The 57,671-nt window shown below is 59.9% G+C and carries 47 protein-coding genes, 6 pseudogenes and 1 riboswitch; of the genes and pseudogenes, 10 read left to right on the forward strand and 43 right to left on the reverse strand.

Annotation, left to right across the window (positions count from 1 at the left end; all coding sequences use genetic code 11):
* Positions 1–278, forward strand: a 278-nt coding sequence (locus tag YUO_RS0124070; protein WP_156908740.1) for an integrase core domain-containing protein, incomplete at its 5' end; no start/stop codon positions are given.
* A gap of 1,067 nt (positions 279–1,345) precedes the next feature.
* On the opposite strand, the pseudogene YUO_RS41490 reads toward YUO_RS0124070, so the two are convergent.
* The 4 genes and pseudogenes from YUO_RS41490 to YUO_RS41500 form a co-directional block, all read right to left on the reverse strand.
* Positions 1,346–6,580 (reverse strand): annotated as a pseudogene (locus YUO_RS41490) (shikimate kinase).
* A 1,057-nt stretch (positions 6,581–7,637) separates the two neighbouring features.
* On the reverse strand, positions 7,638–7,958 hold the full coding sequence (trxA, locus tag YUO_RS0124085) for a thioredoxin (RefSeq protein ID WP_028349587.1): 321 nt from the start codon (positions 7,956–7,958) through the stop codon (positions 7,638–7,640).
* Positions 7,959–8,521: 563 nt separating this feature from the next.
* Complete coding sequence (locus YUO_RS0124095) at positions 8,522–8,827, reverse strand: hypothetical protein (protein ID WP_028349589.1); 306 nt, start codon at positions 8,825–8,827, stop codon at positions 8,522–8,524.
* A gap of 1,488 nt (positions 8,828–10,315) precedes the next feature.
* Positions 10,316–10,636, reverse strand: a pseudogene (locus YUO_RS41500) (IS30 family transposase); the annotation flags it as partial.
* A gap of 178 nt (positions 10,637–10,814) precedes the next feature.
* Here YUO_RS41500 and YUO_RS47860 point away from each other — a divergent pair.
* Positions 10,815–11,057 carry a helix-turn-helix domain-containing protein gene (locus YUO_RS47860; protein WP_235782809.1) on the forward strand — a complete coding sequence of 81 codons (243 nt, stop codon included), beginning with the start codon at positions 10,815–10,817 and terminating at the stop codon, positions 11,055–11,057.
* A 28-nt stretch (positions 11,058–11,085) separates the two neighbouring features.
* Here YUO_RS47860 and YUO_RS47865 read toward each other — a convergent pair.
* Positions 11,086–11,259 (reverse strand): annotated as a pseudogene (locus tag YUO_RS47865) (phage integrase N-terminal SAM-like domain-containing protein); the annotation flags it as partial.
* Positions 11,260–11,324: 65 nt separating this feature from the next.
* A complete protein-coding gene (locus YUO_RS0124115) occupies positions 11,325–11,567 on the reverse strand; it encodes a hypothetical protein (protein WP_028349591.1) in 243 nt (80 codons plus the stop codon).
* A gap of 123 nt (positions 11,568–11,690) precedes the next feature.
* Between YUO_RS0124115 and YUO_RS46425 the strand changes: the two genes are divergently transcribed.
* Positions 11,691–12,239 carry a hypothetical protein gene (locus YUO_RS46425; protein ID WP_156908741.1) on the forward strand — a complete coding sequence of 183 codons (549 nt, stop codon included), beginning with the start codon at positions 11,691–11,693 and terminating at the stop codon, positions 12,237–12,239.
* 626 nt (positions 12,240–12,865) lie between these two features.
* Here the strand turns inward: YUO_RS46425 and YUO_RS0124125 are convergent.
* The 10 genes from YUO_RS0124125 to YUO_RS0124170 form a co-directional block, all read right to left on the reverse strand.
* Entirely contained in the window at positions 12,866–13,396 is a 531-nt protein-coding gene (locus YUO_RS0124125) for a hypothetical protein (protein WP_028349593.1), read from the reverse strand.
* A 49-nt stretch (positions 13,397–13,445) separates the two neighbouring features.
* The gene (locus YUO_RS0124130; RefSeq protein ID WP_156908742.1) at positions 13,446–14,315 is read right to left on the reverse strand and encodes a hypothetical protein; all 870 of its coding nucleotides are present in this window, start codon (positions 14,313–14,315) and stop codon (positions 13,446–13,448) included.
* Between the two features lie 43 nt (positions 14,316–14,358).
* Positions 14,359–15,489, reverse strand: a complete 1,131-nt coding sequence (gene sctE, locus YUO_RS0124135; RefSeq protein WP_156908743.1) for a type III secretion system translocon subunit SseC family protein — start codon at positions 15,487–15,489, stop codon at positions 14,359–14,361.
* On the reverse strand, positions 15,482–16,012 hold the full coding sequence (locus YUO_RS41505) for a SycD/LcrH family type III secretion system chaperone (protein WP_051379609.1): 531 nt from the start codon (positions 16,010–16,012) through the stop codon (positions 15,482–15,484). Before YUO_RS41505 ends, sctE begins: the two co-directional genes overlap by 8 nt.
* A 1,084-nt stretch (positions 16,013–17,096) precedes the next feature.
* Positions 17,097–18,161 carry an EscU/YscU/HrcU family type III secretion system export apparatus switch protein gene (locus tag YUO_RS0124145; protein WP_028349596.1) on the reverse strand — a complete coding sequence of 355 codons (1,065 nt, stop codon included), beginning with the start codon at positions 18,159–18,161 and terminating at the stop codon, positions 17,097–17,099.
* A gap of 6 nt (positions 18,162–18,167) precedes the next feature.
* On the reverse strand, positions 18,168–18,956 hold the full coding sequence (gene sctT / locus YUO_RS41510; protein ID WP_051379610.1) for a type III secretion system export apparatus subunit SctT: 789 nt from the start codon (positions 18,954–18,956) through the stop codon (positions 18,168–18,170).
* A gap of 85 nt (positions 18,957–19,041) precedes the next feature.
* A complete protein-coding gene (sctS, locus tag YUO_RS0124155; protein WP_430649559.1) occupies positions 19,042–19,257 on the reverse strand; it encodes a type III secretion system export apparatus subunit SctS in 216 nt (71 codons plus the stop codon).
* Positions 19,258–19,298: 41 nt separating this feature from the next.
* Complete coding sequence (sctR, locus tag YUO_RS0124160) at positions 19,299–19,961, reverse strand: type III secretion system export apparatus subunit SctR (RefSeq protein ID WP_028349598.1); 663 nt, start codon at positions 19,959–19,961, stop codon at positions 19,299–19,301.
* Complete coding sequence (sctQ, locus tag YUO_RS0124165; RefSeq protein ID WP_028349599.1) at positions 19,958–20,944, reverse strand: type III secretion system cytoplasmic ring protein SctQ; 987 nt, start codon at positions 20,942–20,944, stop codon at positions 19,958–19,960. The genes sctR and sctQ overlap by 4 nt, the downstream gene beginning before the upstream one ends.
* Positions 20,941–21,597 carry a hypothetical protein gene (locus tag YUO_RS0124170; RefSeq protein ID WP_028349600.1) on the reverse strand — a complete coding sequence of 219 codons (657 nt, stop codon included), beginning with the start codon at positions 21,595–21,597 and terminating at the stop codon, positions 20,941–20,943. The genes sctQ and YUO_RS0124170 overlap by 4 nt, the downstream gene beginning before the upstream one ends.
* A 1,342-nt stretch (positions 21,598–22,939) precedes the next feature.
* On the opposite strand from YUO_RS0124170, the gene YUO_RS43910 reads away from it, so the two are divergent.
* Positions 22,940–24,967, forward strand: a complete 2,028-nt coding sequence (locus YUO_RS43910) for a secretin N-terminal domain-containing protein (protein WP_198028079.1) — start codon at positions 22,940–22,942, stop codon at positions 24,965–24,967.
* A gap of 478 nt (positions 24,968–25,445) precedes the next feature.
* Here YUO_RS43910 and YUO_RS41520 read toward each other — a convergent pair whose 3' ends face one another.
* From YUO_RS41520 to YUO_RS46430, 13 genes are all read right to left on the reverse strand, one after another.
* Positions 25,446–26,420 carry a LysR substrate-binding domain-containing protein gene (locus YUO_RS41520; protein ID WP_083754691.1) on the reverse strand — a complete coding sequence of 325 codons (975 nt, stop codon included), beginning with the start codon at positions 26,418–26,420 and terminating at the stop codon, positions 25,446–25,448.
* 74 nt (positions 26,421–26,494) lie between these two features.
* The gene (locus YUO_RS44965) at positions 26,495–26,725 is read right to left on the reverse strand and encodes an EscF/YscF/HrpA family type III secretion system needle major subunit (protein ID WP_083754692.1); all 231 of its coding nucleotides are present in this window, start codon (positions 26,723–26,725) and stop codon (positions 26,495–26,497) included.
* A gap of 3 nt (positions 26,726–26,728) precedes the next feature.
* Positions 26,729–26,980, reverse strand: coding sequence for an EscE/YscE/SsaE family type III secretion system needle protein co-chaperone (locus YUO_RS0124195; RefSeq protein WP_028349603.1), 252 nt, complete (start codon positions 26,978–26,980; stop codon positions 26,729–26,731).
* Complete coding sequence (locus YUO_RS0124200; RefSeq protein WP_198028081.1) at positions 26,967–28,337, reverse strand: FHA domain-containing protein; 1,371 nt, start codon at positions 28,335–28,337, stop codon at positions 26,967–26,969. Before YUO_RS0124200 ends, YUO_RS0124195 begins: the two co-directional genes overlap by 14 nt.
* A 5-nt stretch (positions 28,338–28,342) precedes the next feature.
* Complete coding sequence (sctV, locus tag YUO_RS0124205; protein ID WP_028349605.1) at positions 28,343–30,439, reverse strand: type III secretion system export apparatus subunit SctV; 2,097 nt, start codon at positions 30,437–30,439, stop codon at positions 28,343–28,345.
* 413 nt (positions 30,440–30,852) lie between these two features.
* Positions 30,853–31,371 (reverse strand): type III secretion system stalk subunit SctO, encoded by a 519-nt coding sequence (sctO, locus tag YUO_RS44970; RefSeq protein WP_083754693.1) that lies wholly within the window; start codon positions 31,369–31,371, stop codon positions 30,853–30,855.
* Complete coding sequence (gene sctN, locus YUO_RS0124215; RefSeq protein WP_283806422.1) at positions 31,359–32,735, reverse strand: type III secretion system ATPase SctN; 1,377 nt, start codon at positions 32,733–32,735, stop codon at positions 31,359–31,361. Before sctN ends, sctO begins: the two co-directional genes overlap by 13 nt.
* Positions 32,732–33,355, reverse strand: a complete 624-nt coding sequence (locus YUO_RS0124220; protein ID WP_028349608.1) for a FliH/SctL family protein — start codon at positions 33,353–33,355, stop codon at positions 32,732–32,734. The genes sctN and YUO_RS0124220 overlap by 4 nt, the downstream gene beginning before the upstream one ends.
* A complete protein-coding gene (locus YUO_RS0124225) occupies positions 33,334–33,813 on the reverse strand; it encodes a hypothetical protein (protein WP_156908744.1) in 480 nt (159 codons plus the stop codon). Before YUO_RS0124225 ends, YUO_RS0124220 begins: the two co-directional genes overlap by 22 nt.
* 241 nt (positions 33,814–34,054) lie before the next feature.
* Positions 34,055–34,840, reverse strand: coding sequence for a type III secretion system inner membrane ring lipoprotein SctJ (gene sctJ / locus YUO_RS0124230; protein ID WP_028349610.1), 786 nt, complete (start codon positions 34,838–34,840; stop codon positions 34,055–34,057).
* Positions 34,837–35,268: an EscF/YscF/HrpA family type III secretion system needle major subunit gene (locus tag YUO_RS0124235; protein ID WP_083754694.1), complete on the reverse strand. Its 432-nt coding sequence runs from the start codon at positions 35,266–35,268 to the stop codon at positions 34,837–34,839. The genes sctJ and YUO_RS0124235 overlap by 4 nt, the downstream gene beginning before the upstream one ends.
* Positions 35,234–35,674 carry a hypothetical protein gene (locus YUO_RS0124240; RefSeq protein ID WP_028349612.1) on the reverse strand — a complete coding sequence of 147 codons (441 nt, stop codon included), beginning with the start codon at positions 35,672–35,674 and terminating at the stop codon, positions 35,234–35,236. The genes YUO_RS0124235 and YUO_RS0124240 overlap by 35 nt, the downstream gene beginning before the upstream one ends.
* The gene (locus tag YUO_RS46430) at positions 35,667–35,861 is read right to left on the reverse strand and encodes a hypothetical protein (RefSeq protein ID WP_156908745.1); all 195 of its coding nucleotides are present in this window, start codon (positions 35,859–35,861) and stop codon (positions 35,667–35,669) included. The genes YUO_RS0124240 and YUO_RS46430 overlap by 8 nt, the downstream gene beginning before the upstream one ends.
* A 439-nt stretch (positions 35,862–36,300) precedes the next feature.
* Between YUO_RS46430 and YUO_RS47870 the strand changes: the two are divergent.
* Positions 36,301–36,396, forward strand: a pseudogene (locus YUO_RS47870) (ATP-binding protein); the annotation flags it as partial.
* Between the two features lie 8 nt (positions 36,397–36,404).
* Here YUO_RS47870 and YUO_RS47875 read toward each other — a convergent pair.
* Both YUO_RS47875 and YUO_RS41530 read right to left on the reverse strand, forming a co-directional pair.
* Positions 36,405–36,755 (reverse strand): hypothetical protein, encoded by a 351-nt coding sequence (locus tag YUO_RS47875; protein WP_235782811.1) that lies wholly within the window; start codon positions 36,753–36,755, stop codon positions 36,405–36,407.
* 7 nt (positions 36,756–36,762) lie between these two features.
* Positions 36,763–37,464, reverse strand: a pseudogene (locus tag YUO_RS41530) (type IV secretory system conjugative DNA transfer family protein); the annotation flags it as partial.
* A gap of 1,124 nt (positions 37,465–38,588) precedes the next feature.
* Between YUO_RS41530 and YUO_RS44980 the strand changes: the two are divergent.
* Positions 38,589–39,587 (forward strand): beta family protein, encoded by a 999-nt coding sequence (locus tag YUO_RS44980; protein ID WP_083754695.1) that lies wholly within the window; start codon positions 38,589–38,591, stop codon positions 39,585–39,587.
* On the opposite strand, the gene YUO_RS46435 is transcribed toward YUO_RS44980, so the two are convergent.
* From YUO_RS46435 to YUO_RS43915, 3 genes are all read right to left on the reverse strand, one after another.
* Positions 39,483–40,145 carry a sce7726 family protein gene (locus YUO_RS46435; protein WP_051379612.1) on the reverse strand — a complete coding sequence of 221 codons (663 nt, stop codon included), beginning with the start codon at positions 40,143–40,145 and terminating at the stop codon, positions 39,483–39,485. The genes YUO_RS44980 and YUO_RS46435 overlap by 105 nt on opposite strands.
* A gap of 32 nt (positions 40,146–40,177) precedes the next feature.
* Positions 40,178–40,678, reverse strand: coding sequence for a hypothetical protein (locus YUO_RS41540; RefSeq protein WP_235782812.1), 501 nt, complete (start codon positions 40,676–40,678; stop codon positions 40,178–40,180).
* Between the two features lie 426 nt (positions 40,679–41,104).
* Positions 41,105–41,452 carry a hypothetical protein gene (locus YUO_RS43915; RefSeq protein WP_028349615.1) on the reverse strand — a complete coding sequence of 116 codons (348 nt, stop codon included), beginning with the start codon at positions 41,450–41,452 and terminating at the stop codon, positions 41,105–41,107.
* Positions 41,453–41,558: 106 nt separating this feature from the next.
* Between YUO_RS43915 and YUO_RS43920 the strand changes: the two genes are divergently transcribed.
* Together YUO_RS43920 and YUO_RS41550 are read left to right on the forward strand one after the other, a co-directional pair.
* Complete coding sequence (locus YUO_RS43920; protein ID WP_028349616.1) at positions 41,559–41,846, forward strand: site-specific integrase; 288 nt, start codon at positions 41,559–41,561, stop codon at positions 41,844–41,846.
* 96 nt (positions 41,847–41,942) lie between these two features.
* On the forward strand, positions 41,943–42,344 hold the full coding sequence (locus YUO_RS41550) for an NAD(P)-dependent oxidoreductase (protein ID WP_430649560.1): 402 nt from the start codon (positions 41,943–41,945) through the stop codon (positions 42,342–42,344).
* A gap of 497 nt (positions 42,345–42,841) precedes the next feature.
* Here YUO_RS41550 and YUO_RS0124295 read toward each other — a convergent pair whose 3' ends face one another.
* Complete coding sequence (locus YUO_RS0124295; RefSeq protein WP_028349618.1) at positions 42,842–43,981, reverse strand: MFS transporter; 1,140 nt, start codon at positions 43,979–43,981, stop codon at positions 42,842–42,844.
* Between the two features lie 696 nt (positions 43,982–44,677).
* A pseudogene (locus YUO_RS44990) lies at positions 44,678–44,906 on the reverse strand (metallophosphoesterase family protein); the annotation flags it as partial.
* A gap of 373 nt (positions 44,907–45,279) precedes the next feature.
* On the opposite strand from YUO_RS44990, the gene YUO_RS47880 reads away from it, so the two are divergent.
* The gene (locus tag YUO_RS47880; protein ID WP_235782813.1) at positions 45,280–45,966 is read left to right on the forward strand and encodes a hypothetical protein; all 687 of its coding nucleotides are present in this window, start codon (positions 45,280–45,282) and stop codon (positions 45,964–45,966) included.
* Positions 45,967–45,993: 27 nt separating this feature from the next.
* Here YUO_RS47880 and YUO_RS0124310 read toward each other — a convergent pair whose 3' ends face one another.
* From YUO_RS0124310 to YUO_RS0124330, 5 genes are read right to left on the reverse strand one after another with little or no spacing between them, the layout of a single operon-like run.
* Positions 45,994–46,746 carry an ABC transporter ATP-binding protein gene (locus tag YUO_RS0124310; RefSeq protein WP_028349619.1) on the reverse strand — a complete coding sequence of 251 codons (753 nt, stop codon included), beginning with the start codon at positions 46,744–46,746 and terminating at the stop codon, positions 45,994–45,996.
* Entirely contained in the window at positions 46,740–47,807 is a 1,068-nt protein-coding gene (locus YUO_RS0124315; protein WP_028349620.1) for a FecCD family ABC transporter permease, read from the reverse strand. The genes YUO_RS0124310 and YUO_RS0124315 overlap by 7 nt, the downstream gene beginning before the upstream one ends.
* A complete protein-coding gene (locus YUO_RS0124320) occupies positions 47,804–48,976 on the reverse strand; it encodes an ABC transporter substrate-binding protein (RefSeq protein ID WP_028349621.1) in 1,173 nt (390 codons plus the stop codon). Before YUO_RS0124320 ends, YUO_RS0124315 begins: the two co-directional genes overlap by 4 nt.
* Positions 48,973–50,202 (reverse strand): MFS transporter, encoded by a 1,230-nt coding sequence (locus YUO_RS0124325; RefSeq protein ID WP_028349622.1) that lies wholly within the window; start codon positions 50,200–50,202, stop codon positions 48,973–48,975. Before YUO_RS0124325 ends, YUO_RS0124320 begins: the two co-directional genes overlap by 4 nt.
* A gap of 26 nt (positions 50,203–50,228) precedes the next feature.
* Positions 50,229–52,508, reverse strand: a complete 2,280-nt coding sequence (locus tag YUO_RS0124330) for a TonB-dependent receptor (protein WP_051379613.1) — start codon at positions 52,506–52,508, stop codon at positions 50,229–50,231.
* Positions 52,509–52,943: 435 nt separating this feature from the next.
* Between YUO_RS0124330 and YUO_RS46445 the strand changes: the two genes are divergently transcribed.
* A complete protein-coding gene (locus YUO_RS46445) occupies positions 52,944–53,099 on the forward strand; it encodes a hypothetical protein (protein WP_156908747.1) in 156 nt (51 codons plus the stop codon).
* Between the two features lie 345 nt (positions 53,100–53,444).
* Here YUO_RS46445 and YUO_RS0124340 read toward each other — a convergent pair whose 3' ends face one another.
* Both YUO_RS0124340 and YUO_RS47265 read right to left on the reverse strand, forming a co-directional pair.
* Positions 53,445–54,908: a PepSY domain-containing protein gene (locus YUO_RS0124340; RefSeq protein WP_028349625.1), complete on the reverse strand. Its 1,464-nt coding sequence runs from the start codon at positions 54,906–54,908 to the stop codon at positions 53,445–53,447.
* Between the two features lie 12 nt (positions 54,909–54,920).
* A complete protein-coding gene (locus tag YUO_RS47265; RefSeq protein WP_028349626.1) occupies positions 54,921–57,284 on the reverse strand; it encodes a TonB-dependent receptor in 2,364 nt (787 codons plus the stop codon).
* Positions 57,285–57,400: 116 nt separating this feature from the next.
* Positions 57,401–57,601, reverse strand: a riboswitch (cobalamin riboswitch).
* Between the last annotated feature and the right edge of the window lie 70 nt (positions 57,602–57,671).

The following is a 57,671-nucleotide window of genomic DNA, read 5'->3' on the forward strand; positions in this document are numbered from 1 at the left end:
TCGAGAGCTTCAACGGGCGCATGCGCGACGAACTGCTCAACGAGAGCCTGTTCTTCGATCTCGACGACGCCAGGACAAAGATTGCGATATGGGTCGCCGACTACAACGGTGACCGTCCGCACTCGTCGCTGAAATACCTCACCCCGGCGGCCTACGCTGCCACATTCACCGCAACGGGCGATTGGCTGCGCAACCCCGACCAGCTTCGCCGATCGCCCGTTGCTCCACCTGCGCCATTCGGCGTACAAAACCCCGAGACTCTAACTGCCACTGGATGAAACTTCAGTGGCAGGTCACGACGTTAAAGCGCGTTGGCACTGCAAAGGAATTCCATACCGCGGGGAGCATCGAGATGGCTCGATGTGGTCGCGGAATAGATGACGATCGGAGCCTCCTGCCCCTGAAATTTATCAACCGTACCAACTCGACCGCCGGGGATATCCGCTCAGGCGAGTTCAAAGACGCGAAGGGCCGCCGCATTTCTGTGGCAAATGAGAAGATCCCCGCATTTTGCTGCGTCATCTCAGACATCACACCGACGCTAGAGCGCGTACTCAAAACAATCGACGCAACGCCTACGCCACAAAACCTATTCTGGCTACTACGAGGTGATTGACTATAACGAGTTGCTCGGTACCGAAGAAGTGGAACCGTATCTTCTTCGATGAGCTCAACGTGCTGCAGACCAACACCTGAGACGCATTTATGATGCGATACGGTGACCCGTAGCTAGCCGGGACACACAAATGCCGCCTCTTGCGAGACGGCTTGAGTGATGATGCCTGATAGGGCGCGGAACGCTCCGTTTGAGCAATGTGCGCTTTCCTTAGCTTTCATATGTGAGTAACGACCGCGAAAAGATCATCCGTCTACAAGCAGGATTCGTCGAAATCCTGGGACTGACAAAGATGAACTGGAACAACACGCAGATTGACGTCGTCTGCCGTTCTCATCGAAATTCAGCCGGTTCGGATTAGTTTCAAATCCTGGAGGCGCAACACCCGATTATTGCGATTGATTGAACAGGAGATTCCTAAGCTTGTTGCATAACTGATTCGGACCCGGGCCGCTGATTAAGAGTCAGCTCCAGGTTCAGAACAATCAATGACTTCCCCGTCGCACGTCGCACCACTGGGCTTGTCCGACCGAAAATGGGCATTCGTCGCACGATCATAGTCGTTGCGCTGCCTGATATCTGAACACGCGGTACTCTGACTTTAGGGGGTCAACTGCGACTACGAGACCATCGATCGATAGGGTCGAGTAGAGGCGTCGATCGCTCGACGCCCACCGGATCGCGGGAGGCGGTCGCCCGCCCCGGTCCCGCAGAACGTAGCGTGCGGATTTACCGCACTACGCTCTTCGGTAGCTGGTTCACAGCACTGCTAAAGCTTATCGTCCTCGACCTAAGGCGTTCTCTGCTTCTCGTGGAAGACGCTAAATCCGCTCGTGCGTGACTGCCGGCCAGCAAAGGCTGCGGGCCGGCGGTGAGGGTGTCGAGGGGGGCGGCCGTTCCCCTTCACTCAATGGTTGCCGCCGGCGCCTGGATGGTTTCCACGACGCCGCCCCCGCAATCCTAGCCGTTGTGATGATCGTGCATGCGCTGCGCTGTTGGGGACATGCCGATGGCAGTGCCGGAAGCACCGGAGGCAGGTGATATCTCGACAGCGGGCACAGCGGCTTCTCTGTCGCTGCACAGGAAAGTGTAGAGTTCCTTCACGCAAATGCGGGCGTTCTTCTTGTCTTTTTGAATGGGCGTGACGAGGGGCAACCTGATATCGGCCTTTTGGTAGAACGGACTGCGCTCTTCGTACAGCTGTTCAACCTTCTGCTCGATGTCGACGCCTTGCAGCAGCGGCCGGCTGGTGTCCCTCTTGAGGCGCCTGCGGAGCTCTTTCAGCTCGGTGTCGAGCCAGATCGACCTCGCCTTATTAAGGATCAGGGCTTGATTGGACTCCTTGCCAAAGCAGCCGCCGCCGGTTGCGATGACGATGGGCCCTCTCTCCAGCTGCTTGGCGAGCTCTTTGGTCTCCAGGTCCCTGAAGTGCGCCTCGCCGCGGCCAGGGTCGGCGAACATCTCCATCAGATTGCCGTGCTCGGCGACGATACGCTGATCGATGTCGACAAACTCCACTCCCAACTCCTTGGCAAGTTGGGGGCCGATGGTCGACTTGCCGCTCGCCGGCATGCCGACGAGCACCACCGGCCGCGTACCGAGGGCCGCGAGGATCTCGCCGGCTTGCGGCGAGCGAGCGACCGCAATCTGTTGTCTTGCGACGGTGAGCGACCTGGAGGTCCCTACCGCCCTCGACCTGCTTTCTCCTGACGAGCCCCAGTGCAATATGTCCCAAGCACCACGGGGAACGGGTACCAGCTCGCAATCGCTCTGCGCGCCCTGCGCGAGCTCGGCTCGGTAACTGGCCGGCGTATGGAACTCGACCTCGAAGCGATAGTTCTGCGCGGTTCTGAACGCCGTGTGAACGCCGCGTAACCGCGGTGTGTCCATCCTGATGAACCAGTTGGTGGTCTCGAGCTCGCTGCAGTCCCGCTCCTCGAAGGCCAGTGTCGCCTTCCTGAAGGCGCGCGTAAAAGCCTCGTCCGGGATCTCGAAGACATGGCGCACGGCATTGGTGACCAGTTGGGCCTCCGGCGCCGCGCTCACGCTCTGGCCGGTCAACTCGTCGGCTATCCAGACCTGCCCGCGCGACCGTTGGTCAAGACGCGGCACCTTCACCTCGATGCCGTCCTGCCGCAAAAGCTCGGCAACCGCATGCACAGTTTCGGTAATCGCGCTTTGCGCTTCGGCGGGGACGGCTTCGAGCCTGGCGCGCTCCAGGGCCTGTTCGCTGCTCAGCGTTATCCTGCTGGCGGGGTCGTCGTCGGCCGAGATTGCTAAGGCGCTGGGCAGGATGCGCTTTTCGACGGCGAACCTGATCGAGGCCTCCATGACCGAGGCCGCCAGCGTGGGGTTGTCCTTCAGATCCGCCAAGGTGCCATCGACGTCGAACCGGCCCTGGTGGAGCATTGCCGCCTGCGCCTTGACATAGGGCGCCGGCTTGAAGCCCGGCCTCCGCTCCAAGAGCCGCTGCAATTCGGGGGCTTTTTGCCTGAACGCCCGCGCACCGGTATCGGACTTGTAGGCGTCCGTGCCGACCTTGATGCCGACGCTCAACAGATTGATGGCGCTTTCATGCAGATCGTCCGGGTTGTAGCCTTCGAGCCGCTGATCGATGCGCGGCTGGTAGTGGTTGAGCAGGAAGTCGATGCGCTTCCTGGCGTCAGCGGTTGCCGGATAGGATTCGCTGAGTTTCGGGAAGAGCGCGCTGGCGTCGGCGCTGACGGCAGGCTTCCCACCGGTTGAGGCCACGGATCGCGCTGACTGTTGCTTGACGTCCGACTGCTCATGAGCCGGCTCGCTATTGAGCTGCAGGTTCCAGTCCTGGAGCTCGGCCACTAGCAACGCGGCCAGTTCGCAGGCCACCGGGTGCCTGGCGGCCTTGCTGTCCTCCGCCGCCCTGGCAATGAGCTCATGAAGGGTCTGGCTATCCGGCCGATCTTCCTGCAACAGTGCGCGGATGTCGGCCTTGAGCTTATGATGAATGCCCTCGTAGGTGCCGAAGATGGCACGCTCGGCAAACCAGTGTTGCGCCTCCAGCGGCTGCGCCAGCATGTTGCGCTGCAGGCAGCTGTAGGTCTCCAGCACCAGCCCGGTGGTCGACAGGATCTGCTTGGACCGGCTGAACTGGTAGCCGCCTTTTTCGATGGCCGGCGTGTGCGACTTCGGCGGCTTCATCGAGGCGATGCCGCGCGCCTGCAGCTGCGCGTCGGACTGGCGCACATGCTCGTAAAGGCGAGGCCGGTCGCCGATGATGACGACGGCGTCGCCGTCAAAATCGCCGTCGAGCATTTTTTGTTCGGCGGTCGGGACCGCAACCAAAGAGCCGGGCGCGAACACCTCCGTCGCCTGCAGGATGCCGACGCACTCGAGCGCGGTGTCGGCCTTGACCCGGTCCTTTTCCTCCAGCCAGCGCGAATGGCACTTTACGTCCTCGGCAGACATCACCACCCCGCGCTCGGCGAAGTCCGCCGGCCACATTTCGTCGGGCACAACGATCAAGATGCCTTTGGCAAAGAAGGTCGGATCGTCGGCGGCAAGCCCAGCCCCCGATCTGTGCGCGACGTTGAAGCTGTATTGGAAGGCCACGCACCGATCCAGGAACGCCGCGGTCCGATCGCCATCGCGCGCCAACCTGACCCGGTCGGCGGCGAACGGGCGCAGGTTGGGCTTGTCATAGGGGGAGCGTCCGACAAGCACGCCAGCGTCACGGGTCAAGGTCTTGCTCTTGCCCGTCGGCACATGCAGGCATTCGTCGCTGGACGGCACGGCGATAGCGCTCGGCCCGCCGATATGCCCGCCCGTGACCGTGCGGAACAGCTCCTCGGCGGTGAGGCTTTGATGGGTTTCGAGCCAAGCCAGAGCCTTCTCGCGGGTCTCCTGTGCCACCTCGACGCTGCGCGGATAATGTTGCAGCGCCGAGGGCGGTACCGCCGATTGCCTTTTATCGGCATAGGCAGGCATGCGCTCGGGAGCGTCGTGACGAGCCCGGGCAATGGCCGGCATGCGCTCGGCCAGTGAGGCCCTGATGAAGCCGCAGCCGTCATGCGGCCGCAAGGCGATCTCGCCGTCTCGCCCCTCGAACCTGAAGGGATGCACTGCGCCTGCGGGGCGGTCGGGCAGAAGGGACAGCTTGAAGCACCCTTCCAGCGCATAATCATGCGGGCCAACGTCGGGGATGCCCGGCGGCGCGGCAAATGCGCGGCGCTGGATATAGTAATAGGCTTCCTTGAACGGCGCCCAGGCCCGCAAGAGCTGCTCAAAGGCCGTACCCGGAGCCGTCTCGGCATAGGGGATCGCCAAAAGCTTGCCGCTTGGGGCCTCTTCGGCCGCGAAGGGCAGGCGAGAGGCAAGCTTGTTCAGGCTCTCATGCGGCGGCTTCAGTTTGCTGCCGCCGAACAGGTCCATGCGGTAGGGCACGCCCTCCACGGGGAACGTGCGCGTCAGCATGGTGGCAGTCGGAGTTCCCTTTAGCTGCACCGCCACCACCTTCACCGCGCCCGAGGTCAAGCGGTGGAAAATGGAATAGCGCAACTCAGCTTCGCTGCCCAGCGGCCGGCCTTGCGTGTCGACCACCGGCAGCCGCATCAGTCCGGCATCGCCTTGCGGTGGTCTCGGCTCGTGGTCCATGGCCTGAAGGACCCGATGGACATCGAAGCTGGCGGCTGCATGCTGGGCCTGGACCATCGATGCGTTCTGCGCCATGAAGGTGTCGAGCGCTTCGAGCGGCTCCTTCGCCTCGATCTCGGCGATCACGTTCCAGCTCATGTAGGAAAGGTCGGCGTAGACGAGGTCGCGGGCACTGTCCAGGATCTGCCTGGTCTTGCCGTGCAGCTCTTCCTGCCTGGCCTGCAAGGCGAGCTCGTCGCCGTCGACATAGGGCCGCCGGTAGAGCGTCGCCAGCACCACCCGGCTCTTGAGCACCTGATAGATCGAAAGCGCCGGGCAGCGGCTTGCATTGGCGCCGCTGGTGCGCTCGGCTTGGCTGGCCTTGAGATGGGCATCGATCTTCTGTTCCACCACCGGCTGGATGGCGTTGAGCAGGTTCAGCGCCGACCTGCGGTGCCAGCGCAACACCGGCTTCGGGCTGCGAGCCAGTGGCAGCAGGGAGGCGCAAAGATTGCCCATCGTCTCGAGGTCGTTGTCGAGCTTAAACCCGGGAGCGGCACGTAACACCTCGAGCCTGTCCAACCCCGGCCGTGCCAGCGCACCGAGATCGTCCGACAACTGCGCCTTGCCCAACGCCTTGAATATACTCGCGATGGCACGGACATCGGCCTGCTGCAGCCGATCCTCAGCATATTGGAGGTAGTGCGCCAGCTGATGCAGCCGTTCCTTCAGCAAGGCGGGTTCGGCGACCTCGCCAGCGGCCTCTCCCTCCTCGATACCCCGCGACACACCGTTGGCGATCCTGTCTAGCGCAGGCGTGCTGAAAGTGCTGAAGCGACGGCCCTTGGAACCGAGCTCGCCGGCGATGGCAACGATCGCCTTGCGTGCTTTTTCTTCTTCCGGCCACTTGCCGAAACCGTTCACCAGATTGGCCAATTCCTGATCCGAGAATCCGTCGAGATTGCCGGCGCGGGCAACCACCGCGCCGGCNATGGCAACCGTCGCNTCACGCGTNTTCTGCTGGTCCGGCCATCTGCTGAAGCCGTTCACCAAATCGGCCAACTCTGAATCCGAAAATNCGTCGAGNTNGCCGGCGCGGGCAACCACCGCGCCGGCAATGGCAACCGTCGCTTCACGCGTTTTCTGCTGGTCCGGCCATCTGCTGAAGCCGTTCACCAAATCGGCCAACTCTGAATCCGAAAATCCGTCGAGCTCGCCGGCGCGGACAACCACCGCGCCGGCGATGGCAAGCGTCGCTTCGCGCGTCTTCTGCTGGTCCGCGTCGGAGATGCGGTGCGGGCCTCCTTCGCTATCAGGACGCCCTGCTTGTCCGACCAACTCTCCGGTGCTGCCGATATTCCCTCTCCGATCCAGCAAAACGCATCTCAGGGCCTGGGCGTCTTGATGACGCACGGGCTCGACGGAACGTGACGAGGCGGTTTGCTGAACCGGGGTGGTCGGTTCACGACCATCATCGCGCTCCGTCGAAGCGGCGGACAAGGTCAATGGATTGGCTTCCTGCCTGCTGCTGGCCCACCGCTCGAGGCACCACTGCCGATAACCGCGAATGCCCATCTCCGAAGCGATAGCGCCCGAGGAATCCAAGATGGCGCTGCGGTCGATGCCCCCCGTAAGGCCGTCAGTAGGCCGCCCCCGTGACGGATTTCGCAAAAGGCGAGGGCTGTCAAGCAATGCGGACTCACGATCGGGGCGATTCAAGCGAGAATTCGGCCGACGTTCAATCTCGGCCAGCACCGTGCCCAACTCCCGCGACATACTGCCCAGCGAATTGTCTTCCCCATCGGATGATTCCACCCGGCTCACAGCGCTTGGCTGCTCCAGATGGTCAGTTGCTGACGTAGAAGCTTCCGTGCTCGAATGCTGGATTTCCTCATCTTCTTCCATGATGGTATACAAAGCACGATCAGCCCATGCTCGCTCGACAAAATCCATGCCTAGTCTCCCGTTTTAGAAGCGCCGCCGCCGGTTTCTGATCACGGGATATTGCGGAGTCCAGCTTACGAGACGCTGACGATCGCGACGAGAATCCCCGCGTCAGGGTGTCGCGTCATAAGCCCCCCCAAGCTCGCCGAATAGCAACTATGGATATCAGTGTGAGAAAGCTTGGAAGCTCGAGATTTCCAAATGCAGCAAGGCCACAGCATCCTTTCTCCAGCTCGGTTGGGTGGCCCCTTAGCAGAAAGTAACGCGTCCGGCTAAGCTACCATCAGCCTCGCGTCATTTGCCAGTCACTGAGGCCGCCTTCTTCCCGTTTCAGTTCCTGAGACTCGACCCGCACCGTCGTCTGGACAGCGGGAGCACGGGCTCTTTCTCCGTCCAGGCAAATACCTAACCAACCAAATCAAGCAGCTACGCCAGGCCCGCGCCAATAAGACAAATTGAGCGATATCGATCAGGCAGCGTTCGAAATCCAGTTCAAAAGAGCTGTCTTCGGTTTGGCGCCGACCGAGAAATCGGCCACTTCGCCGCCCTTGAAGATCGCGAGCGCCGGAATGGAGCGCACGCCCAATTGGGCGGCGAGTTCCGGGTTTTCATCGATGTTGAGCTTGGCGACCTTGATCTTGCCTTCCATCTCGACGGAGATTTCCTCGAGGCTCGGAGCAATCATCTTGCAGGGATCGCACCATTCGGCCCAGAAATCGACGACGACGGGTGCTGCGGATTCCAGAACTTCCGACTGGAAGTTATTGATATCGACTTTCACGGTAGCCATGGCTGCTCCTTTGACCGAAGATGTTGAACCACATGTGACGGTGCGGTGCAGAATTTTCAGTTGTCAACCCGACGATCAGCTTTTCTATGCTCTAAGACACGCCAACGACACTCATGGCGCCAAGGCGGAGCCTTCGCGCTTGCGGGATGCCTTCAACTCTGCTCGCGCGCCACTGTATGCTTCGCTGATGGACTTTCCGATCGGGCGAAGGGCCAACATTTGCTCACATGCGCTCATGTTCTTTTCGTATGGACCAACTGCCACACCCAGAACAGATCCGTAAGCGGCAAAGAGACCCCGTCTGGCGGAGTGGGTGACCGATCGGCTAGGCGGCGCCCAATGCTTTCTATTGACCCCTTCTTCTATAATGCTTTCGATAAGCGGAGCATCAGCCTCGGTTGGGGCGACAGGTATACGCCCGACGGATGCCGAAGACGCGCCACGTATACACCCAGCAGTCGCGCCACGTTTACGCCTTTTAACCCCGCCACGCTGTTCCTGGAGAGCCTGCAATGCAATACCCACATGCTTGTTCTTCTTGAACACCGTCTCAAAAAGCTCATTTAACGTGTTGTCATCAGTTTCTTCGGGCGATTGGCCTCTCTCGCCCAGGTACGCTGCCACCTTGTAAAGATCTGGATATATTTCTCGGCCGTCACGTGTGACAGCTTTCGGCGCTTGCCGACGGCCTCAATCATGGCCCAAATGTAATCGCGATCCGTACCAGACACATTGGCCGGCGGTTTACGGCCGGGACGCCGGTGAAGGCCGGCGGTATCGGCCATCCGCGCTGCATCCAGCTGCTGCTCAACGGCCTCTTGTTCGGCCCGAGCTTGCTGCTCTTCCAGATCGGCGTTCTGCACCGGCACTGTGCAGCACCAGATGCGTCGAAACCATGCGAGCCCACGCCAACCTCATCTCTAAGCCTATCCACGTTGGTTCGTATTCGTCCAAGCTTTCGAGAACCTGTCGAAATGCTGTCCGCATATGGATTTGGATGTGCCTCGAATCCTCTTTTTGGCATCCGCGAACTCAGGTGATTACCATTATCAGCCCCTGCTCGAGAACCTACCCTGAGGACATAGTCAGGCAGCTCTCATCAACATCCAGGCGATGCCCAATGAGGCTGGTCAGCTTCCCCGATCACTGCGCAGGTCGTGGCGTACCTTGATCTTACCGAGCAATCACGGCCGATTAAGCACTCCGGCTTAGCTCTCTAACAATAGAGTTCGAAGACCTCTGCGTGAGCGGCCGTAAGGATGGTGTCCGGTCGGAATCGCGGATGATACGCCCCTGTCTGCGTCATCAATCTAACGCGCGTCCGCCGGCCAAAGCTCCGCAAACAACAAAGAAACGGAATCGATAGAAGTGCCGCATCTAGACGTCCATTTCGGCCGTCGGTTCGCAACACGATAGATATTGAAGGCTTTGCTAAGTCTGAAGAGTCTCCGCGTTCACGAGCGTCCGTCGCTTTCAACGGTCCCAGGACTGACTCGTGAACATGCCAGTCAGCGGGTCGACGGGATCATTGACGCTCTGGGATTTGCGTGGCGCGCATCTTACGCGCCGAAGTGTTTGCCGCAGATTTCCGCTTCTGGCGTTCATCGATCGGCGACGAGACTGATCGACGCTCAAGCCTCCGCTCGAGCTCCGCCAATTCTGCCTTACATTCGGCTATGATCGATTGGGCACGAAGCAACTTGACCTTGAGCTCGTCCCGTTGCCTGAATAGTTCCTCAGGATCCCAATCGTCCTGCATCAGCTCACTCATCATCTGCCAGCACGAGCCCTGCTGCCTGGTCGTCGCTCAGCTTCAAGGGAAACGGCTCGGCATCTCGCCGTTGATCGATGCTCGCCCCTGAGGTACCGATGAAAGGTCAGGCGAGAGATCGCCTTCGGGTGCAACACCCGCAATCTGGTATGCAGATTCTTGCCGCGCTCCTTGGAAGGTGATTTGTGGCGACCGTCAAATCGAACCACGATCTGAAGGTGACAACTCGTCGCAATGCAGGCGCGCTGTCTGAAATCGAAAGGATTTGAAAACCCGAATGGGTTCCTGGAGAAACATCATGGTCGCAGAAATCTCCTCACGTCTTTCAAGCAATCGACATGCTAATCCCGCTTGAGAGCAATGATGCGCCTCTCGCTGCATCAACTCGCTGCAAACGTCGTGTTGTCGCGCTTGAGACAAGCGGCGTCTGACGGGAGACAGCCGAAGTCGCAAGTACAACATTCATAACAGCGACTGCTTTCCTTGCCGGCCAAAATGCTCTCACCATTTTTGAGCGGAGCGTCATCTATTGAGAACATGCTATCAGCAATGACGGTGCTGACACGATATTCGCGCTGCGATCCGCGATGCATTGGCGGAACCGGGTTATGGACAGGGTAGTCTTGCGAGGGATCAAGCGACGCATTCTTCCGATGGCGTTCTCGATGCCGCCCTTCTGCCAGGGCGGGCGAGGATCGCAGAAGAAGGTCTCGATCGAGAGGCGATGCAGTGCCAAATGACCGGCGAACTCGGTGCCGTTGTCGAAGGTGACAGTCTGGCGCAGCTCCTGCGGCAGGTTCGCGAAGAAGCGCACGAGATGGCGGGCGACACCGCGTGCGACCTTGCTGGCGAGGCGAATGCCGAGCAGCCGGCGCGAGGTGCGCTCATGCACGGTCAGCATAGCCTGCCGATTCCGAGGTCATCGCACGCACCGTACCGAGTTGATGGCGCGCGGGGTTCCGAAATGATCGCGCGCAGCATTCCGACCTGATGGCGCGCAGTTTCGGATGGTGTGAGGCCCGATCGTTGGGTCATTTCTCCGGCTGGAAACAGCTTGGAATTGGATGCCGACGAGGAGGGTTATCATGCGGCAGGTGCGCGAGATTGTGAGATTGAGCCTTGAGGCTGGGCTCTCGACGCGCGTGGTTGGCGAGCGTGTAGGCGTCGGGCCGACGACGGTACGTGACACGCTGAAGCGGTTTGCATGCGCGGGCCTGGCATGGCCCGTCCCGGAAGCGATAAGCGACGCCGAGCTGGAGCAACTGCTGCACGGGGTGCCTGGCGTGAAGCGCCGCAGAAGAACCGCAGCGCGCAGGCCACCTGATTGATGTGGGACCACGAGCGCTTTTGGCCGATGAGATGCAGTTGGTAGGCGCGGACCTGCTCGAAACTCAACCGGTCCGGGGCATAGCCGAAATGGCGGCTAAACTTTGCGATCGCATAGATATAGGATTGTTGAGTCGACGGCGACAGATTGCGGACCGTCATGTCCTCGATCATGCGCTGCCGAAGAGGGCTCATCGTAGCCATCTGGGTCTCCTGTCATGAGAGGGGTGGTGCGAAGACTAACATCCTCTCAGACAGGACACCTCAGTTCACCAGGCTTGCCCCACTCCCGCGTTGCGGGTTCGTTCAATGGTGGGCGACATCAAATCGGTACACCCGGGCAAGATCATCGGAATCTGCATCCTCCCTCCACGAAAGACAAGAGTCTCATCGAGGACGCGGCTGCCGCCAGTGAACGCCCCAGGAAAGTCGTCGAAGTCTCCGTCAAGAATCTCCTCAAGTTTGCAGGGGCCCTCGTCGCCCGCGGCAAGAAGATTGATCAGCTGGACCACATCACACTCCTCGAGCTTGCAAATAAGCTGTTTTCCAGAGCCTCATCCGCGGACTCGGCATGATCGGTGAATACCGCAACGCCGGGCGCACTTCCGGTGCGGAAGGAGCTACGCTGGCGGTTGATGTTCTGGGCCTTCTCGCCGATCTTAAGTGTCGACCCGGAGAAACTTCGGCGTCTCCTGGATGACGAACCGACATTCTCGCAGACGATCGACAATTTGGCGGAGCGTCAGGGCGGTATGGATCCGGTTGATCAGCTGCCAACCGAAAGTCTCGATACCGCAGAGCTTATGGGGATGCTCGCTTCTCCCGTCCGTTCGCCAGAAGACGAAGTCAATCAGCCGGATCCATACCGGCCGGGCGCGGAGCAGGCTAGCTTATTGCCCACCGAGAGTCTGGATACGGCGAAGCTCCTGGAGATGATCGCTTCGGGCGGCCATTCGCCAGCGGACAGCATCAATCAGCCAAGTTCGATGCCATCATGGACTCTTGAGAATTCAACGGCCGGCGCAGCATTTCAGCCGCGCAATCGCAACGTGCGATGCCAGCACTCGAGCTGTATCTTCCGCAAGGATGGGAGCATGGTGAGCAGTGGGCGAGCGAGGACTTCAAGAAGGAACGCGGCTGCATGGTGTGCTCCCGGACGAAGTACGGCCGGAGACAAGATTTGACCATCCGCGGATTGGACTACATAGCCAGCATTGGACCGCCAGGCCTGGAGCACGAGGTGTTTCTTCGCAGAGAGTGACAAGGCATTCGCAGTCAGAGCAAATATGCATGGCGCCTTTCATAAGACCGCGCGGCCGCCTCTTCCGAGAGGCGGCTCGCTGGCGCACGTATACCGGCGAATATCTCCGGCAGCATGTGGGCTGGGACCCCGCTCCCAGGAAGTCGCCGGCGCAACGTAACGGCTCAATCGGGAGCCCCCGCCATAGTTCAACCGGTGGATCGAGCCCGAAGCTTTTGAAATCGCCTCGCATACACATGGGTTTCAACCTAGGAAGAACGACAAGGCGACTGACAGACTGCAGCGACGCTGATCCTGCTGCTGATCAGCGGCTCTGATCGCGGTACTTTTCGGAAGACTGCCAGCGTTTCCTGTTGCCAAGGGCAGCGACCCGATCATTCCTTCCGCGGATGGACCAAAGACGAGCTCCTCCGTAACGATCCACCACAAGACTAGAACAGGCCGCTATGGATCTATCAACTGATTGATTGACCGCATCGCGCTGACCCGTCCTGTGACGTTTTGTATTGTAGCAGCGATTACCTGCCCGCAGCCGTCAATACTGGCCCATCACCGAATATTGCCAATGACGGCCTCCTTGGCCTTTTCGTCTTTCGACAGAACGTTAGATGTCAATTCAGTGACCTGATTGAGCTTATCCAGAAGCCCTTGCAACGAAATCACTGCCATTTGCCCTTCGCTGTTGGCGCTATCAACCGCCGCTTTAAGATTGTTGATCGCGGCGTCGAACTCCGCCTGTATGCCGTAGACGTCGTTATTGATGGTCTCGATGGCGATGCCATTCGCCTGCATGAACTCATAAACGCTTCGGCTCCTGCCTTGCGAATCGATAAAGGTGCCATATGCTTTGACAGTCTTCTCGTCATTTGGCCTTTCGGCCCGCAGCGTCGCCAATGCGCTATTCATGTCTTTCAAAAGATTGTTACGTGCCTGCATGCTGGCATAATCAGCCCGGAGCTCCGTCTCGTAGATGCCGTGTCGCTCCATCATGAGCAGCATCATGGTCGAATATAGCGATTGCCCATCTGTGAGGGCATAGTCCGCACTGTAGGACGGCACGCTGGCAGTTCCATTGATCATTTTCTACCTTCCTTCCGGTCTAAACATCGTTTGTAACGATGCGTTGCACTCATGCCATGTTGACGAGTTTGCTCCTCGTCTCGCTATCTGCACTACGCATCTCCGCAAGCTTGCTCAGCATGTCCTGAATCTGCGTCTGATAGTAATCAATGAATTGCCTTTCGTCCTCCGCGTGGGCCTTCGCCTTGGTGCTATCTGCGTCATGCTTCGCTTTTTCTTCCTGATATTGAGTGGACGCCATGTTCATGCCGGCCCCGGCGATCTTGGAGGTTTCCGTTGTCATGGCAGCCATGCCCCCCCATTTCATAGTCTCCTGTGCGGCTGCGGTTTGCGCGTGAGCGATGCGCGTAAAGTCAAAATGGTCAATGCCATCAGGAGTGCGGGCGTCAACGCCAGATGACGCCTTGGGTGCATTGCCTTCGAATCGCAATTGACTCTGGCGAGCACCCTTGAGGTTCATGCCGGCGCCGGCGATAGCGCCACTCGATGCGACGATTGAGCCAAACAACTGATAGAGCCCTGAGTTTCGAATCGACTTGGCAGCCGCGTCCTGCGCAGCGATATCGGCACCAACCGCAGCCCACATGTCCTCTCTTGCCGCTTTGCGAAGCTCAGAATTGAGACGAACAATGAGTGCCGCAACTGCAGACATGTTACTTCCCGTCGCAAAGTCCTTGAGCTTGGGTGCGATACCTGAAAGCGTCTGCTGCGTAACAAGCTCAGGAAACCCCGAGTTTCCAAGCAATGCAAAATTTGACGCGCCGTTAACACTATGGGAAAGCGACTGAGTAGTGGTCGCCTCTGGTGCGCGGGCGCCGCGGAGGGAGACAGAGGACGAACTCGGCGAAAGCTGACGATGCGCGGCATTGTCCAATGGATCAACGCCGGCGACATTTACACGCTCGATAGCACCTAGCATAAATGCGTTCCTTACGCTCGCAAGAGAAGGCTGTTAGAAGTGATTAGGCGAAGGCACGGATGAAAGACGCATCGCTTGCACTGCGGCTCTCGATAGCCTCGGCAATCCTCTGCGTGGTCGCCTTTTGGTCGAGGACGAGCTGCTTGATGAAGTCCATCTCGTTGTTTTGAAGCTCTTTCATCCACGTAATTCGCTTCCTTATGTCCAACGCGTCCGCCTGAGTGTCCGCGGCCTCCTTCTGCTGAACCCCATTCGCTATGCCCGCAGCGGATTCGCCGAACGAAGCAGTTGCCTCGCCAACGCGGGCGGCAGTCGAAACCTTCTGGCTGATCTGAGCAATCCTGGTAGCGTTCGAGGTTGTATCTGCGATCGTGGAAGCGGCTTGATTCATGGCCCTTGAGAGGACGGCTGCCAACGAGCCCGGTTGCTTTGCGAGGGAGGCAAGTCCACGGAGAGCTGACGCGCCGGTCTCACCGAGGCGGCTCCACATAGCGGCCGCGCGGGCTCCATTCGCAGCCCCACCCATAAGCCCGACGCCTGCCGTCAGCACGGTAACCGACAATATGATGCCCATCGTGATGCCGACAGCCACTTTGTTCGCTTGGGCAGCATCCATGCTGCCGTCTTTCATGAGACGTTTGGCAATCGCCTGGGTCATCTTGTCGACGACACCCGTTTCGTTGAGCACCGCAACGCCAACTGTCACTGCCGCGGCAACTGTCGCAAGAGTGCCACCAGTGACCACGGCGGCCGCGACCGAGAGCCCGACCGCGAGCCACCCGAGGAACTTCCTTATGTGTGCGCTCTTTTTCGCTTTCGCCATGGCGTTAGCGGCTTCGATGATCTTGTTGCCGATCGTCTCGTGCTGCCGCCTTAGCAGTTCGCCTTCGTGTCGAACATCCGCCATCCCGCTGGCAATTAGCCGGTCAGCCATTTTGATCCTCAATGCCAGCAGATTGTTAGCAAGTTCTACCGGGTCGAGCCCGCGCGGCAGCGCCAGATTCGGAATCGAACCCGATGCGACGATTTTGCGGGAGACTGCTGGCGGCAAATTGCCAATTGCTGTCGTATCGAGCGCGCCTGAACGAGCAATCAAGGAGCGACCGGGTACAAGCGGCGTCCCTGCTTGGTACTGCGCTTCACTGTTCCAACCGGTTACGTTCAAATTATGCACTACTTGAGTTCCTTTCCGTTTTCAGACGGTCGAGCATCCGTCGCGCGCGCCAGGCGAACGTGCTGAACTCGGAATTTCCGGCGCTGAGCGTCAGGACATCACCGAGCGCGACTATGGCTGCTGCCGGGCGCCCCAGTTTGACCAAACATTCTGCAGCGCGAAGTGGTATCTGCGGGTCCTCGCTGTTCAGGAGCGCAGCCAACTTGTAAGCCTGCACCGCCCCCTCTGTATCCTCAAGCATCTGACTGGCAGCAGCCAGGCTGAGCCAGGATCGCGCGTCAGTGTGTCGATGCAAGCATAGAAAGCGAAAGAAACTCAGCGCGTGCTCATATTTGCCGCAGCAGTAATAGCGGTAACCCAGCGCATATAGTGCCTCAATTTCTTCGTCTGTAATGCCAACGACATCGCCTAACGTCGCGCGCCCCGCCATGAGGTCGAGCGTGAGGTGCGACGAGGCTCCGCCGTCAATCGCATCGGCCGCCTCAGGATCGCTCAATAGGACTTGCTCGACCCCGTTCGCCATATCACACCCTTTGTCCGAACCATGAAAGATTCAAAGTCGCTTCGGGTGACGGCAAAACATCGCCCGGGGCCGCCTGCTCGCATGAATAAGATGCGTCAGAGCCCCCGTCGCGATCGCCGTTACTCGCAGGAGGGGAATCCGGGCCGGCAGCCCCGGCGTCCGATAGTTGAGCCAGCCACTCAAGTCGAGCATCCGCCCTCCTTAGAAGGCGGTCCATTTGCTCGATCGTTTGTCGGGACCTTTGTATCGTTTCGTCTAGATCCACGTTCGCTTCCTCACCAACTTCATGCGATGCAACCCGGGTCCGACATGCACCGACGGCGCCATGCCGCTCGCAGGTGCAAACCACTCGAGAACGTCGACCGCCAGATCGGCGGCTCGACGCCAGGGCTGGGACAATCTGCGTCTTGCACAAGATGCCCGTTATCCCGACTGAACGACGCCGAGAACAACTTCGGCATCCAGGAGTACTGGACGGCCCTGTACTGGACGGCCCCTGCCCTTCGGTACCCGATAGTCCGCGGCGTGCAAAATATTGAGTCATTATGGGTGCATCGGCACGAATGATAGGGCCGCTCGTATCGGCGCAAGCGTGGCTACCGTTCAGGTTGACGGCCAATACGATTATTCTGAACTTTCCCTGAAACCTGATGAGGGCGGGAGTTCGTAACAGCGACATATCGTGGATGTGAAGCGCCTGGCATTCTCCGGAGGCCTCGCGTTCCACTCACCACCACCTGCCCAGGCCTTAAATTGCCCTCATCCATCCTAGGGAGCACCCAATAGCGATCCGAAGGCGCATCTTGCAACTTGGCCAGACCTTCTCGCCAAACGACGAGGTTTCCTGGAGGCATGATCACGTATGCGGGCAAGCAGCCGCCGGACATGTCGATCTGCAAAAGGGAGTGAATGTTGCCGAACAATTCACGACAAATTACTCGGTTTTGAGGAGGATGGCGTCGAAAGTGGCGCCAAGGGGTCTATTTCATTCGCGCCATGCTGACTACTCCGAAGCTCGCAACTGACGCACCGCGGTACGGCTGAGGGACGCGCCCGACGACTCGGCGCGTCCAAGCTCACGAATTCAGAGCCGATCACCACCGGTCTCGGTCGCAAGGTCCCCGAGCGCTCGCAACACCTCTGCGATAGGTTCAATCAAGTGTGACGGGATATATTCATCGACCAGACCATCTTCCAGGAGCGCACGCGCCAGCGGAACATTTCGCATCACCGGCACGCCAGCGGCGGTGGCGGCCGCGATCATTTGCTGTGCGACCAGGTCGGTACCAATAGCGTCAATCAAGGGTAGCGGAGTCTGTTGCCCATCGTAGTAAAGCGCCACTGCAATATGCGTGGGATTGGAGATCAACGCGGTCGCACTGCGCGCTAGGGCGATAGGATCCTTGGCCATTAATTGCGAACGAAGTTTCTTGCGGCGCCTTTTGATCAGGGGATCGCCTTCGTTTTCCTTGTATTCTCGCTTCACTTCCTCCAGCGACATCATATTCCTCTTCTCGAACTGCCACCGCTGGAACGCGAAGTCCGCAATTGCCACGACAAGATGGATCGACCCCGCCCAGACCGCGACATAGAATAAGAGGTTACCCGCCAGCAAAGCCAGGCAGGATATTCCGCAGCTCGGAATCCATACCAGCGAACTTACTGCTGCGCGAACCACAAATGCAAGAACGAGACCGAGCAACAGCACCTTTACGACTGATCGGCTCAGCTCGAAGAGGCTCTGCGACGAGAATATCCTGCTGATGTTTTCACTTGGGTTCAGCTTCATGAGCGATGGCGCTGCTGCTGAGGGCGAGAAAAGCACTCCGGTCTGCAACACGTGGGCGCCCACACCGCCGATCAGGACGACGCCGAGAAACGGCATTGTCAGGCTCTGTATCTCACGGGTGTACGATCCGAAGAGTTGCAGCGCGACAACGACAAAGTTCTCATTTTTCAGATGCGCGATGGGTAACAGGAGCGCTGCTTCAAGTCGGTCCACCAGGCGAGGCAAAGAGGTGACGAACAAGGCGAAGAACCCAATGGTCAGCACCGCCGCGACAACCTCCCTGCTCTGAGCAACCTGTCCTTTCTTGCGCAGCTCGCGCAGCCTCTGACGGGTCGGTTTTTCGCTCTTACCAGCTGGCATGAATACTCACATGGCGATGCGGCGAACAAATGCGACAGGCGATAGCCCATGATCGCCGGCATGAGTCAACACTGTCGCGAGCGACAGGATCAGCAGCAGCAGACCAACCATGCTTTTGACCGGCATAGCGACATAGAAGACCTGCAATTGTGGCGCGAACCGACCAATCAGCGCCAGACCTAATTCACTTAAGAACATGGCGAGGATGGCTGGACCGGCGAGGAGCAATGTCAACAGCATGACGAGGTCTGCGAGACTCAGTACCGCTCCGACGAATGCTGGACCAATTGTCGGACGAAAGGTCCACACAGGCCAGATTTCATGCGAGCGATAGAGTGCCTCCAGGAGCTTGAAAAAGCCTCCCGTGACGAACAGCCATGTGAGGTAAAGCTCACCCAGGAATGTCCCAAGCGGCGAGGTTTGATTGCCGCTTGCCGGATCGAGCAGACTGGCCATCATTGCACCCCTTTGGTTGTCAATGAACGTGCCGCACGCCTCGACGCCCCACATGACGGCGGCAACTGGCAAGCCGAGTACAAGCCCGAGCAGAAGCTCCTTCAGTCCGAGGCCCAGGATCAGCGTCAGGCTGGCAAAGTCGAGGTCCTCAGGCCTTGTTGTCCAGGCGCGTCCTATTACAGGGAACGACAATGCGATGATCACGGTGTTGCGTGCCATTCCTGTCACCATATTGCGCGCGAGGACTGGGACGACCAGCATCATGCCCGATATGCGCGCAACCGCGAGCACAAGAACAACGAGGGCGGTACGCATCTCATCCGGATCAAGTGACAACATAAAAGGACAACCAGGATGATGAAGAGCGGCCGCGGTTCTTCCTGCAGATGCCGCACGCGATGGACAATCGATGACCCGCTCGAGCTCACACTGCGCCGATCTTGTCGAAGATTCGCATGGTATACCGGCCAAGCTCCTCAAACCAGCTCGCGGTGGCGACCAGGACAAGATTTACGCTTATCAGCTTCACAGCGAAGGAAAGTGTTTGCTCTTGAATCTGAGTCATGGCCTGGATGAGACTGATGATCAGTCCCACTATCGTAGCGACGAGGACTGCCGGCAAGGACAGCACAACCGACAGTGTGAGCGCTTCGACGGCGGCGTCGACGAGCGTGGCGGAATTCAAGACGCCGGTCCTGCGTAGGACAAGACGAGGCTGTGGATGAGGCGCTGCCACCCGTTCACGGCAACGAACAAGAACAGCTTGAATGGCAGGGATATCGTCATGGGTGAAACCATCATCATGCCCATCGCCAGAAGGATGTTGGAGATAACGAGATCGATAACGATGAAGGGGAGGAACAGCAAGCATCCGACCTTGAATGCCTCTTCCAGTTCGGACGTGATGAAGGCCGGGATCAAGATCAAAAATGCGTTGTCGACCACGTCAGCCGCGTCTTCCTTGCTCCACGACTTGTGCGTGGCATTGACGAAGAAACGACGTGTTGTCGTGGACGTGTTTTTGATGAGGAAGTCACGAACTGGCTCGGCACCTATGGCTATCGTATCGATCAATTCTCCGAACGTTTGGTACGCGATTGGCCTATCACGCAGAGCCTGATACGCGCTCTTCGCCACTGGCTGCATGATGTAGGCCGAAAGTAAGATAGCGATCGCGTTCAAGGCCATGTTCGGTGGGATATTCTGAACGCCGAGTGCGTTGCGCAGCAGCCCAAAGACAACGACAAGCTTTACGTAGGATGTTACCGTAATCGCAACGAAGGGGAGGACCGCGATGGCTCCCATCAGGACGACAAGCGTCGCCGGATCGGGCAACTTATTCATCGCTCAGCCCGGGGCAAGCGCAGATCCAGCAGGCGCACCCCGGTCCGCTCAGCAATGCGCACCAGCTCACCCGTCGCGACGACTTGGCCATTGACGCGCAGAGAAACGTTAGTGGTTGCATCAAAGCCAAGATCGATGATCTGGCCCACAGCGAGTTCGCGAAGCTGTCCGAGCGGCATGGTCAAACGTCCGACATCCACATCGACGGTCAGATTAAGGCTGTCGAGGCTTTCATGCGGGAGGAACTCCGGCTTATCCATCAAACGATCCACTACTGATTGGACAGAGAGGCGGCAATCCCGGATCGAGGCACGAAACCAGGGATTGTTAGAGAGGTGCGCGACAACGCTCATCGCGCCATCCTTGCCCACCGATTGGTTGTCGAGCATGATGACGTCACCTTGCGCAAGTCGCTGTAGTTCCGCCACGGCAAGGCTGATGGGAGCAATGCGCACATCCACAAGGAGCGGAAGCTCATCGAGCGCTGCGGCTACGACCGGCAGGTCGGAGGAACAGTCGGCGACCCACTGCAGCCCCTCACCATCGAGTTCCACCAAACCGACCAGATCGTTCGGTTGCTCCAGCCGAACGATCTTGAACGCGTAGGGACGCGGGGCCGCGACGTCGGAGCAGGACCAGGTCGGCCGCAGACCGCACCATCGCTCCACCTCGATCGCCAGATCCTGCAGAACGATATCAAACAATATCTCACCCAGGCCGTGGCCAGCAGACAATGTGGTGATCTCCGGCCATCGTTCTACGGCCAGCTGTGGAAGGAGCATTGCCCCTAATGCGAGGCGGATTTTGTGGCCTTGCACATTCATTACCGCGGTGTAACTCGGCACCGGGATGTGCCGATGCGTTGAATCGGCCATGACCGCCTGCACCTCGATGCCGGCGAGACTGAAAGCAAACGGAAGACGACTCGCAATTCGCGATATTGCGACAACATCGCGTCCCTCATAGCGGGGAAGATCGATCATAAGCGCTTCTCAGCGCTGTAGTGGAATGTCGTCTCCGAACAGGAAGAGTGCCAATGACAGCCCTCTTCCCGCCAGCCTCGGCCAACGACTGCAATCATGACGCGCATGCCGAGCCGATCAGACAAGTGGCGCGCAAACGCTTGGCCTCGCAATTGCAAGATGGACCTAAGGTGGTCGGAGACGATGGAGAGAGATAGCGTATCGTCGCGGCATCTGACGGACACACATGCGCTTCCAAACACGACGCGATTCAACGTGATGTACGCCGTCGCGCCCCCCCTGCGGTCCGGACATATCAAAACGCGCTCAACGATCGCCTCCGCCAGCTCAGCGAGCTTTGTGGAACGTGAAGGCTTTCCGTCCACTCCCGGATCCTGTGCATAATCCGGCATGACGGGTTCGTGCGAGACGACGGGCACGCAGGAGGGCGCAACGCTCCCCATCGCCACCGGATCATGCTGATCGTTGCCGAGCTTCGTGCAGCCGGAACCATCCGCGGGCGACTCGCAGTCATCCAGAGCGGCCTCTTCGAGTCGTCGCCGAAAGCGCGCGTAATCCGCACCGGGCACAGGCTTCCGGGCCGCGAGCACGCGCGGGGGCGAGCGGTCACATGGCGCGATTGCCGACATCGAAGCGCTGTCACGGACCTTCATCAAGGCAGCTCCTCTCCAGACATCAAACGCGCCAGGCACGCTGAAATGCCATGCAGACAGCTCATTTCGCGCATTGCAGCACCGCGGCTCATCGCTCCAGCCACCAATCACGACCTTGTATCCCGGAGACAAGAGGAAGGTACGCGCCGCTCAGCACAAGGCACTCCCTTCCACCCCTTTGATCTGCTTAGGGCGGCTCAGAAGCAAATACATTTTCGATATCGGTCCAGCTGATCGCGCTATGGCGCAGCCCAACGATCGGGCCAGGCCCGATCCATATGGTTGTTGAACGGCCGCCTGATCTCCTCCATGAACGGGGGCGGATTCTCAAGTGACTTGGCACCGCTTAATATTCCCGTCAGCTTGGTCAGCCCAACCCGGGAAAAGCGCCTGGTCGATCCCGCAAGGCCTGCCGATCTGCGCCGATGTTGTTAAGGCGCAGCTGCTCTGGCTGCTGTCCTTCCGCCAAACGTCTAACCAACGTCCGGGTCGGTTCTGCTGTTGGGCCATGTCAGCTATGCTGCGAGGACAGCTACGCCGCCGCTAAGCAGATCGATGATTTCTGACATGGTGCCTCATCATCTGAAGGCGCGGCATGATCTTACGTGCGTCAAATTCCGGCGCATCAAGGGAGTGTGTCGCGAGAGCAGCCCGCTTGTACTAGTCATGCGGGAGCGGCCGACGGCACTCGGGTGGTCATGGCTTGACGAGATCGATGATCATCGCGCTCGTTCAGCCGACGACGGCATACAACGCGCCGTTTTGGAGCCAATGGCAGCGGAGTTTGACTGCCTGGCAAGGGTTGGTCCGGTTTGCGTCCGCGATCTCGCGCCTCACCCGTAACAGGCGAGATTGGCAACAACTCATCGAAACGTGCCGCGTGGTGAATACCGCTCCTGCTCATCCAGGCGACCATCAATGTGTGGTCAAAGCACGGAGCGCTCGCAGCTCCATCACTTCCCGTTATGGCCCCATATCGATGAATTAATTTGCAGCTTGGCGGGTCTCCGGTACTGACACTCGGAAGAATCATCAAGCTGCTATTTGTCTTATCCTCGGGAAAGTTTCGCCGCTGAGCGCCAGGCCCAATATCGCTCGAGCTGCCAAAGCTCCAGAGGATGGCTTTGCGCTGGGCACATGGAAACATTGAATGAATGCACATCTTCCACAAGTGTGCCCCCCTTCGCGCTCCACGGTACTCACGTTTCTTTGTCTACTCCTCACCGGATGCGCAGGCTCGACGGCTGAGCGCAGCGTTCTACTGAACCCGCCGAGCGGCATTCGGAAGGTGTCCGAACCTACATACTCGGAGAGCGCATCGCTCGCGGGGGGCTTTGAAGTGTTGACCCAGCCATCCGCCCCGCCTGCCGAAACCTCGGAGCGTCGGCTACCGGTCACCACCAATAGCACGCGCGTCAGTCTGGACTATGTCAATGCTGATATTCGGCGGGTCGTGAATGACGTCGTCGGCAATATCTTGGCCATGCCCGTTGTGATCGATTCAGGCGTAGAGGGAAAGATAACGCTCCGGACTTCCGGCAAGGTTCCGGCGAGTGATGTTCCGCGGCTTCTGGACGAAGTGCTGGGAAAGTCTGGTTACGGAATGGCGGCAGGTGACCGGGGAGTCAGGGTGGCGCGCCTGGCTGATCTCGCCGACGGAGGGCGCGGCGATGTTAAGGTAATTCCCGTTCGTTATGTCGACCCAGTCGAGGTCATCAAGGTCATCCGACCAAACGTCGAGGAAAACGTTCATTTGGCGCCCGCCCCCGGACAACGAGGCATTGCGATCAGCGGCCCGCCCGATGGCGTCAGTTCCGCGCGTGAACTCATAGCCTTGTTGGACATCGATAGCATGCTCCACAAGTCCTTTGCACTGTATACCCTGGCTCAGGCAAGTCCCGCCGCAATCGAGAAAGACCTCAATTTTCTATTCAATCAGAATGCTCAGGGTCCGACGCGAGTCCGGTTTGCATCACTGGAGCGGTTGAACGGCATTCTTGTAGTTGCCGACGACCCTGCGGCGCTCCAGCACGCGCGTGAGACAATCGAGAAGCTGGACAGAACGTCGAAGGCAGCAGCAAACGTTCAAGTGCGGCCTCTGAAGCACCGAAGGGCGACGGAAGTGGCTCAGGTGCTGGCGCAAATCTTCGGCGCTGACCCGAGCGTTGCACCAGCGCCCGCACAGTCCGATGGAGAGTCCGGCAAGGTGCCGGTGGCAAGCCTGGCCAGTCGATCAGACCTTCTTCCCAACCCGTCCAGCCCGTCGAACGCAGACTCCGACTCGAACACGCAGACGGTGCAAGCAAAGCACGAAGCGGTAGTGGTCCCGGCCAGTCTCGGTTTATCGGCGCCGGTGCGGATCCAGGCGGATCGCAGCCAGAACGCGCTTGTTATTCTGGCGGCACCGCACGATGCCAAGATCATCGATGCCGCGATCCGTCGTCTTGATGTCAAGCCTCGTCAGGTTCTCATCCAGGCAATTGTCGCGGAGGTCCGGCTAAACGACGGCCTGGGGTACGGGGTGGACTATCTTTTGTCCTCTCGTGGCCTGGGTGCCGTTCCAAAAGGTGGCTTGTCCTATGTGTTTCCCGGGACAAGTGCCAACGTTGTGCTGCATGCGCTGAGCGAGGTGGCGGACGTCAAGGTTGTATCCGCGCCACGCATTCTCGCGGTCGACAATCAGCCGGCGACGATCCAGGTCGGCGAGCAGGTCCCAATCTTGTCCCGATCATCCCAATCTCCGGCAAGCGAGAACTCGCCGATCATCAGCAACGTCGAACTGCGTGACACAGGAGTAATTTTGGCTGTTACGCCGAGAATAGGCGCCGGCGGTAGTGTCACACTCGACACTTTTCAGGAGGTTAGTACCGCCAACAAGAACAAGCTCACCAGCATCCAGTCTCCTGTGATTTCGCTACGCCGCCTGCAGAGCACCGTATCCACACGAAACGGGGATACGATAGCGATTGGTGGGTTGATGCAGGATAGTACCTCTCGGGCCGATTCTGGGCTGCCTTTGCTGATGAACATTCCGCTTCTGGGAGCGGCATTCCGGCGTACTGAACAAACCAAAGAGCGAACTGAGCTCCTGGTGTTACTCAATCCTCTGGTGCTTCAAGGTGACGCAGAGGCACGAGCCCTAACCGACGAGTTGCGGGCGAAGTTCGAATCGCTGGCGCCCGAGCTCGGCCGCCAGCTCACGCCCGGACCGCAACCAGAGGCTGCCTCACCAAAGCGCGAACAAGCTGCGAAGGTTCGGCGAGAGCTGGCAATCCCGGCCGTCACCGGCTCAATTTCGGTACCCAGAACCTTTCCTGAGCCCCTGGTATCTCCCCTGCTCGATGGCAATATGCGAGGCGCACTCGATTGATAGTTGGCGCGAAGCAGTCTCCCGATCGGAACGCTGTGCTTGATCAGAGTACGTATCCAGTGACGACTAGAAGGTTGCTGTCGATCGGCGCAAGACCGTCATCGGCGTAGCCGGTCAGACAGTCCCATGGATTGCCGGCACCGGCGATGACTCGCCGCTCGGCTTCCGGGCAGCAGGTCCGATGGCTGCTCGTCGGGCTTTTCCTTGAACGCGGGCCGCGGCAGGCGAGCTACACTGTAGTCGCAATCGCAACTTGTATCGACGAACATTTCGCCCCTCGGCGATCTAGCGCCAGTGAAACCTCAGTCCAACCAGCAAGATCCCAGGTTGCAGCTAGGCTTCGACTATTTGCTGGCCGGATCGCGGAGCGACGGCCGTTCGGCAACACGCTGGCGTTTGAAGTCTCAGAGTCAGTCTGATGATGGACGAATTCCACTTCGGGCCGGGGTTCACACTGGTTGTACCCTCGAGGCTCCCGTTATAGCAATGAGCCTTCCTTCTCTTTGCTGTCTTTTCGAAGCGCAAGGTCCACATGGGTTGCCAGGAGGTCACCTACCGCCTGTGCGGCGAACGGCAGCGGAGTATTGCCGGAAGAGATCAGGCATGCCGTCACATGGATCGGCGGATCTATCGAGATCAGCCTCAGACGGCCATGTCCCGGTATATCAGAGAAGACGACCCTCGGAACGATCACATTGCCGATGCCTGCATTGACCAGGGAGAGTGCACTGGCGAACGTGTCGACTTCCGCGATGCAATTGGGAGTCAAGCCGACCCCTTGGAACGCGCGGTCCAACGCGCTGCGAACTGTGTTGGGCCGTGTCGGCAGCACAAGAGGAAGGTGAGCCAGCCGCTCGAGCGAAATGGTACGCGTGACGTCTTCGGCAAACAGAGGTCCAACCAGCGATAGTGGCTGATGAAAAAGCGGCTGCCGGGATAAGCCCTGGATAGGCTCATCTTCCAGAAGGAAGCAGAGATCGAGCGCACGGGATGCAATAAGCGATCTCATGCGCAGAACGTCACCTGCAAACAGACGGAGATGCACTTTCGGCAGAATCACCCGGCAGGCTTCCAAAAAGTCGCAAGCCCAGCACACCGCAAATCCCGATGACATACCAAGCCTTACCAGTCCTTCCGGTTCTCCCGCCACCGACCGGACGACGTGGCCCAGCTGCTCCACCTGCCCAATGATCGATGCCGCCTCACGATAGAAGATTTCGCCCGCGGCAGTTGGACGAATGCCGCGTTGACTGCGCTGGAGCAGTTCGACGCCAAGCTCAGCTTCAAGGGCAGTCATTTGCTGGCTGAGGGCAGGCTGCGCCACGTGCAGCATGCCTGCCGCCCCGGTAAAGCTACCAGCATCCACGATGCCCAGGAAATAGCGGAGATGACGAAGTTGCAGGAAGTTAGGTGACATCAGTCGTGTTCGATTTCGCTCGGTCGATTCAGGCATGATCAGGATATGCAGACTCGCCCATCAGCCCGGATAGCGTGCCGGCACCGAACGACCACACCTACCGATGAAGATCAGGCAATATTCCGGATGATACCATTGAGTGCGTCGTGAACCGCCTTGATGATGGTGGAGTTCAAGTTCAACAGTGTCGTGTGCTTGGTCATTGAGAGCTGAAAGCGAATCAGATCCATGGTGTCGTCCGGGTCCATGGTTGCCATACGTTCTCTCACATTGCGTTCCGATTGGACGACGGATTGCCCAATCGAGCTGGTTATACTGCCGAAATGCATTTCACCTCTCATTACTCAGCGGACTATTTCGCGGTGATGCTGTACCCATGTAGCATCAACGACTTCGGTCGCGCAATCTATTGCCTCGAGCAGCGCCTGCAGTGCTTCAAACTGCCGCGTCGTGACGCCGCTATCAATGTAACGTTTTAGAGACTGCCTCCAGTTCTGGAGGTCTTCATTGATGACGGCTCTGCTGGAGCCATCAACATCATTTAGCAGCTGCTTTTCCAGCTCAAGCACGATGGATTCCTCTTCACCGTTGATCATCCTCGGTTAACCACTCTGGGTTCTCTCGATAGAGCATGCGAAGGTTCGATTCTCCGACACGCACGATAAGCCCGTCGCGGTTAATGGCCGCAATCTTGCCGATGTGATCGATGCTGTCGCCAACTTTCAACTGGGCTCCGTTCTCAACCACGACGAAAGGTGTGCGGCCCAGGTGCACCCCTCGCACCGCGGGCAATACCATCAACTCGCACCGCGACTCGAGTCGGATATAGGGCCTGAATCTTTCCTCGAACCGAGCGGCAACGTCCTTCCACTCATCGTATGTCGCCAAGGCCAGCGCTCCGGACACGGATACGACATCGGGCCTTACGGTGATGCGGATGGACCGGCGGAGCTCGGCGGACGCCGCCCTCAGCAAAAAAGCGCGTGCGCGATCTGGTGTTGCCACTTCATCATTGGTTTTGTAGATGCCCGGGATGTCCTGCTGGAGACGACGAAGGGCCGCTTCTACTTTAGCATCGCTCCGACCGTAACCTATCACTGTGAGTTCGCCTGCAGCTTCTACGCGAACGCGACCGACGATATCAAAAGCGTGTAAGATCGTAGCTGCGAGGTCGATCAGCCTTGCGTCAGATAATTTGGCAGTAGCCGGTCGCTTTGCTGTGAGGTCAGCCGCAAGCCTGGGGTCTTGCCAGCCAGACTGGGTCCTGTTGGTATTCTCTCCAGGCTCCAGTTCGATCGCCAGCCTGCCGGCAGTCGATTGGATATTGACGTCGGGTGCAATGTCCGACCGATGAGGATCGGCCGTCTGCGGCTCGATCGGCTGGGTGCCCGGAGGGTTAAAAAAAGACCGGGAGTGAAGCCGCTCCATCCCTGCCCAAGCGCCACATATTATCATCAGGAGGCCACAAACCACCGCCGCCAACCGCAATCGCCACAGTATCCAGCCCACGGCGAGACGCGTTCGCCAGCTGCCCAAAGTCGATGACTCTGTCGCATCCGAAGCGGCCCTGCTTGCATCCACCCCCCGGCGCTCGGGTACGGTATGCTCCTCGGGAAAGTCGAGCCCGACGGGACCGAGGCTAAAGATTGTGCGGCCAACACGAACCGGCGTGAACGGATCAAGGATAGTCGGATTGTTGGGAGTGCACTCCCTACCGTTGATCAGCACGCCCGGTGCGAACGCAGTGATCTGGATTTTCCCTGACTCGTTAACAATGCGAATATGCGAACCGACCAGTTCCGGATCGCCGAAGGTGAGGTCATCCGTATCATGGCTACCGATGAGCCACGTTCCCTCGTCCAGCCATGTCTCCGCGCCCAGGTTTGGCCCGGACAGCACGCGCAAAGTGAGCTTGGCCTGCTCATCGGTCACAACATTCTTTTCCGTTGGCATGTACATCACTGCAGCGCAATTCGCGCCAAGGGCTGGACGGAGATGTCGGGAGTAAGCTCCTGATAGGAGAGCACCGGGAGCTCGTACAAATCGGCCTCGACAAGCTTGCGGACGTATCGACGGATATCGATCGAGGCGAGTAGCACGGGCTTGTATGGCAGCGATTCAAGGATGCCGGCGGCATCTTTTATCCTGCCAACGATCTGTTGCGTGGTCTGCGGATCGAGACCCAGATAGCTCCCCGCAGACGTCTGTCGAATTGACTTGCGTACAGTATCTTCCACCTCCGCCGTCAAAATGTAGGCCGGCAACAGATTCGTACCGGCACAATGCTGAAAGCAGATCTGCCTCTTGAGCGCGCCACGCACATACTCGGTCAGCAGGACTGTATCCTTCTCGTTTTGTCCCCACTGGATCAATGTGTTGAGGATAGCGCGCATGTTTCGCAGCGAAACCTGCTCCGAAACGAGCCGTTTGAGCACCTCGGCGATCCTTTGCAGAGGGACCAGGCGCAACGCCTCCTTCACGAGCTCTGGAAAGGATCCCTCCGCCTCCTTCAAAAGCGCTTTCGTTTCCTGAATACCGATGAACTCATCGGCGTGCCGACGCACGATTAGACCAACATGGCAGGAGAGAATCTGGGCTGTTTCCAGATACGGGATGCCCGCCGCTCGCAGCGACTCGAGATGTGCGACATCAACCCAGACGGTCTTGATCTGAGGCAAGAAGGATGGCTCTTCCACGACACATGGAATGTCCACCATTTCGAGGCCCTCGGGAGTATCACGCGCCAGGATGTGTTGAGGCCGCAATCGTCCCGATCCGTATGGAACTTCATTTAGCCTGATAATATATTCGCCCTTGTGACAATCCTCGTTTATTCGGACATTGATCGCTGGAACCGGCACACCAAGATCGAGCATCAGCGCCTGCCGCGTGGCCACCAACGCTTTATCAAGCACGTCCGGCTGGATCATCGTGTGGATATCCCGATCAACATCGATCATCAGGGGCACAGTAAGCATGATGCCATTGCCGCCTGCCTTGTTTGCCTCAGAGGCCTCAATCGGATTCGTCGACAGCGCTCCCCCACTGAGTGGCTGGCCGTGCGAGTCAGTGCGCAATAGCTGGCCCCGACGCTGCAGCAGCCAGCCAGCCCCACCCACCGCTGCTGCCAAAACCATAAAAATCAATGTCGGGAAGCCGGGCACAAGGGAGAACAGGACGAGCATGAATGCGCCAACCATGAGTGCACGTGGTTGCGCACTCAGTTCGTCGCCGATTGCATTGCCGAGGTCTGCGCTGTTGTCTTCGGAGCTTACTCTCGTGACAATGAATCCTGCCGTGATCGAGGTGAACAACGCCGGAATCTGACCGACGAGACCATCGCCAATGGTCAAGGTCGTATAGACTTCAAGCGCCTCCGAGAATCCCATTCCCTTTTGGAGTGAACCAATCGCGATCCCGCCAATGATGTTCACGATTATGCTGATCAGGCCTGCGATCGCGTCCCCTTTGAGGAACTTCATGGCGCCGTCCATGGCACCGTACAACTGACTTTCGCGCTCGATGGCAACACGGCGCCTGCGTGCCTCTCGCATATCGATGCTGCCGGCCCGCAAGTCGCCATCGACGCTCATCTGCTTTCCCGGCATGGAATCCAGAGAAAAACGTGCAGCGACTTCGGCAACGCGCTCTGATCCTTTGGTGATGACGACAAATTGTACAATTGTCATGATCAAGAAGGTAACGGCGCCTACGACGAGATTACCAGCTACGACAAAGTTACCGAAGGTCTTGATGATCTGGCCAGCTTCCGCGTGAAGCAGGATGGTGCGAGTTGCCGCAATACCGAGCGCCAGACGAAACAGCGTTGCCAGCAAAAGCACCGATGGAAATGAGACGAATGCGAGTGGCGATTTGATGTAGACCGCCACCATGAGCAGGAGGGCTGCAATTCCCAGATTGACCGCTTGCAGCACATCCATAAGCACTGATGGAAGCGGAATAATCATCATGAAAACGATCGTGATCAGCAACGTCACCAGAACAATGTCGTTACGGCCGGTCGCGATGGTCAGCAGTTTGTCGATTGACTTCATATGATCGGCCTAGCGCGACTTGCCCCGTGAAATGCCAGTCCATAGCCAGAGGTGCGACACGCAGCTGACGATGGCTCGCTCCGGCCCTGAGGCAGACTGCCGGCCCGCCTTCAAACCCAGAGTAGCAAATTTGAACTCTCCGCGCCAATTAGCTGCGTTCAACGCCAACTCGCCCGGATCGCAACAGTGACTCTGATGTTTTTTCGATCGTCTGTCGGAAGCCCGCAGTCTTTGGCCTAGATGACAGGCACACGCGATCGTGCCAGCGGGACGGTCGGTCGAGCGTATCGCCATCAGCCTAACCGCACGATCTGCATCGACGTAAACCGCAGGATCCGATGCACCATGGATGAGATTGACCTACTAGACCCGCCATATCCAACGTCGTATCGACGCTCGCCTGATCTCCTCCCCTAGCCTTCGCATCCCCGACATTCTTCGAGATCCAAGGCCGATCCGGCTTGCGACGTGTTCACAGCAGTCCTGTTCTCGCAAACCTGCTCCGGCCTCCTCACCGAGGCATCGCGCAAAGCGCGTGCCAGATGTTCGCACTTATCAAACTGCTTGGCTGTTTGACGTACGATGTTGCACACCTCATCGCGGGCCTGCCGGGCCCGATCGGCTTCCGCGATCGCCTTTTCAATGTCCTTTTCGAGCAGCTGATCGTGATCGTGCAGCGAGGTCATCCTTGCCTTCAGACCGACAAGAGCGCCGAGAGCGACGGTTTCTCCGATCACGGAATCGTACAGGGAAGCTTCAAGCCGAAGACGCTTTTGCCGCCAGGCGCGGTGATTTTTGGCGGCGATCTCCACGGCAGCGGCAGCGTTCTCAAGTGCCAGCTGTCGCGCCCGGAGAATATCTTGCTGACGATGATGTCGCAATTTCCGTAGCTCCAGGAGACGGGGGACGGCGTCCGAGATCATCCCACGCATGCTTCAAGCTCCTGGAGCGTGACTTCGAAGTCCATCTGCTCACTTGTCGATTGGCGCAGGAAGTTCTGTATTTGGTCCCTTCTGGCGATCGCCTCATCCGCGAGTTTGTCGGTTCCGTTCTTGTATTCACCCACGCGAATCAACAGTTCGACCTCCTGGTATTTCGCCATCAGCTCACGCAGTCTCCGCGCCATGCTTTCATGCTGGGGAGCCACGATCATGCTCATGACGCGGCTGACGCTCGCAAGAATGTCGATGGCAGGATAGTGGTTCGACGTAGCCAGGGCACGTGAGAGCACAATGTGGCCATCAAGGATCGAGCGCGTTTCGTCGGCGATGGGTTCAGTCATGTCATCTCCCTCGACAAGCACGGTATAGAAGGCCGTGATCGACCCACGCGCATTGTTGCCCGCACGTTCCAAAAGTTGCGGCAGTGTTGCGAACACGGATGGCGGGAAACCATGCCGGGTCGGTGGCTCACCCGCTACAAGGCCGATCTCCCTGTGCGCCCGCGCAAAACGCGTTAGCGAATCCATGAGAAGCAGCACGCGTTTGCCTTGATCGCGAAACCATTCAGCTATTGCAGTGGCCACATAGGCCGCCTTGGCGCGCTCCATGGCGGGTCGGTCGGACGTCGCGACAACAAAAACCGCTTTGGTTCGTGATTGCGAGCCGAGCTGCGTAATGAACTCTTGCACCTCCCGTCCGCGCTCGCCGATAAGTGCTATCACCGCGACGTCAACGTCAGCGCCCCGTATGATCATCGACAGCAGTGTACTTTTGCCGGCTCCTGCAGCGGCAAAGATACCGACGCGTTGCCCTTCCCCGCACGTCAGCAGGGCATCGATCGCCCGTACACCGACCGGAAGAACCTGATCTATGCTACGCCGGGTTAGCGAATCCGGTGCGCTGCCATGAACCGGCACGTGGGCCTCTGTGATCATGGGCCCATGAGTGGTTGCATCCAGCGGGCGGCCAAGGCCGTCAAGCACCCGACCTAGCAAGTTCCAGCCCGCCGGCACCAGCAGGGCCTTGCTCGTCGGAATCACCTCCGTGAGGGTAGAAAGTCCCCGCATTTCCCCGAGCGGCGTCAGAACGGCAACATCGCGCTGAACACCGACGACCTCAGCGGTCAGTTCACGGTCATTTTTGGGATCGTGGAGTTCGCACAAATCCCCGATACGCACGCCAGGAGCCGTCGCACGGATGATTGTTCCAACGACTTGAAGGACGCGACCACGGACATTCATCGTCGGCGTTTGCTCAACCGCCCTGTTCGCGAGCCGGAAGAACCGATCGATGCTTTCATGCGAACATCCTACGGGATCTACCGCCGTTGACGGCTCGGCTGTCTCCGAGATCACTTCGACGCCTCCAGGCTTTTGCGAAGGCCGCTTTCGATCAATGTCAGCTGGCTTTCGATCGTCGCGTCGACCAGTCCGGCATCGGTCTCGAGAATACACCCGGCATCATTGATCCGCGGATCAGAAATCACTTCGAGGACTGCGCGTGACGTGACCGCCGGGACTATCTCGTCGACCCGCCCGCGAACCGTCTCGACCAGCGACGGTGCCACTCGCAGCCGAACGACAGGGCTATGGCCCACGACTCGCAGGCTTCGCAGTGCGATCTGCACCGCGGTCTCGTCTGGCGCCGTCGTGTCGATAATCCGGCGGGCGATCTGCAGGCCGAGGTCCACGATCCTTTCCTTGTTTTGCTCCATGACCCGCAGCGACTCTACGGCGATTGCGGCCAAGCGCTGTTGAATTGTCACTTGCGCTTCCTTGAGCCCGGCTTCTCTGGCGGCCGCTTCAATCCTGCTTGCGGACATGCGCGCTTCCTCAACAAGCGCCTCTGCATCGCGCTGCGCCTGGGTCAGCAGTTGCTCGGCGTGCAGGAGTGCCTGCGCGCTTGCCGCCGGCAAGATTTGCCCTGGTCCGAGAACACTGATCGTCTCGGACGTCAATCGAACCAGTGCGACCATGGGGCCATCCTTTTGCGGACCAACCGCCGCATCGCATGAAAGGCGTCCTCTCCAGCACTGTCGTTGCGACAGGCGTTAGCCGCCACCGTCCAGATCGACGCAGGGCTGCGTAATCTCAGTCGTACCTGCAGTGCATGCGGGATGCAGCCCATTGCGAGGCCGAACATCGCAGCTGCGCAGTGGAGCAGTTCAGCAGGCCCGGTCGGCAGCTTGGAAGCACCGATAGCCGACATCAGTCCGGCGGTCGGTCGTGGCAGCAGCGCGGCATCGAAAGCGAACGCGAAGGCGTCTTCTCCGAGGACGGAACGCGCTGCAACGACATCGGCGTTGCGAAGTTGCCCGACAAGACTCGGCACCCCGGTCCACGCCGCGGCAAGGCACATGAGGCGCACGGCGTCCGATACCGGCAAAAATGCGAGCCGCGTCCGCGGCGCATGGCCAGCGGAGATGATGGCCAACGCCCCCCTATCTTGATCGGGAAGCAGCCGACTTCCAAGTCTCATTCGGATGAACGAATCTGCCCGTGCAGGATCCCGCGGCAGCCATTCCGGCCAATCCTTGGCTATAGCATCATCGAAGTCGGCCGCGGGATCGGCGATGCAGCGCATCATCGCTCCGGCCCACGGCCTGTGAAGCCAGCTGTCCGAAATTGCCGCGGATTCTGTCGCGATCATCGCGGGATTGCTCGCTTGCATCGATCTATGGCGCCGCAGGATTTGTTGTGTGGCTCACTCGCTTCCGCCACACGAGAAAGGCAAGAGCTGCATTGCAGATTAACGATATCACCAGCCCAGCCACGAGTCCGACCAGGAGATAGAGCCGAGCGCTGGCCTCGGCGGCGACGGGAGGCGCATCAAGTGGCGGCAAGCCGCTATCGCTTTGACTTGCCTCGACGAGCGTAACCGAGACGCCGTCGTACGACACGCCCTTCAAGCTATTTGCGACCAACTCCTTGATCTTCGGTACGATCTGATCAACGGCAGTACCAGCCTTATAGCGGACCAATACAGCAGCAGTTGAGGGAGCAGGTGGGACGCGATCGTCGATCGTATTTTCGGGCAGGACGGCATGGACGCGGGCACTGAACACGCCATCGATCCTGGAGAGCGTCTCCGATAATTCCTGCGTCGTGCCATGGATAAATCGCACACGCTCCTCCGTTGGCGATGACAACATACCCTCTTTCTTGAAGAGGGTGCCCAAGTCGGCAAGCCGATCGCGAGGCAATCCGGCGCCATCCAGTACACTCATGGCACGCGGCACGTCTTTCGTCGAAACGATCAGGGAGGCCGCCCCGTTATGCTCGGCCACCCGCTCGGCATCGATGCCGTGCCGCATCAGCAACGCGAGCATCTCGTTGGCGTCATGCGCCGGAAGATTGCGATAAAGCTCGACCTTTGCTCCGCAGCCCGTCAACGCGAACGTCGCCAAAAGAATCAGTGCGCGCTTCAACACCAACATCACGCTCGCATAACGGTTGTTCATTGGCTCTTCAGGAGAGTATCAAGGCTTTGCACGGCCTTCCCAACCACTTTCGACGCGATATTGTATTGCAGAGTCAGGGCTGACAGGGTGGACTGCGCGTTCAGCCACTCAGTCGAGCTGAACTCGCCGGAAGCATAGCTTTCCGCGACCCCGGCCGCAACTTTCGCGGCATCGCCGAAAGATGCGCTTAGTTTATCCATTCCACTAAAGATATCGTCAGCCACCCGGACGCGACCAATCAGCCCCTCCTCGCTGGGGGCAAGATCAGTGACCGCTGCGGGATCATCATTCGGTGATGACGGCACCGGCCGCTCGAGGGCCGCACGAAAGGCCTCGACCGAGTCACTCGGCGCCCTTGATGCCGCCGGCCTCCCGCTCGCCGGCGACACGGCCTCAAGTAGCGCCACGACCCGATTCAAACCGCTCATTGACTGAATCTCCTGTATGTACCTTCGCTGCACCACCTAATGCCGCAAAAAGCCCGTCGAGCGCCAGATCGCCGCGAGGAAGACGCCGAAGCACAGCATCCCGCTCGCTTAAGCGGCCAACAACCCCAAACACCAGCGCCTGAAATGCCATTCCATAGGCATCATTCGCGCAGGCAAGAGGATCGAGGCGCTCCAGCGCTGCTTCAACGTCGTTTGCCAATAGGTCGACGAGCACGCAAGCGATGACGGCCTCCCGACTGCCTGGGGCCACCACACCAATTCCCTTGGCAATCCGCCTCGCTCGCTCCGCATCGCTTTTAATGCAGGCCAGAAACGCGATCTCGGTCAGGCACCGCAGGAGGCGACGTTGGCTTTCTGGCGCGGCAAACTGGACAAAATCAGACATAACGACGAATAGTCCTTACACCGCTTTGAGCCCGCCTCATCCGCCAGAATGCAATGAGGCTTTCACCGAAGAGTTGCACCTGCTGCGGGCCGTTTTGGCCACCACTTCTGATGCCGCTGAGCGCGTCATCGGAAGTCGGATAAAGTCTGCTTTCCAGCAGGCCGCCGCTCAGGATTAGCTGTTTCAACGGTTCTAGTCCGCGGCACGATCGAGTGGAAATACCGTTCGCAGATGGAAGCATAGTGAATGCATATGGAACGCAACTCCGGGCCAGACGGAAGACCGCGCAAGCAAGGAGTCAGGCGACGGACAGGGCAGACAACGCCGACGCGACCGACCACTTGCTCCCAAAGGTCGCAACAGAGAGCGCTTCAGAAAGCGTCATAGACGGACACATCAAAGGAGCAGTCAGTTTGCAACCAGCAAAACGGCTCAAGGTGACCTGCCTCTGAGCATTTCGTCCGGATGAAGTTATCCTCCGGCCTGAGCAGCATTCTCAAGTCCGATGCTGCAAATTTTGCAATTGAAATATTTGAGCAGCTGCGCGACAGCACAGGATCCTCACCGAGCGAACGGAGAGTAGCTTGGCAACCGCTTCATGGTGGATAACCTGACACTCGTCAGTCGGCGACGCCAAGATGACCACTGCGCTGCTCGACCGGTTGACCCATCACTGTGACATCGTCGAGACTGGCAATGACAGCTGGCGATTCAAGAGCCGCGACGACGATCACGCCACCCGCGCTCGTCTCGTCTCCGCAATCCCGGCCAGCTCCGACGAGCCGAGCGCTACCGCCAAACCCCGCCGCGCGAAGGGGTCAAAATTGGACGCCGATGAGGCGTCAAATTTGCAAGCCGATTGACACTCAAGGCGCGCGATCCGGCGATCGAGTTGGTCGAGGCGCTTGGCAATGGCAGCCTCACGCCGCTCGTCGGCATCCGGCGACAGGAAGGACGCGATCGCGGCCTCGGCGATGAGCGACATCGGCTGCTCGCGTCGGGCGGCATAGGCCGACAGCGTCTTCATGACCTCCGGATCGAGATAGACCGACATCTGGGCTTTCTTCTTGGGCGCGGTCATGCCTGCCTCACAATCCGAGATCGTCGCCGGGATCGAGCGACGCTTGGCGCGCGACGCCCTGCATGATGTCGGTCATGCGCCTGATCCGCGGGGCATTCTCATCGAGTTCGTCGGCGAGGTCAGACGCGAACTCGTTGTCGAGCGGTTCCTTCTTTTCCACGATGTCTCGATCCAGTTGCGGCTGCCGCCGGCGGTCGGCGGTTCTTGGATCTTCGTCGTCCGTCTGGTCGTCGGTCGACGCCTCTAATGCTGTTGGGCGCGGCGGCAGTGGCCGGGAACTCCAATCGTCCAGCCGGCTGTCGTTGGGCCTGGTCAGCTTCGGCGGCGCCATGATGCGCTCCTGAAAGCGCCCATCCTCGTAATAGCGCGCCTTCTTGGCGCGGATCGGATGGAGACCCGACATCATGACGATCTCATCTGATGGCGGCAGCTGCATTATCTCGCCGGGCGTCAGCAGCGGACGGGCGGTCTCCGACCGCGACACCATCAGGTGACCCAGCCAAGGCGCCAGCCGGCTGCCGGCATAGTTCTTCATCGCCTTCATCTCGGTCGCGGTGCCGAGCGCGTCGCTTACCCGCTTCGCGGTCCGCTCGTCATTGGTGGCGAAGCTGACCCGAACATGGCAGTTGTCGAGGATCGAGTTGTTGGGCCCATAGGCCTTCTCGATCTGGTTCAGCGACTGGGCGATCAGGAAACTCTTGATGCCGTAAACTCATGAGACCGGCGCGCGACGATGCCGCGATCCGGCGGGCTGAAAGGGCTGATCCCTCGACCTCTGAAGTCGGCGAAGCCGCTGCATCGCCGGTAGGACTTCGACGCACTCCCGCACGGCGGCCTGACCGAGCGCGCATAGCGACCATGGCGAGACACGGTTGCAGGCTCGAGTTCTGCCCGCGCACTCCGAAATGTTGACCACTTTGATCGTGCAGATGTCCGATTTGCTCCCTCCAATATCCAAATCTACGACGCACGCGTAGTCTCGTTGGCGCGACGAGAAGCGCGGCCCCGGCAAGGGACCACTTCGGGAGCTTCTTAGTAGTGATACTATATGCAATCATCGTTGCCGGTGACCAGCGCTATGATCGGGAAAATCAATTGCCGCGGCAGCCGTGCTTTTGGCAGCTTGCTCGAGCTCCCATGCGCAGAATTGCATGCAGTATTCGCCGGGACCCGCTCGCTTCGAATGCGCCAGTCCTTTGCAGGACACCGCGGATGCCGTCATTGAACAGCGCACCGCGCTTCGGAGCTCGGAGGCACGAGCCAGGCGCGCCGCTTCCAGTGATCGGCAACCTTACGCCATCAAACTCGTAATTCATGGCCTTTCGCACTGCAGCTTCAAGTGACAGCTGCCCGAAAGCGCCAGTAAAATCCTCCAATCTCCGATAGTGAATCGTAGCCTGTTGTCTTCTTGCTGCTCTCGCCATTCAAACGAATCCCCCGATACGTTGTGGTCAAATGATCTCACAACTGTGGGAGATGCAACCACGGTGCGCAGGCCGCTGCCGTCGATGGCGAGCCTCTGGGAGATGCGCGGGGGCGCGAACGCCGGCCGCCGTGAGCCGGATCAAGCAGAAGCACGGCGGCTGACGGGCAATCAACGCCGATTTTCAGCATCGTTGCGTGGTACCCCTAAGCTCGCCAATAGCTAGGGCACGAATGGCTAAGACTTTTCGCAATGCGACCACGGCACTCACTCTTGCTGCGATGAGAGTCCACCCGGATATCGGCGCAGCTATGCCGCCGGGCGCGCGTGGGCTCAAAACTGGCGCCACTTGCGCGTGTAAATCAATTCTGCACAACTTTTGTTTTATTTGTCTTTGATCCGAGTTCGTAATGCCCTTCATTTATCGCCCTATGCTCAAAACGAAAACGGGTGAAGCAGCTGCCCTCCTCCAGCTGGCAGCGCCCCAACGAGACAGGATCGAACCTGTCTTCCATGTCGGGGAAAAGCCGCCATTAAACTTTGTTGCCCGCATGGCGGCCGCGTGGTCAAGCCGACGATGCTTCTTGGACGGAGCATTCAACTTCAATGTCAGCGGAGGCCCGCAAAGCTTCAGCAACATGCTCCGAGCCCTTGGCACGGCCGGCGTGCAGGTAATCCCCGTCATCGAGCTCGCTGCCACGGCGGCCTACAATCAGGCTGCACGCTCCCACATCGGCCGCGCCGGCCCGGGCGCAATGCTGAAATGTACGCCAAGCCAGCTTTCCGGAGCAGCAGCCTTCGCACAGCAGCAACTGCAGCTCGCGCCTTCCGACGTCGATCTCTTGGTCGACGCGGGCCACCTCGCCGAGTTCGATCCCACATCTTTCGCGGGCTACCTTGGCAGCATCTTGCAAGCGAACGCTCTGGGCACGCCCTGGAGATCAGTCACGCTAGCGAGTTCGTCAGCTCCGAAAGATTTCGGCCAGCTCGGACCGGGTCTGACCGTTGTGCCGCGAATAGACTGGCTGACCTGGCGCCAGCTGCCGCAAGGCAATCGACCTATCGACTATGCCGACTTCGGGATCTCGCATCGAGACCTCACCGAACCGCCGGGTATGGCTATGGCTGCAGCAACAATGAGCGTGCGCTACACGATCGACGATAACTGGATCATGATCAAAGGAAAGCGCACCACGGGGGCATCAGGCATTCCAATGGGCGACCAGTACCCGGCACATGCGCGAACGCTGGTGCGAAGGCCTGAGTTCGGTGGATTGCCTGGTTGTTGGAGCGATCAGAGGATATCAACGATCGCAAGCAGTCCCAGCGTGAGCGCTGGCGGAAGGCCTCAATGGGTCGAGATCAACGCCAATCGCCATTTCGCTTTTATCGTTGACCGACTTCCTTGACCAGTTGGTCCGAGCCTTCAGCGCCTCGCGAACCTCCAGCCTGATCACGTCGAGGGGTAGCTCCGCGGCCAAACGTCGGCACAGCTTGTCGACGGGCGCGCTGCGGTACCCCTTCGCGAGATCGCGGCGCTCCAGCATCGCGAGGGCCTCTTGGCGCCAGAGCAGCCGCGCGACTTGCAGAGGATCAACAGCGGGATTTTCGAAAGCCGGCCGTGTCTGCCGCAGGAACACCTCGTGTTCCCTGGGAGAAGTGGCGACGAGCGTTCCCCACCAGGACGGCACGAGCTTCGCTGCCTTCTCCGCGTGGTGCTCGGCGACCACCAGGGTCACGCGATCGAAAACCTGGCTGTAGAGCGTCTGCTGAGCCGGCAGCCGCGCGAGCGTGTCGCGAGCGCTTTTTATCTCGTAGCCGGAAAGCTCGCCGTTGATCACTGCAATGTCAACTCGGACGGAGCCAGCCCAAATGCCCATCTCCTCGACGATGCGTGTTCGCGCATCGTCGCGGTGTTGCTCATCAAGATCCCGCCGCAGGGCCTTTCGGACGTCGAAATCTCTCATCTACGGTTCCAATCGCGTCCTAGCGGCCTGCATTAGCGCACACAGGACGAGTCTACAACACAGCGGTTAACGGACAGCGGTTCCACATTCCGATAGTCGCGTTGTCGAGGCAAAGCGCGGACCGAAGCCCCGCGCCGACTGCCGTTCACCAGTTCGGCCATCAGGCGGGCTGCGCTGTACTGATTTTTTTCGATCGCGTCCGCCAGCGTCGCCAAGAAGACTTGATGCCAGTCCTCGTCATCAGACAGCTGCCACGCCTTCAGGCTGGCGACATAGCGGCTCAGAGCGATGACGCCCGCGATCGTGGTTGGCTTTGGATGGATGAGCACGTTTGCGTGCTCCGCGAGAGCCAACCTCTTTTCCTCGCTGGTTTCGTCCGCGGCATCAAATTCTAGACCCGAGTCTAATTTTGCGGATATCGAGACCGCGGCATCGTGTTCCGCGGAAAGCTCGCGGTTGCGAGCGATCACGCCAAAAAATCGGATCCGGTTCGGCCGCAGCGACACCTGCGAAGCCGGCAGGCAGAGCTGCAAGGCCTGCGAGCGTCGTTCGACGAGATAGCCGAAGGATGGCAGAAGAGCGGTGAGGGATGTTTGGCCAAGTTGGTCACGCGTTGGGCGCCGGGGGCGTACTTTCGCTGGTCACGATGCAGTGCTCCATTGTTGGTCCTGTCAGCACCCGCCCCTCGAAATCCTAAGGCCAGCGCCGCCTACCTGCTGTGGCGCCGGCCGTTTGCGAGGGTGAACCTCGTCTTACCTCAAGCCGATCGAGCAGAAAGACGGCGGATGATCGCAATCTGCGCTCATTATCGCCACGGTTGCTCGGCGGCTCAGGAAACTGAGACAGAGGCCCCCCCAAAATCCCGGGGCGAGCGTAACACCTAACTCACGAAGAATCGCATCCTTAGACGGCTCAGCGGCTGACTGAGATCGATCGTCTGCATTGGGCGGCCTCGTTTCTCACCCAAGCGCCTTTTGGCGCGCTTTGCTTCGGTCCTCCGGCGTCCAGACAGCCGCGGTCTCCACAAGCGCGATAAGGCTCGCGTGTCGACCAATGTTGCGCCCCTCGAGAGGCCGCAGCGTTAGCCGTCCTTTATCAGCCAAGCGATACACCGACGGAATGGAAATGCCGCCGCAGAGCATCACACGTGGACCATTCCCGAGATCGAGCACCCGCCCGGCACCAAGGCGTTCCTCGCCATGGTGCTGTTCCTGCTGCTCGGCCAGCGCATCAGCGACGTCTCGAAATTCGGGCGCCAGCATGTGCGCCGGCCGGAGCATGTCATGCCGAAACTGCGCCAGATCCATCCCGGGCGCTGGCTTGCATTCCGGCAGCACAAGAACCGCAACTCCTCGCCGGTCGACCTCGTGATTCCCATCCTGCCCCAGCTCGGGGCGTCGAAAGGAGGCCGGCGTGCTCGGCACCATGACCTTCCTCGAAACGGCCCACGGCAAGCCGCACACGGAGAAGGGACTCGGCAACTGGTTTGGGGATATGTGCCGGGACGCCGGCGTGCCCGGACGCGCCCACGGCCTCCGCAAGGCTGGCGCGACGCTAGCTGCGCAGAACGGCGCCACGCCACACCAGACACTGGCGCAGGCCAAGCTCTACACCAAGCCCTTGCAGCAGCAGCTGATGGCCGGCGGCGCCATGAACCTCCTGACCTTCACGCCAGGCGGGCACAGCACCGACGAAGGGTGAGCAACAAACCGCTTGGAATTCAATGGAAGCGGTTTGTTGCTCACCCCTAGATAAGGCTCAGAAATATCTCAAAATTGAGCGCCCTGCCGGAGGCTGATCGTCCCACCCGATGCACGGCCAGAAACCCTGCGCGAGTGGGCCAAGGACGCCGACGGCATCATCGTGCGCGCCAAGCTGCCCGATGACATCGTCGATCATGCGCCGCGCCTGAAGGGCATGGTGCGCCACGGCGTCGGTCTCGACTTCATCCCGGTCGCTGCCGCCACCGCGCGCGGCATCGCGGTGGCCAATCTGCCCGGAAGCAACACCAACGCGGTGGCCGAATATGTGATGTCGGCGTTGATGCATCTGCGCCGGCCGCTCTGCCGTCTGGACAGAAGCTTACGGAGCGAAGGCTGGAACGCCGCGCGCCCGGCGGCTGATAGCCTGACCGAATTGAGTGGATCGGTGCTCGGCATTCTCGGAGTCGGAACAATCGGCCGCCGCATCGCGAATTGAGCTAACATCCGATCGCCGTTGGTGGCGGCAAGTGCAACCTTGGCCTTTGAAGGCCGCTGAGTGGTTCCGACGAGCTCGCCTGCTCATTCTCTCTCCTGGTTTCGCGGCGCACACCCTGCCCGCTGTCAGGCAGAAACTCCACCTATCGCCTCGTTCAGATTCGCGAGGCTGGCTCTTTTCAACAAATCGCGTTCGAAGTACGGAGCCGCGGAGGTCTGGCTCATCGATTGACTGTCGCAGATCCTTTCTCGCATACGAGGGACGGGGTCTCGCCTGGTTTTGTCGAGAGTAACTTGCGCCATACGCCGTTAAGCGGCTTGCCGTGTTGGGCGCGCGGACCCTCATCAGCTCACTTGCGTGGGCTCTCTCATCTGGAGAATTGCCTGAAGATAGATTGATGCATGTAGAACGGCCGCGAAATCACCGGCGATGAGAGGCGCAAGAGCCCACTCGCACCATCTTGCCGAGTTGCTCGTGTGCGAACCATCGCCTCCTCCTCACGGTGTTTCCATCGTCACGCTGCGCGCCGACAGCGTGACTAGACACATAAGTGCCGCCAATATCGCAAATGCGCTCGGCAATCCAGCGAGCTTGGCGAGGAAGCCAATGCCAGCGGGTCCAAGGAGGACGCCAGCATAGCCAGCCGTGTTGATCGCACCAATCGCAAGGCTGGCGGGCATCGCTTTCTGCGTGCCAGCCCGGCGGAACAGGACCGGCACCAGGTTCGACGCCCCGAGGCCGATGAGCAGCAAGCCCGCCACGGCGAAGGCTGCGCTCACGGCGGTCAGCAGGACCGCGAAACCCGCGACCGCCAGTAGACTGCCAAACACCAGTGTGGCGCGGTCGCCGACGCGCGCCACGACGGCATCGCCACGGAGACGCCCGACCGCCATGGCAATAGAGAACAACATGTAGCCGAGACCACCCTGCGCTTCCGGGACGAGACCTCTGCCCACGAGCAGCAAAGCACTCCAATCGAGCATCGCGCCTTCCACGAGACAAGTGATTGCCGCAAGGATTGCGAGCAGCAGCACCGTGTTGTGTGGCATGACCAACAAGGGCACCTGCTGGGCCTGCGCGGTTCGGAGCAATCGCGGGCAGGCCAGCAGCATAGCTATCGCCATGACGGCCGAGCAGATCAAAGTTGATGCTAAGGTGCCAGCGCCGACCGAGAGCAAAGCGGTCATCCCCCCAGACCCGGCAATGCCGCCAATGCTGAATTGTGCATGAAAGCCGGACATCAGCGGCCGCTTCGCTGCACGTTCCACTTCGACCGCATGGATATTCACGGCCAGATCGAAAGAGCCCAGCAAGGCGCCGAAGGCAAACAGCGCAGCCCCAAGCGCCAGAGGTGTACCGGCAAGCGCGAGGCACGGCAGGATGAGCGCAAGGCCGAACCCGCCAATCAGGATGATCGGCCTACTGCCGTAGCGCGCGCTCAACACACCGGTCACGATCATCGCGACGACGGAGCCGACTCCGAGGCAGAGCAGAAAAAAGCCGAGGACTCCCTCATCGACCGCCATCCGGTCTTTCGCGAACGGCACCAGCGGCGCCCAGCCCGCGATGCCAAAGCCGGCGACGAAAAATGCAAGGCGCGTCGCGAGCCGGGCGGCCGGGCGATCCACGGACATCATCGGGGAAAGCCGGAGGAAGATTTGCGCGAGCGCAGCGCGCAGGTGCGTTGCACTTCACGCAAACTATGAACATCGCAACGCCTGATGGCGCGTTGCCGCAAAGAGCGCGATCGGGTCGCCTTTACTGCCATTTCAAACTCTGTCTGCCGTGATCAATCTGTAATGTAGAACCGCTGGGAAATTTAAGTCGACCTACCAAAACTGAGAGGAACAATAGTTAGTGCCATTGTCAGTCAACGTCCACAGATTGGCGAGTACACCCAAGTACGAAGCGACTGGAGATTTCCGATTTCCAAGCGGCATCCCCGCTTCTTTCGCGGCGCCATAATCGATGCCAGCTTCTGAGAGCCGGGTCACTTTGGCTGTCGCTGATCTTTCTTGATCTCTCGGTGCACACGATAGGCCACCATCTCGTCTTCCCCCGCGCCAACCGGCAGCGCCGAGCTCGACGAAGGCTCCGTCTGGGAAGCGATGCCGACCTTGGCGCCCCGGCTCTGCACAGAGGCGGCGAACAGTCGCAACCCACTTCGCCAGGTATTCTGCTTTCAGTTCGCCAAGCTCATCGCCCCGGGTCGCGATCCTTGACATCGACGGCGAATGGACCAGCGTACGCAAGAAAACCCCAGCAGGCCGACGGTCCTTCGACGGAAATGATGGCGTTCGAGCCGCTGGTGGACAAGCTCAACGCATTCGGCACGATCGCTCTCCGAGCTGTACCGCCTGAGTGTCAGGATAATGTTTCGCCCAGTCGGCGGTATCGATGTTTCCTCTAATCGCAGTGACAGGCGCAATCCCATGGAGTCTGACAAGAACATCCGCACGACCGATATCGCCGGCGTGAATGATATGCCACCCCGGCAAACCCTTGCTCAGCCTCGGGCCGCAGGAGCCCGTGGGTATCCGAGACGATTCCAATCCGCAGCACTGCAGCATCGATCGATGCGCGCCGAACGGCATGTCCGACTAACTCGATCCCACATACTACGCCCCACTTCTGAGAGCCGGGTCACTTTTGCTGCCGCTGGATCTTTCTTGATCTCTCGGTGCACACGTCGTGCACACGCCGCCCTCTAACTGATTGAAAAACTTGAACTCTCGCTCCAATCCATCATAGGCGCCACGGAAAAGCGATACTCTTGATATTTCAATAAGTTGCCCTATCTTTTCAATGGACTAGATCAGGAACGTGTGCGCTCGGTGTGCACTCCAAACTAGCCAAAATTGCACACGTTTGTACCGCATTTGATCTCCCGGTGCACACGTAGCGCACACGAAATCGAGACGGAGTGCACACGCAAATGCCGACATACACGAAGCTGAAGTCGGGAAGCTGGCGCGTCCAGGTCAGGAGGAAACGCCAGTACGTCGCGAATACGTTCGTGCGGCGACGTGACGCCGAAGAGTGGGCAATCGAAGCGGAACGCTCAATCGATCGGGGAATCCCAATCCGACGCTCCAAATCACACGAGCAACCGCGCGTCTTTTCTGATTTGATCGCGATGCACCTCGATGATCTTGCTCAGGTTGGTAAGCCCATTCGACGATCGAAATCCATGGTGCTCAAGGCGCTCAAGGTTTCCCTCGGGCGGGTCAGGCTTCAAGACATGACCCGCGAGAAATTGATTGAGTTCGGCAGAAAGCGAGCGGCACAAGGAGCTGGGCCGGCGACCCTCGCGATTGATTTCTCTTTCATTCGAACCATCCTCACGCACGCTGCGGCGATCCACGGAATCGAGATTTCTGTGGAGAGTGTTCAGTTGGCCCGAGCTGCACTAAAGCACCTCGATCTCGTGGGAAAATCAAACGAGCGCGATCGCCGTCCCACGCAGGACGAACTGGATCGACTGATTGAATATGCTGAAGGCAATCCCTTACAATCGTTGCCCAATACCGCCAATTCCGAGCGAGATTCCCTGGCGCTCGCCGTAATGCCAATGAACACGTTAAGGAGGGCCTGCCGCAGTAGGAATGAACCGGACTTATGAGGCCGGCTAGCCCCTGACGCGTGGGACTCAGATCGCGTCGTCGACGATCAAATGTGGCTTCCCCTGCGAGCAGGATTCCACACGTGCCCTAATGCGAAAGGTTGCGGCAAGGTTCTCCGGCGTCAGGACGTCAGCCGCCGTGCCGAAATCGTGCAACGTTCCATCAAAGAGGATAGCGACCTTGTCGGCGAATTTCAGTGCCAGGTCGAGATGGTGCAGCGCGATCAGCACGAGCATGCCGTCATCATGCGCAAGGCTGCGCACCTGCCGCATAGCTTCCAGCTGGCGGTGCATGTCCAGCGCGCTGGTCGGCTCGTCCAGCAACAGCACCTGCGGTTCGCGCACCAGACATTGCGCAAGCCCGACGAGCTGGCGCTGTCCACCGCTCAGCTCGGAAAGGATTTCATTGGCAAGATCGCCCATGTCGAGCGCTGCCAGTGCCTGGTCCACCGCCGCCAGATCAGATTTTTCCAAACGCCAGCCGCTGACCTGCTTGCGCGCCAGAAGGACGGATTCGAATACAGTCAGCACGGCGCTCGCGGTCTGGTCCTGCGGCATATATGCGATGGCGCGATCCTTGTCGCGCACACCTTCCAACCGGCACTCGCCGGGACCTGGAAGAATGGCTGCCAGGCGCCGGAACAGGGTCGACTTGCCCGCGGCATTCGGACCAATGACGGCCACCACCTCGCCGCCATGACAGGGCGGAAGCGTCACGTCCCGCAGGACCTCGCGTGATCCGAAGCGGGCGCCAAGGCGATGGGTGCTCAGCACTACCATATGTCTCTTCCGCTCTTCAGGATCAGATAGAGGAAGACCGGCAGCCCGATTGCCGAGGTGACGATGCCGATCGGCAGAACCGCTCCGGGCACCACGATCTTGGCGAGGATGGAGCTCAACGACATGATCAGCGCGCCGGTCAGTGCGCTGGCGGGCAGCAGGAAGCGCTGGTCTTCGCCGACCATCATGCGGGCGATGTGCGGTCCAACGAGACCGATAAAGCCGATCGTGCCGACAAACGCGACGGGAATCGCCGACAAAAGTGAAACAAGAATCAGGGTTTCGAGCCGCAGGCGCCGCACGGGAACTCCGAAGCTCGCCGCGCGCGCCTCGCCAAGGCGCAAGGCCGTCAACTGCCAGCGGCGGCGCAGAAAGACCGGCAACGTGACCGCCACGACGAGCGCGGTGATGGCGAGCTTTGGCCATGTCGCCTTGGTGAGGCTACCCATGGTCCAGAAGACGATGGCCGCGACCGCCTGCTCGGCGGCGAAATACTGGGTGACAGCGAGCGCCGTATTGAAACTGAAGACCAGCGCGATGCCTAAAAGCACGATCATCTGGATCGAGGCGCCGCGCCGAAGGCTGGCCAAATGGATCAGGAAGGCGGTTGCCATCGCCACGACGAAAGCATTGGCCGCGACGATGTAGTCGCCTACCATCGGCAGGAGCGCGACGCCGAAGGCAAGCGCGAGCGCCGCGCCAAAACTTGCACCGGCGGAAATGCCCAGCGTGAACGGGCTCGCCAGTGGATTGTTCAGGATGGTCTGCATCTGGGCGCCACCGATCGCAAGCGCCACGCCGACCACGACACCCATCAGTGCCGAGGGCATGCGGATCGACCAGACAATGACGCGCATCTGCGCATCCGCCTCTGCCGGCAGGATGAGCGTACGCACGACTTCTCCAAGCCCGTAGCGGGCCGGTCCAGTCGCGAGGTCGCCGACCAATGCGATGCAACCCGCGACCACCAGCACAAAGAGGACGATCCACCGTCTGACGCTGAGCGCCTGATAGGCGTCGCGTCCGGCCAATGTCAGTGCTTGGGTATGGCGATCTGTCATGAAGGGCTATCGGAAAGGCTGATGCTGTAGCCCGGCTGGTACTCGATGGGCAGGAAGCGGCGATGATATTCGGCAAAGGTTGAGTTGGGATCCAGATCGGCAAACAGGTCGGGGTGGAACCACTTCGCCAATTGCTGGACGGCAAAGAATTCGTACGGGCTGTTGTAGAACTGGTGCCAGATGCCGTGAAAATTCCGCGCCTTCTTTGCCGCGATGCCGGTATAGGCGTCGCGTGTCGTGAACCATTCGAGCTTCTTGCGGGTCACCTTGGAATCCGCCCCTGGGCCGAGCGGAATCCAGCGGCCTCCGGGGACATAGGCTTGCCAGTCGGCGCTGGTGACCACCACATGCGCGGGGTCGGCAACGATGACCTGTTCGGCGCTGATCTGCCCGAAGGTCGAAGGAATGATATCGCTTCCGATGTTATGGCCGCCAGCAAGTTCGACATATTTGCCGAAATTCTCGGCGCCGAAAGACAGGCAGCAATCCTGCGAGTAGCCACCGATCCGCTCGACGAACACCTTCGGGCGTTTCGGTTGCTTGGCGGCGAGGACGTCGGCAACCGCCGCCATGGCCTGGCGGCGGAACGCGATGATCTCCTCCGCCCGGGCCTCGCGCCCCATGATCCTGCCCAGAAGCCGAATGGTCGGCTCGGTGTTCTCGAGGGGACGATGGCGAAAATCGACATAGACAACCGGTATGTTCAGCGCCGCGAGCTTCTCGATGTAGTTGGCGTCCTTGTTGGCCTGCATGGCCTCAAGATTGAGCAGCACCACATCGGGCTTCTGGATGATCGCCGATTCGATATCGATCAGGCTGTCCTCCTGCCCCCTGAAGGAAGGGAGCTTTGCCAATTCGGGAAACGCCTTGAGATACTGCGCGTAGGTGGCCGGATCGGCCGCGATCAGATCGGTGCGCCAGGCAACTACGTGGGCCAGAGGGTTCTTGGGTTCCAGCGATGCGATGAGGTAGAGCTGCCGGCCTTCGCCCAGAAGCATGCGCTTGACGGGCGCGTTGATCGTCACCTGGCGGCCCGCGAGATCAGTGAGCGTAAGCGGCGCTTGTGTCTCAGTCGGTTTCGGATCGGCGGCACATGCCGCCGGCGGGAGCGAAGCGATCAGAGCCATCGCCGTCACCGCGGCATGCAGTAGCGATCGGCGTTTCGTCATGATCGGCTTCCTTCTTGAGTGAAGTGTCTCATTCCTAGCCATATACCGAGAGCCGACAACAATGACACGGCGTAGAGCGTGGCGACCAGCGGGAAAGCGGCTTGGAGACCCAAGCGCTGGGTGGCCACGACGCCGGCAATGATGCCGCTCGCGGACGCGGCGTGCTGACAAGCTTGCGCAAGGCCGAGAACCGACCCCTGCCGGTCGTTGGCCACGGTTGCCGAAATAAGCGTAAGAAGAACCGGCGTCGTTCCGCCGAGCAGCGCGCCCCAGATAAAATACAGAAAGGCGAATACGGCCACCGAACTCGTGCTTCCCGCCAGACTCGTGACGAGAACGCATGCGGCCGAAATCAGCACGCTGCCACCCAGCACATGAAATGGTGTTCGATTCTCGAAGCGCCGCGCCCATAAGGGCGCGGCCACGACGAAGCCGCACGCCAGCAGGCCGTAAGTGAGGCCAGCGACCCAGTGCGGGGCGCCAAATATTTGGGTCATGTACAATGAGAAAGGGACCTGCAGGACCATGCGACTGGCCAGCAGCATCCCCATCAACCCAAGTACAGCCGCGATCGGAACACCTGTCGTCGCCGCAGGTTTTGCGGTACCCGCGTTTCCGGGGGCGGCGGCCAGGGTTGCTGGCGTTGGTACAGGGAGGCTCAACCAGGCAACGGCTGCGCACAGCGCGCAAATGCCACCGGCGGTCAGATTGATTGCAGCAAAAGGAAAGCGATCGAGAATGAGCCCGCCCAGGAAAGCGCCGCCCAGCGAGCCCACATTGGTGGCAACCTGGAGCCAGGCGAAGAGGCTTGCGCGATCCTTCCCGCCGGTGATCTGCACGCCATAGGCCTGGGCTGGCGCGATATAGCCGGCGCAGGCGCCTTGCAGGAAACGTAGCGCCACGATCGTCCAGACATCCTGCGCGAAGGCAACAAGCAGTTGCGTGACCGCCAGGCCGCCGAGCGCCCGAACCATCATCAGCCGGTTGCCGTAGCGATCGCCCATTCGCCCCCAAAAGGCGCTGCTCAGCGACACGCCAATCATCGGGGTAACGTAGACGCCGACACCTGCTATCCCAAAGACCCCGTCGGAAGGGCTCAACGCCTTGATCTGGAGCGGCCAGAAGGGGCCGCTCATTTCCATGGCGCCCATGGAAATGAACTGCAGACCGAACAGCAGGATAAAAACGGGTCCGAAGCCACGAAGCACATCGGAAGCACTTGTCATTTCGCTTCCGCTACAGGATGCAGCCACTACATGTCCACAGTCATCGACAGCAGATAGGTGCGCGGCGCTCCCAGGAAGAACGTTCCGAACGAGGCGACGCTGGACCAGTAGCTCTCACCGGTCACGTTCTGGATGTTGGCGCGGAAGACCGTCTTCTTCCCATGGATCGCCGTCGTGTAGCGGGCGCCGAGATCGAGCCGTGTCCAGTCCGGGATCGGCTGCTTGTTCGCGGCATCGACGAACTGCCGGCCCGTGTGGATGACGGCTCCATTCAGAGTGAGCCCGCTCACCCACGGCAGATCCCACTCGGCGCCAATATTGGCCTGCACGTTCGGAACGCCGATCGGCGTATTGCCGACGTTTGCCGGAATGGCTGTCTTAGTCAGGGTGCCATCCAGCAGCGAAACGCCACCGAGGACACGAACATCGGGCCTGAGCTCGCCGAAGACATTGAGCTCGAGCCCACGTACCTGCGTTTCGGCCGTTGCCGAGAAGCGTCCCGCCAGCAGCTCGCCGCTCGGCTTCGAGATCTCGAAGGCGCTGAAGGTGGTCGCGATCCGGCCGAAGTCCACCTTGACGCCGGCCTCGTATTGCCTGGCGATGTAGGGCGCGAGTATCTCGCCTTGATTGGAGGCATTTTGCGGCGCTATGTCGCCCTTGCTCAGACCTTCGACGTAGTTCGCATACAGGGAGACGTTGTCCCAGGGACGGACGACGAGGCCGACTACGGGAGTTGTCGCGCTCTTGTCGTAGGAGTTCAGGAGCGTTCCGAGATTGGAGACATAGTTGTTCGCCTCGACGCCCTGGCGCCGGACACCCAGCGTCAACAGGACGCGCTCATCGAGCACGGACATGGTATCGGCAATCGAGAGCCCCGTGAGCTGGCTGTCCGAGAACCGGGGGCGATCGCTGATTTCGTTCGCAAACTGAGTTGGCGCCACTGTCGGACTATAGATGTTTGACGTGACCGGGCTGCCATTGGTCAGCCGGCGGTGCAGCACGTCGTGATAGACCGACGCTTGGAAGGTGACGGCATGGCGAACGAACCCGGCATCGAAGCGGGCGCGGACGCCGGCATCATAGGTTTGCCGATCGATGCTGAGCCCGAAGAATTGCGGCGTCGATGTGGTGTTGCCGTTCACATTGGTGATCGTCGGAAGGCCGAAGAATCGCTCGACATTGGTGTGCGATCCGCCGACATCGGCGAACAGCGTCACCTGATCGGTTACATCATATTCGTTGCGCCACAGGGCGGATTGATCGTTGATGCGCGACCATTCCCAGGGCTGCATCACGTTCAGCCGGCCGTCCGGCGCCTTTGGCACCGGCAGGCCCGCAGTCATGAGGAACGGGCGTGACGGCGCGGTGAACCGATCGGTCTGCGCGAGGAAATAAAGCCAGGACCGGTACCGTTCGCCCTGATAGTCGAGGGCGAGCGCCCCGACGCCCGTGGTTTCAGACTGGCGGTCGATCGGCGTGTCGCCGCCGCGCAGGCTGCCGCTGGCGCGCACGCCCCATTCCCTGCCCTCGCCGTAGCGCCTCGCGACGTCCCAGTGACCGCCGAAGCGCGCGGCCGAACCGTAACTCGCGGTGAGACGGGTCAGATCTTCGCCCGCACGTTTGGGCACCACATTGATGACGCCGCCGACGCCGCCATTTGGCGCGATGCCCGAGAGCGCGGCCGAGGGCCCCTTGAGCACCTCGAGGCGCTCGACGTAGTCGGTGAAGATGCGGTAGCTCGGCGCGATGCCGTACATGCCCTCGAAGGCGAACTCGCCATTGTTGCCTTCGTTGACCGGGAAGCCGCGAATGTAGAAGGAATCGACCACGCCGCCCGTCGGGTGAGAACTGCGCACGGAAGGATCCAGGATCAAGGCATCCGCAACTGTCGCCGCCTGCTGATCCTGGATGAACTTGTCCGTGTAGCTCGTCACGTTGAACGGCGACTTCATAGTGTTGGTGTTTCCGAGCATCCCCAGCCGCGCGCCTTGGGCGACCTGGTCGCCTGCAAAGGCGGGGACGACACCCGGCTGCGACGGCTGCGCCTGCACCGCGATAGTTTCGGCTGGCGGGGTGCTTGGCGTCGTGGTGCGCCGCGCAGTCGATCGGACCTGGGCAGCATTGCGCTTGGTCGGTGCGCGGCGCACCGACTGTTGCGTCGGAGCATCGACGGTCACGGGTGGAAGAGAGCTACCCCCTTGCGGAGCTTGGGATTGAGCGGGCGATTCGAACCACGCGAGCAACGCCACTCCACCCAGCAGTGTCGCACCGAAGCGACCTACCGTCCCAACCCCACCACGTCCCATTTCCAGAAAGTCCCCCCATCAAAAGTACGTTGCCCAACGTGAAATGGTTCTACGCTCGGCCTGCAATGACCAAGGATCGAAGATCCGCTCCCCGCGTCCGATCGACACTTATGGCCTGGGAATCAGCGCCCCCGCAGATTCGTACTCCGCGTTGGTTGCCTGTGCCTTATCGGCAAACTCCGATCACTAGCGATCTGCACCGGCCTCTTTAGAGAGGCGCTATGGAGGCCGCAACGCAAATGCGTGCGCTACGACTTAGAATGCTTCAATCATTGACGGCTCGAGTCAGCTGACACCGAGTTTGGAGAGATTCCAAAAGTGCTTTGGAACATTTCAAATCAGCGCTGTTGAAATTTGGCAAGAACGATAGACGAGAGCGCTCTCGCCAGCGGCCATGCTTTTCCTGGACGCGGAAGAGCTCCAGGTGACCGGAGCGTGATCCGCGTCTTTGTCACCACCGCCATCAACGAAGCACGACTTTCCTCCGGCATCGCAAACGAGACCGGCACGCGCTTCTTTCGATTTGAGATCAAGGCTGATGCGTTTGCAGATATTCCAAGCGTTGACAGTGCTCGTTCTCCACGGCCATAGAACAAAACGGACTGGTACAAAGGCCTGGATCACCGTCGCTCGTGACATTCAGAGAGAGAGAGAGAGAGAGAGAGAGAGAGAGAGAGAGAGAGAGAGAGAGAGAGAGAGAGAGAGAACCGGCAACAGTTGTTCGACGGAGGCATTCGAGGTCGCCCACAATGAGATGACATTCTGCTCGGTGCTATGGGCTTAACGAGCGTGCGCCTTCCCAGGAGCACCGAAATGCGGCCGCGCCGGAGAGATCCGCGCTCAATATCGACGGTTCGAGGGGTGCTGGCAGCAAAGAAGCCCGCGTGTCGCGGCGAATTCTAGAGTTGCTGAGTGTTCTCAACGAAACGAAGAAGATCAGACCTTTCGAGCATCTTTACGGACCACCTTCCCAAGCACCGAGTAGCTCACGCGGCGCCAGCCAATAACTATGCCAGTTATTGCGAACAGCAGTCCACACGCGCAGAGGCCGACTATCAAAGCGCTCCGGACCCGAGGATGAATCACAAGGATTGGAAAATCCAGCGTGTGTAATGCGCTGTAAAGCCAGCGATACGCGCGGCGCGACGAGTCCAATCTTTGCAAGATGTTCCCGCTCGCGCCATCGATGTCATACCACACGTCGCCGCATACCGAACGGTAGACAGGCGCGCCTGGCATCGTGGATGACGCCATGTAGCTGTCGTCTGCCGCAAGGATTGCGGGAAAGCCGCAACCAGATGCCAAGCGGTCGGTCAACGCTTGGACCTCGCGCAAGTTCAGGAACCCTGATCGATGATCCGCCCCCGGATCCCCCGTTCGAAATAGCGTTTGCCTCTCGAGACCGATCCGGTCGCGTCGATAGCGATCCCCATTGAAGGCGAACCATTCGATCTCTCGGGCAGACGGTGATATTGACTCCCAGTCTGTAGACGGCAGCCTGTTCCAGGCTGGTAGGGACGCGGCGGCGTTAGCCTCAGCGTCGGTCAATTGCCCGCGCGAGAACAACCGCCCGTGATCCATGGATAGCCAGCCGCTGAAGATCCACGTCAGGACGAAAACGGTCGCTGTTAAGCCAATGACGTGATGCAGCGCATGCCAGCCATGATAGGGGGAAACGGCAGTCCCCCGCTGAATCCTGATCCGCGCGCTCCCGAGCACAGCGCCGAGCACCGCTGCGATCAAGGCAAGCAGAGACAGCGTCCACACCACACGATCCCAGAGCGACCAATTGCTTCGGAGCATCGTGGGATAGATCCAGTGCAGCACGCTGCCCGCAAGATTCCACCACCTCTCGCTGCGTGTCGTGTCCAATACGATCTCGCCAGTGACCGAGGACACATAGACTGCTGTATCGGCCGCATCGTTGAGCGCCACGCGAAACAAAGGACGGTGGCGATCGAAGCCGTTCGGCACGCTCCATTGATCATAATCTGCGAGCTCAACGACTGACGCGCGCGAGATATCCATGCCGCGCCGCCTTGCGTGATCCCTTGCCGTAGCGAGGGCGATGTCGGGAGATTTCACCGCGGCATCCGTCGCATCTGACGCACGGATCGCCCGCAATTGCGCCGGCCCCGAAACCACGTATACCGGCCCGTCGGTCCGCTGGATCAGCCTAACGCGCGCGGCGTCCTCGATTCCGCTTGCCCTGATGGCTGTCGGCGGATCGATGGTCACACCAGCGCTGTCCACGGGGGCAAGTCCGGCGAAGCGTTCCGCTTCCGTGAGCGACGGAAACGGAACGAAGTGCATGATGATGCCGGTCGCAAACCACATTGCGAACAGGAGGCAGAACGCGACCCCGAGCCATCGGTGCAGCAGGACCAGTCCGCCCATCATGCGGCAATCACCTCACCATTTGAAGGCGGCTGAGATTTCATAGGTGCGCGGGGCTCCCAGCAGGATCTGGTCGGGATAGAACGGATCGCCCCAGATCGCGTAGCGCTTATCGGTCACATTCCGCACCCGGAACGTCAGCCGCGTTTGCTCGACGACATTGAAGACGGATTTGGGGATGTCGACGAAGGCATGGAAATCGGCCACCGTGTAGGCGTTCATCGTCACGGTGTTGGCATCGGTGTTGTGTCGATCGCCGACATGACGGCCGATCACCCCAAGCTCGACCGGCCAGGGCGTGAAGAACCGGTATGACGCGCCGGCGTTCGCGACGACGCGCGGCACGTTCGGCGGCGTATTCCCGGAAAACGAGCCACCTGCAAAATTGTAGTCGGCATAGCGCGCGTCGACATAGGCGATGTTGCCCCACACCCGCCAGCCTTCCGTCAGGTGCACGGAGGCTGCGAGCTCCACGCCCTTCGATTCCTGCCGTCCGACGACGTTGAGCTGCATGCCGCCCGCCGCCGCATAGACATTCTTGCGCAGGATATCGAAGGCTGAGAACGACCACTCCGCCCGGTTGTCCCAGAACAGATGCTTCACCCCGGTCTCATAGGTGCGCGACGTCGTCAGGTGGAGCGGCTGGAGCGGCCCGAGCAGGAAAATGTTATTGGCCGAGACGTCTGCACCCGTCGCGTATTGGCTGAAGAACGTCAGGCCGGGAATGACCTCCCAGGTGTAGCCGACGCGGCCCGTCATCGGCATCCAGGATTTCGAGAAAGGAAAGCCCGCCTTCACCACGCCGCTCGCGTCGGTCGAATTCCGATTGAGCCCGATATGCTCCATGCGCAGGCCACCGACCAGAGCAAATGTCCGTGTGATCTTAAGGCGATCCTCGAACGACAGGGACTCGTTGTCGATTCGAGCGGTCTGTCGCTGCGTCGTCAGCAGGCCATAGTAACCGCGCGCGGGATCGACCAGCGTGACCAGGTCGTGGGGGAAGTTGGCGGCACCCGGGCGGACGAAATCGAGGCTGCTCGCTGCAACCGTCGTCACGAGGCGGTTATCCATACCGACGAAGTTGGTATCCCAGGTCAGGTCGGTGATATTGCCTGCGAGCTTCTGGCGATGCGCCACGTAGAAGCGCTCGCGATCGACCAGGTTCGAATTGGCGTTGAACGCCTCAACTTCGTTGTTGAGCCACTCGCGCTCGGCGCCGTAGCCATAGGCCTGACTCTTCAGGGTCAGACCGGGTGCGAGCCTGAGCTCGAAGCCGCCGCGAAGCCACACCTCCTTCGCGACGTTACGATTGTCGAGAACGTTGTAGTTGGTGTTGAAAGTGCGGTCGTCGATCGTGACGGGCCCCAGGTTCGATCCGTTGTAGTTCGAGACGTAGCTCCCGGAGACGATGCCGGCTGTGGCATGGGATCCGCTGAAGGCGACCGGGACGAGCGGCACACCCCAATATGCCTTCGAGCGGTCCTCCTTGTATTCGATGGCGCCCCAGACTCTGAGATTGTCGGATATGCGATAATTCAGTTGGCCCGAAACGTCGAGCGTCTTCGTGTTGGTGTCGTCGGCAAAGCCGTTGAGCGAGGAGCGGCTCATGTCGAACCGGTAGTCCAAGCCCTGGATGTTGGTGCTGCCGCCGGAGCCGTAGTAGCTGCGGAACGAATTCAGCGAGTCATAGGAAAAGTACGCCTCGTTCCGGATCGGCCCGGTGTGCGGCTGCTTGGTCACGAAATTGACCGCACCGCCGGCGGCACCCTCGCCCGACAACAGTGAGGCTGGCCCCTTTAGAAACTCCACCGCCTCTAGATTGGCCGTATCCATGATGCGCGACGTCATGTTCTGCGGACCGATCTTGATGCCGTTGTAGAGCACATTGATCTGGCTGTTGGTGAAGCCGCGCATCGAGAAGGCCGAGGGCTCGGCCGGATTGTCACCGGACGTCACACCGACCGCGCCTTGCGCGACGTCCGACACCGTCCGATAGCCTTGCTCACGGATCGTCTCGGCCGAAATCACCTCGACGGTTGCCGGAATCTCGCGCACCGTCAGGCCAAGACGCGAGGCGCCCTCGGCAACAGCGTTCGTGTTCAGCGGCGTCTGCGTTGCTTGCTCACCAGGCTTCGGTGCTGTCGCGGTGGGCGTGGCTCTGCTTGCCGCCGTATGGCGCGCGCCGCGTTCGTCGCGGCCGGCCGGCCTTGCCGGTCTGCGCTTCTGATTGGCACCCGGAGAAATCTCGATGGGTGGCAATTGCTCACGGGAGTTCGCCTGTTGCGCCCAGGCTGCGGAGATGTCGAGGGAAGCAACATAAGAGAGAACGCCGGATGCGAGCAAGAATCTGCCCGACCGGGCGGCACGAAGAGACGACATGGTTGAGACCTCGGTATGACGACAGTGGCACGTCACAGCGACCCAGGGTCTCAACCTCCAGCTTGCTAAGCCTCGGGTGAAGCCGAATGTCTGTACTCCCCGACCGACATCTTCGCGTGTGACCACGGCTGACGGCAGGTCTCCTGGCTTGCGGGTCGTTACCTTGCGTCGCCTTCCCGGGACCGAGATGCCCAGTGGCTCGTGACGCAAGATTCTCCGCTCACAGTTGCGGGGGCAGCTACGGCATTGAGGAAACGTCCTCGCACCGCATTCCCTTTTCATCCCCGTAAGGGGAAACCGTCGCGCGCATCTAGGATTAAGACGAGCGTGGAGTCAATGTGCACTCTCGGTATCCCTGTCGCAGCGATCTCTACATTGACAATTGCT

Source organism: Bradyrhizobium murdochi, from assembly GCF_000472965.1.
Lineage (GTDB): Bacteria > Pseudomonadota > Alphaproteobacteria > Rhizobiales > Xanthobacteraceae > Bradyrhizobium > Bradyrhizobium murdochi.

Bases quoted from the DNA above. Each gene is read 5' to 3' on its own strand.
- trxA (WP_028349587.1), bottom strand. From the start codon at position 7,958: ATGGCTACCGTGAAAGTCGATATCAATAACTTCCAGTCGGAAGTTCTG.
- YUO_RS47860 (WP_235782809.1), top strand. From the start codon at position 10,815: ATGCGGCAGGTGCGCGAGATTGTGAGATTGAGCCTTGAGGCTGGGCTC.
- YUO_RS46425 (WP_156908741.1), top strand. From the start codon at position 11,691: ATGTTCTGGGCCTTCTCGCCGATCTTAAGTGTCGACCCGGAGAAACTT.
- YUO_RS0124125 (WP_028349593.1), bottom strand. From the start codon at position 13,396: ATGATCAATGGAACTGCCAGCGTGCCGTCCTACAGTGCGGACTATGCC.
- YUO_RS0124130 (WP_156908742.1), bottom strand. From the start codon at position 14,315: ATGCTAGGTGCTATCGAGCGTGTAAATGTCGCCGGCGTTGATCCATTG.
- YUO_RS41505 (WP_051379609.1), bottom strand. From the start codon at position 16,012: ATGGCGAACGGGGTCGAGCAAGTCCTATTGAGCGATCCTGAGGCGGCC.
- YUO_RS0124145 (WP_028349596.1), bottom strand. From the start codon at position 18,161: ATGCCAGCTGGTAAGAGCGAAAAACCGACCCGTCAGAGGCTGCGCGAG.
- sctT (WP_051379610.1), bottom strand. From the start codon at position 18,956: ATGTTGTCACTTGATCCGGATGAGATGCGTACCGCCCTCGTTGTTCTT.
- sctR (WP_028349598.1), bottom strand. From the start codon at position 19,961: ATGAATAAGTTGCCCGATCCGGCGACGCTTGTCGTCCTGATGGGAGCC.
- sctQ (WP_028349599.1), bottom strand. From the start codon at position 20,944: ATGATCGATCTTCCCCGCTATGAGGGACGCGATGTTGTCGCAATATCG.
- YUO_RS0124170 (WP_028349600.1), bottom strand. From the start codon at position 21,597: ATGAAGGTCCGTGACAGCGCTTCGATGTCGGCAATCGCGCCATGTGAC.
- YUO_RS41520 (WP_083754691.1), bottom strand. From the start codon at position 26,420: ATGCCTGAATCGACCGAGCGAAATCGAACACGACTGATGTCACCTAAC.
- YUO_RS44965 (WP_083754692.1), bottom strand. From the start codon at position 26,725: ATGAGAGGTGAAATGCATTTCGGCAGTATAACCAGCTCGATTGGGCAA.
- YUO_RS0124195 (WP_028349603.1), bottom strand. From the start codon at position 26,980: ATGATCAACGGTGAAGAGGAATCCATCGTGCTTGAGCTGGAAAAGCAG.
- YUO_RS0124200 (WP_198028081.1), bottom strand. From the start codon at position 28,337: ATGCCAACGGAAAAGAATGTTGTGACCGATGAGCAGGCCAAGCTCACT.
- sctV (WP_028349605.1), bottom strand. From the start codon at position 30,439: ATGAAGTCAATCGACAAACTGCTGACCATCGCGACCGGCCGTAACGAC.
- sctO (WP_083754693.1), bottom strand. From the start codon at position 31,371: ATGCGTGGGATGATCTCGGACGCCGTCCCCCGTCTCCTGGAGCTACGG.
- YUO_RS0124220 (WP_028349608.1), bottom strand. From the start codon at position 33,355: ATGGTCGCACTGGTTCGATTGACGTCCGAGACGATCAGTGTTCTCGGA.
- sctJ (WP_028349610.1), bottom strand. From the start codon at position 34,840: ATGAACAACCGTTATGCGAGCGTGATGTTGGTGTTGAAGCGCGCACTG.
- YUO_RS0124235 (WP_083754694.1), bottom strand. From the start codon at position 35,268: ATGAGCGGTTTGAATCGGGTCGTGGCGCTACTTGAGGCCGTGTCGCCG.
- YUO_RS0124240 (WP_028349612.1), bottom strand. From the start codon at position 35,674: ATGTCTGATTTTGTCCAGTTTGCCGCGCCAGAAAGCCAACGTCGCCTC.
- YUO_RS47875 (WP_235782811.1), bottom strand. From the start codon at position 36,755: ATGACCGCGCCCAAGAAGAAAGCCCAGATGTCGGTCTATCTCGATCCG.
- YUO_RS44980 (WP_083754695.1), top strand. From the start codon at position 38,589: ATGCCCTTCATTTATCGCCCTATGCTCAAAACGAAAACGGGTGAAGCA.
- YUO_RS46435 (WP_051379612.1), bottom strand. From the start codon at position 40,145: ATGAGAGATTTCGACGTCCGAAAGGCCCTGCGGCGGGATCTTGATGAG.
- YUO_RS43915 (WP_028349615.1), bottom strand. From the start codon at position 41,452: ATGGATCTGGCGCAGTTTCGGCATGACATGCTCCGGCCGGCGCACATG.
- YUO_RS0124295 (WP_028349618.1), bottom strand. From the start codon at position 43,981: ATGATGTCCGTGGATCGCCCGGCCGCCCGGCTCGCGACGCGCCTTGCA.
- YUO_RS47880 (WP_235782813.1), top strand. From the start codon at position 45,280: ATGCCGACATACACGAAGCTGAAGTCGGGAAGCTGGCGCGTCCAGGTC.
- YUO_RS0124310 (WP_028349619.1), bottom strand. From the start codon at position 46,746: ATGGTAGTGCTGAGCACCCATCGCCTTGGCGCCCGCTTCGGATCACGC.
- YUO_RS0124315 (WP_028349620.1), bottom strand. From the start codon at position 47,807: ATGACAGATCGCCATACCCAAGCACTGACATTGGCCGGACGCGACGCC.
- YUO_RS0124320 (WP_028349621.1), bottom strand. From the start codon at position 48,976: ATGACGAAACGCCGATCGCTACTGCATGCCGCGGTGACGGCGATGGCT.
- YUO_RS0124325 (WP_028349622.1), bottom strand. From the start codon at position 50,202: ATGACAAGTGCTTCCGATGTGCTTCGTGGCTTCGGACCCGTTTTTATC.
- YUO_RS0124330 (WP_051379613.1), bottom strand. From the start codon at position 52,508: ATGGGACGTGGTGGGGTTGGGACGGTAGGTCGCTTCGGTGCGACACTG.
- YUO_RS0124340 (WP_028349625.1), bottom strand. From the start codon at position 54,908: ATGATGGGCGGACTGGTCCTGCTGCACCGATGGCTCGGGGTCGCGTTC.
- YUO_RS47265 (WP_028349626.1), bottom strand. From the start codon at position 57,284: ATGTCGTCTCTTCGTGCCGCCCGGTCGGGCAGATTCTTGCTCGCATCC.